64 protein-coding genes (1 of these 64 cut by a window edge) are annotated in these 55,177 nt (G+C 61.4%); 27 read left to right on the top strand and 37 right to left on the bottom strand.

From position 1 onward, the window contains the following. The 5 genes in view from TK49_RS22990 to TK49_RS22970 are tightly spaced (at most 39 nt apart) and all read right to left on the bottom strand, a layout consistent with a single transcriptional unit that may run on beyond the window. A protein-coding gene (locus tag TK49_RS22990) for an efflux RND transporter periplasmic adaptor subunit (RefSeq protein WP_024542617.1) crosses the window boundary here: on the bottom strand, positions 1-340 show its beginning. 830 nt of this gene lie to the left of the window's left edge; only the first 340 of its 1,170 coding nucleotides appear in the window; the start codon lies at positions 338-340; its stop codon lies off the left edge, out of view. Next, positions 340-1,638: a TolC family protein gene (locus TK49_RS22985; RefSeq protein ID WP_276203711.1), complete on the bottom strand. Its 1,299-nt coding sequence runs from the start codon at positions 1,636-1,638 to the stop codon at positions 340-342. The genes TK49_RS22990 and TK49_RS22985 overlap by 1 nt, the downstream gene beginning before the upstream one ends. Positions 1,639-1,677: 39 nt before the next feature. Further along, positions 1,678-2,250 carry an RNA polymerase sigma factor gene (locus TK49_RS22980; protein ID WP_024542619.1) on the bottom strand — a complete coding sequence of 191 codons (573 nt, stop codon included), beginning with the start codon at positions 2,248-2,250 and terminating at the stop codon, positions 1,678-1,680. Continuing rightward, positions 2,247-2,693, bottom strand: a complete 447-nt coding sequence (locus tag TK49_RS22975; protein WP_024542620.1) for a periplasmic heavy metal sensor — start codon at positions 2,691-2,693, stop codon at positions 2,247-2,249. The genes TK49_RS22980 and TK49_RS22975 overlap by 4 nt, the downstream gene beginning before the upstream one ends. After that, entirely contained in the window at positions 2,690-2,977 is a 288-nt protein-coding gene (locus TK49_RS22970; protein WP_024542621.1) for a CnrY/NccY family anti-sigma factor, read from the bottom strand. Before TK49_RS22970 ends, TK49_RS22975 begins: the two co-directional genes overlap by 4 nt. A 318-nt stretch (positions 2,978-3,295) precedes the next feature. On the opposite strand from TK49_RS22970, the gene TK49_RS22965 reads away from it, so the two are divergent. Continuing rightward, positions 3,296-4,288 (top strand): DNA-binding protein, encoded by a 993-nt coding sequence (locus TK49_RS22965; RefSeq protein WP_024542360.1) that lies wholly within the window; start codon positions 3,296-3,298, stop codon positions 4,286-4,288. A gap of 67 nt (positions 4,289-4,355) precedes the next feature. On the opposite strand, the gene TK49_RS24685 is transcribed toward TK49_RS22965, so the two are convergent. The 4 genes from TK49_RS24685 to TK49_RS25140 all read right to left on the bottom strand — a co-directional run bounded on the left by TK49_RS24685 (position 4,356) and on the right by TK49_RS25140 (position 6,723). Next, the gene (locus tag TK49_RS24685) at positions 4,356-4,763 is read right to left on the bottom strand and encodes a hypothetical protein (RefSeq protein WP_157774041.1); all 408 of its coding nucleotides are present in this window, start codon (positions 4,761-4,763) and stop codon (positions 4,356-4,358) included. A 45-nt stretch (positions 4,764-4,808) separates the two neighbouring features. Next, positions 4,809-5,108 (bottom strand): HU family DNA-binding protein, encoded by a 300-nt coding sequence (locus TK49_RS22960; protein WP_024542361.1) that lies wholly within the window; start codon positions 5,106-5,108, stop codon positions 4,809-4,811. Positions 5,109-5,125: 17 nt separating this feature from the next. Further along, positions 5,126-5,605, bottom strand: a complete 480-nt coding sequence (locus TK49_RS22955) for an endonuclease domain-containing protein (RefSeq protein ID WP_024542362.1) — start codon at positions 5,603-5,605, stop codon at positions 5,126-5,128. Positions 5,606-6,036: 431 nt separating this feature from the next. Beyond that, a complete protein-coding gene (locus TK49_RS25140; protein WP_024542363.1) occupies positions 6,037-6,723 on the bottom strand; it encodes a lytic transglycosylase domain-containing protein in 687 nt (228 codons plus the stop codon). A gap of 159 nt (positions 6,724-6,882) precedes the next feature. Here TK49_RS25140 and TK49_RS22945 point away from each other — a divergent pair, with 159 nt between their 5' ends. The 5 genes from TK49_RS22945 to TK49_RS24830 all read left to right on the top strand — a co-directional run bounded on the left by TK49_RS22945 (position 6,883) and on the right by TK49_RS24830 (position 9,347). Next, positions 6,883-7,446, top strand: a complete 564-nt coding sequence (locus TK49_RS22945; RefSeq protein WP_024542364.1) for a hypothetical protein — start codon at positions 6,883-6,885, stop codon at positions 7,444-7,446. 706 nt (positions 7,447-8,152) lie between these two features. Further along, the gene (locus TK49_RS22940) at positions 8,153-8,428 is read left to right on the top strand and encodes a hypothetical protein (protein WP_024542365.1); all 276 of its coding nucleotides are present in this window, start codon (positions 8,153-8,155) and stop codon (positions 8,426-8,428) included. A 49-nt stretch (positions 8,429-8,477) separates the two neighbouring features. Further along, positions 8,478-8,612: a hypothetical protein gene (locus TK49_RS25135; protein ID WP_259393754.1), complete on the top strand. Its 135-nt coding sequence runs from the start codon at positions 8,478-8,480 to the stop codon at positions 8,610-8,612. A 307-nt stretch (positions 8,613-8,919) separates the two neighbouring features. Next, on the top strand, positions 8,920-9,174 hold the full coding sequence (locus TK49_RS22935) for a hypothetical protein (RefSeq protein ID WP_024542366.1): 255 nt from the start codon (positions 8,920-8,922) through the stop codon (positions 9,172-9,174). Then, on the top strand, positions 9,171-9,347 hold the full coding sequence (locus tag TK49_RS24830; RefSeq protein WP_167669782.1) for a hypothetical protein: 177 nt from the start codon (positions 9,171-9,173) through the stop codon (positions 9,345-9,347). The genes TK49_RS22935 and TK49_RS24830 overlap by 4 nt, the downstream gene beginning before the upstream one ends. A 137-nt stretch (positions 9,348-9,484) precedes the next feature. Here TK49_RS24830 and TK49_RS22930 read toward each other — a convergent pair whose 3' ends face one another. Beyond that, positions 9,485-10,873 carry a replicative DNA helicase gene (locus tag TK49_RS22930; protein WP_024542367.1) on the bottom strand — a complete coding sequence of 463 codons (1,389 nt, stop codon included), beginning with the start codon at positions 10,871-10,873 and terminating at the stop codon, positions 9,485-9,487. A gap of 228 nt (positions 10,874-11,101) precedes the next feature. Between TK49_RS22930 and TK49_RS22925 the strand changes: the two genes are divergently transcribed. The 7 genes from TK49_RS22925 to TK49_RS22895 all read left to right on the top strand — a co-directional run bounded on the left by TK49_RS22925 (position 11,102) and on the right by TK49_RS22895 (position 15,059). Beyond that, positions 11,102-11,653 (top strand): DUF6878 family protein, encoded by a 552-nt coding sequence (locus TK49_RS22925; RefSeq protein ID WP_157774040.1) that lies wholly within the window; start codon positions 11,102-11,104, stop codon positions 11,651-11,653. Then, positions 11,650-12,438, top strand: coding sequence for a hypothetical protein (locus TK49_RS22920; protein WP_024542369.1), 789 nt, complete (start codon positions 11,650-11,652; stop codon positions 12,436-12,438). The genes TK49_RS22925 and TK49_RS22920 overlap by 4 nt, the downstream gene beginning before the upstream one ends. A 106-nt stretch (positions 12,439-12,544) precedes the next feature. Beyond that, on the top strand, positions 12,545-12,787 hold the full coding sequence (locus TK49_RS22915) for a hypothetical protein (RefSeq protein WP_024542370.1): 243 nt from the start codon (positions 12,545-12,547) through the stop codon (positions 12,785-12,787). Between the two features lies 1 nt (position 12,788). Then, positions 12,789-12,977: a hypothetical protein gene (locus TK49_RS22910; protein WP_024542371.1), complete on the top strand. Its 189-nt coding sequence runs from the start codon at positions 12,789-12,791 to the stop codon at positions 12,975-12,977. Between the two features lies 1 nt (position 12,978). After that, positions 12,979-13,353, top strand: coding sequence for a hypothetical protein (locus tag TK49_RS22905; protein ID WP_024542372.1), 375 nt, complete (start codon positions 12,979-12,981; stop codon positions 13,351-13,353). Positions 13,354-13,457: 104 nt separating this feature from the next. Further along, on the top strand, positions 13,458-14,444 hold the full coding sequence (locus tag TK49_RS22900; protein WP_045220628.1) for a hypothetical protein: 987 nt from the start codon (positions 13,458-13,460) through the stop codon (positions 14,442-14,444). 120 nt (positions 14,445-14,564) lie between these two features. Further along, positions 14,565-15,059, top strand: a complete 495-nt coding sequence (locus TK49_RS22895; protein ID WP_052698651.1) for an outer membrane lipoprotein — start codon at positions 14,565-14,567, stop codon at positions 15,057-15,059. 610 nt (positions 15,060-15,669) lie between these two features. On the opposite strand, the gene TK49_RS23835 is transcribed toward TK49_RS22895, so the two are convergent. The 17 genes from TK49_RS23835 to TK49_RS22810 all read right to left on the bottom strand — a co-directional run bounded on the left by TK49_RS23835 (position 15,670) and on the right by TK49_RS22810 (position 29,867). Next, a complete protein-coding gene (locus TK49_RS23835; protein WP_024542374.1) occupies positions 15,670-16,206 on the bottom strand; it encodes a hypothetical protein in 537 nt (178 codons plus the stop codon). Then, a complete protein-coding gene (locus TK49_RS22885; protein WP_024542375.1) occupies positions 16,203-16,505 on the bottom strand; it encodes a hypothetical protein in 303 nt (100 codons plus the stop codon). Before TK49_RS22885 ends, TK49_RS23835 begins: the two co-directional genes overlap by 4 nt. 25 nt (positions 16,506-16,530) lie before the next feature. Next, a complete protein-coding gene (locus TK49_RS23830; protein ID WP_024542376.1) occupies positions 16,531-17,100 on the bottom strand; it encodes a hypothetical protein in 570 nt (189 codons plus the stop codon). A gap of 17 nt (positions 17,101-17,117) precedes the next feature. After that, a complete protein-coding gene (locus TK49_RS23825; protein ID WP_024542377.1) occupies positions 17,118-17,513 on the bottom strand; it encodes a hypothetical protein in 396 nt (131 codons plus the stop codon). 17 nt (positions 17,514-17,530) lie between these two features. Continuing rightward, positions 17,531-17,785, bottom strand: coding sequence for a hypothetical protein (locus TK49_RS22870; RefSeq protein ID WP_024542378.1), 255 nt, complete (start codon positions 17,783-17,785; stop codon positions 17,531-17,533). Positions 17,786-17,806: 21 nt separating this feature from the next. Then, a complete protein-coding gene (locus TK49_RS22865) occupies positions 17,807-18,040 on the bottom strand; it encodes a hypothetical protein (protein ID WP_024542379.1) in 234 nt (77 codons plus the stop codon). 140 nt (positions 18,041-18,180) lie between these two features. Beyond that, positions 18,181-19,995: a DUF4942 domain-containing protein gene (locus TK49_RS22860; RefSeq protein WP_024542380.1), complete on the bottom strand. Its 1,815-nt coding sequence runs from the start codon at positions 19,993-19,995 to the stop codon at positions 18,181-18,183. 107 nt (positions 19,996-20,102) lie between these two features. After that, on the bottom strand, positions 20,103-20,828 hold the full coding sequence (locus tag TK49_RS22855; RefSeq protein ID WP_024542381.1) for a hypothetical protein: 726 nt from the start codon (positions 20,826-20,828) through the stop codon (positions 20,103-20,105). 150 nt (positions 20,829-20,978) lie between these two features. Beyond that, entirely contained in the window at positions 20,979-21,485 is a 507-nt protein-coding gene (locus TK49_RS22850; protein WP_157774039.1) for a hypothetical protein, read from the bottom strand. A gap of 117 nt (positions 21,486-21,602) precedes the next feature. Further along, positions 21,603-22,292, bottom strand: coding sequence for a hypothetical protein (locus TK49_RS22845; RefSeq protein ID WP_045220619.1), 690 nt, complete (start codon positions 22,290-22,292; stop codon positions 21,603-21,605). Between the two features lie 106 nt (positions 22,293-22,398). Further along, a complete protein-coding gene (locus tag TK49_RS22840) occupies positions 22,399-23,751 on the bottom strand; it encodes a hypothetical protein (RefSeq protein ID WP_045220617.1) in 1,353 nt (450 codons plus the stop codon). Between the two features lie 108 nt (positions 23,752-23,859). Beyond that, positions 23,860-25,074, bottom strand: a complete 1,215-nt coding sequence (locus TK49_RS23820; protein WP_052698649.1) for a hypothetical protein — start codon at positions 25,072-25,074, stop codon at positions 23,860-23,862. Positions 25,075-25,274: 200 nt separating this feature from the next. After that, entirely contained in the window at positions 25,275-26,087 is an 813-nt protein-coding gene (locus TK49_RS22830; protein WP_045220615.1) for a hypothetical protein, read from the bottom strand. Between the two features lie 207 nt (positions 26,088-26,294). Then, complete coding sequence (locus TK49_RS22825) at positions 26,295-27,116, bottom strand: ATP-binding protein (protein WP_045220613.1); 822 nt, start codon at positions 27,114-27,116, stop codon at positions 26,295-26,297. A 17-nt stretch (positions 27,117-27,133) separates the two neighbouring features. Continuing rightward, positions 27,134-28,879 carry a hypothetical protein gene (locus TK49_RS22820; protein WP_045220611.1) on the bottom strand — a complete coding sequence of 582 codons (1,746 nt, stop codon included), beginning with the start codon at positions 28,877-28,879 and terminating at the stop codon, positions 27,134-27,136. Further along, complete coding sequence (locus TK49_RS22815; RefSeq protein ID WP_045787942.1) at positions 28,876-29,388, bottom strand: helix-turn-helix domain-containing protein; 513 nt, start codon at positions 29,386-29,388, stop codon at positions 28,876-28,878. The genes TK49_RS22820 and TK49_RS22815 overlap by 4 nt, the downstream gene beginning before the upstream one ends. An 11-nt stretch (positions 29,389-29,399) precedes the next feature. Then, positions 29,400-29,867: a hypothetical protein gene (locus tag TK49_RS22810; protein WP_157774038.1), complete on the bottom strand. Its 468-nt coding sequence runs from the start codon at positions 29,865-29,867 to the stop codon at positions 29,400-29,402. 102 nt (positions 29,868-29,969) lie between these two features. On the opposite strand from TK49_RS22810, the gene TK49_RS22805 reads away from it, so the two are divergent. Continuing rightward, the gene (locus tag TK49_RS22805) at positions 29,970-30,200 is read left to right on the top strand and encodes a hypothetical protein (protein ID WP_024542385.1); all 231 of its coding nucleotides are present in this window, start codon (positions 29,970-29,972) and stop codon (positions 30,198-30,200) included. Positions 30,201-30,538: 338 nt separating this feature from the next. Here the strand turns inward: TK49_RS22805 and TK49_RS22800 are convergent, their stop codons facing one another. The 3 genes from TK49_RS22800 to TK49_RS22785 form a co-directional block, all read right to left on the bottom strand. Continuing rightward, the gene (locus TK49_RS22800; protein ID WP_024542386.1) at positions 30,539-30,874 is read right to left on the bottom strand and encodes a hypothetical protein; all 336 of its coding nucleotides are present in this window, start codon (positions 30,872-30,874) and stop codon (positions 30,539-30,541) included. A gap of 158 nt (positions 30,875-31,032) precedes the next feature. Then, positions 31,033-31,872 carry a methyltransferase gene (locus TK49_RS23815; protein ID WP_082076387.1) on the bottom strand — a complete coding sequence of 280 codons (840 nt, stop codon included), beginning with the start codon at positions 31,870-31,872 and terminating at the stop codon, positions 31,033-31,035. 612 nt (positions 31,873-32,484) lie between these two features. Further along, positions 32,485-33,012 carry a hypothetical protein gene (locus tag TK49_RS22785; protein WP_024542389.1) on the bottom strand — a complete coding sequence of 176 codons (528 nt, stop codon included), beginning with the start codon at positions 33,010-33,012 and terminating at the stop codon, positions 32,485-32,487. 1,755 nt (positions 33,013-34,767) lie between these two features. On the opposite strand from TK49_RS22785, the gene TK49_RS22775 reads away from it, so the two are divergent. Genes TK49_RS22775 through TK49_RS22760 form a run of 4 tightly spaced genes read left to right on the top strand, consistent with a single transcriptional unit; the run spans position 34,768 to position 38,351 of the window. After that, positions 34,768-35,745 (top strand): ParM/StbA family protein, encoded by a 978-nt coding sequence (locus tag TK49_RS22775; RefSeq protein ID WP_024542391.1) that lies wholly within the window; start codon positions 34,768-34,770, stop codon positions 35,743-35,745. A 1-nt stretch (position 35,746) separates the two neighbouring features. Beyond that, a complete protein-coding gene (locus TK49_RS22770) occupies positions 35,747-36,154 on the top strand; it encodes a hypothetical protein (protein ID WP_024542392.1) in 408 nt (135 codons plus the stop codon). Positions 36,155-36,159: 5 nt separating this feature from the next. After that, positions 36,160-36,462: a hypothetical protein gene (locus TK49_RS22765; RefSeq protein ID WP_024542393.1), complete on the top strand. Its 303-nt coding sequence runs from the start codon at positions 36,160-36,162 to the stop codon at positions 36,460-36,462. Next, a complete protein-coding gene (locus tag TK49_RS22760) occupies positions 36,459-38,351 on the top strand; it encodes a DNA topoisomerase (RefSeq protein WP_024542394.1) in 1,893 nt (630 codons plus the stop codon). The genes TK49_RS22765 and TK49_RS22760 overlap by 4 nt, the downstream gene beginning before the upstream one ends. On the opposite strand, the gene TK49_RS22755 is transcribed toward TK49_RS22760, so the two are convergent. After that, positions 38,275-38,835, bottom strand: coding sequence for a helix-turn-helix domain-containing protein (locus TK49_RS22755; protein WP_024542395.1), 561 nt, complete (start codon positions 38,833-38,835; stop codon positions 38,275-38,277). The two genes, TK49_RS22760 and TK49_RS22755, sit on opposite strands and share 77 nt — an antisense overlap. A 277-nt stretch (positions 38,836-39,112) precedes the next feature. Between TK49_RS22755 and TK49_RS22750 the strand changes: the two genes are divergently transcribed. From TK49_RS22750 to TK49_RS22720, 7 genes are all read left to right on the top strand, one after another. Beyond that, positions 39,113-40,276, top strand: a complete 1,164-nt coding sequence (locus tag TK49_RS22750; protein WP_045220602.1) for a hypothetical protein — start codon at positions 39,113-39,115, stop codon at positions 40,274-40,276. Between the two features lie 75 nt (positions 40,277-40,351). Then, positions 40,352-42,085, top strand: a complete 1,734-nt coding sequence (locus tag TK49_RS22745; RefSeq protein WP_045220600.1) for a type IV secretory system conjugative DNA transfer family protein — start codon at positions 40,352-40,354, stop codon at positions 42,083-42,085. Then, positions 42,073-42,852 carry a hypothetical protein gene (locus tag TK49_RS22740; RefSeq protein ID WP_045220599.1) on the top strand — a complete coding sequence of 260 codons (780 nt, stop codon included), beginning with the start codon at positions 42,073-42,075 and terminating at the stop codon, positions 42,850-42,852. The genes TK49_RS22745 and TK49_RS22740 overlap by 13 nt, the downstream gene beginning before the upstream one ends. 7 nt (positions 42,853-42,859) lie before the next feature. Then, entirely contained in the window at positions 42,860-44,977 is a 2,118-nt protein-coding gene (locus tag TK49_RS22735) for an HD domain-containing protein (RefSeq protein ID WP_045220598.1), read from the top strand. A 256-nt stretch (positions 44,978-45,233) separates the two neighbouring features. Next, positions 45,234-45,473, top strand: coding sequence for a hypothetical protein (locus tag TK49_RS22730; protein WP_157774037.1), 240 nt, complete (start codon positions 45,234-45,236; stop codon positions 45,471-45,473). 72 nt (positions 45,474-45,545) lie between these two features. Further along, positions 45,546-46,130 (top strand): hypothetical protein, encoded by a 585-nt coding sequence (locus TK49_RS22725; RefSeq protein ID WP_037042388.1) that lies wholly within the window; start codon positions 45,546-45,548, stop codon positions 46,128-46,130. 3 nt (positions 46,131-46,133) lie between these two features. Further along, positions 46,134-46,736, top strand: coding sequence for a helix-turn-helix domain-containing protein (locus tag TK49_RS22720; RefSeq protein ID WP_024542400.1), 603 nt, complete (start codon positions 46,134-46,136; stop codon positions 46,734-46,736). Between the two features lie 78 nt (positions 46,737-46,814). Here TK49_RS22720 and TK49_RS22715 read toward each other — a convergent pair whose 3' ends face one another. From TK49_RS22715 to TK49_RS24680, 6 genes are all read right to left on the bottom strand, one after another. Further along, positions 46,815-48,671, bottom strand: a complete 1,857-nt coding sequence (locus TK49_RS22715; protein ID WP_024542401.1) for a vWA domain-containing protein — start codon at positions 48,669-48,671, stop codon at positions 46,815-46,817. Positions 48,672-48,707: 36 nt separating this feature from the next. Further along, entirely contained in the window at positions 48,708-49,682 is a 975-nt protein-coding gene (locus tag TK49_RS22710) for a DUF3150 domain-containing protein (protein WP_024542402.1), read from the bottom strand. Between the two features lie 451 nt (positions 49,683-50,133). Next, a complete protein-coding gene (locus TK49_RS22700; protein WP_024542404.1) occupies positions 50,134-51,075 on the bottom strand; it encodes an ATP-binding protein in 942 nt (313 codons plus the stop codon). Between the two features lie 109 nt (positions 51,076-51,184). Then, positions 51,185-51,610: a phage protein NinX family protein gene (locus TK49_RS22695; RefSeq protein WP_024542405.1), complete on the bottom strand. Its 426-nt coding sequence runs from the start codon at positions 51,608-51,610 to the stop codon at positions 51,185-51,187. Next, the gene (locus TK49_RS23810; RefSeq protein ID WP_157774036.1) at positions 51,607-52,290 is read right to left on the bottom strand and encodes a hypothetical protein; all 684 of its coding nucleotides are present in this window, start codon (positions 52,288-52,290) and stop codon (positions 51,607-51,609) included. Before TK49_RS23810 ends, TK49_RS22695 begins: the two co-directional genes overlap by 4 nt. Before the next feature lie 190 nt (positions 52,291-52,480). Further along, the gene (locus TK49_RS24680; protein ID WP_024542407.1) at positions 52,481-52,687 is read right to left on the bottom strand and encodes a hypothetical protein; all 207 of its coding nucleotides are present in this window, start codon (positions 52,685-52,687) and stop codon (positions 52,481-52,483) included. Positions 52,688-52,816: 129 nt separating this feature from the next. On the opposite strand from TK49_RS24680, the gene istA reads away from it, so the two are divergent. Beyond that, positions 52,817-54,319 (top strand): IS21 family transposase, encoded by a 1,503-nt coding sequence (istA, locus tag TK49_RS22680; protein WP_024542408.1) that lies wholly within the window; start codon positions 52,817-52,819, stop codon positions 54,317-54,319. Continuing rightward, positions 54,309-55,106: an IS21-like element helper ATPase IstB gene (gene istB, locus TK49_RS22675; protein WP_024542409.1), complete on the top strand. Its 798-nt coding sequence runs from the start codon at positions 54,309-54,311 to the stop codon at positions 55,104-55,106. The genes istA and istB overlap by 11 nt, the downstream gene beginning before the upstream one ends. Positions 55,107-55,177: the final 71 nt, after the last annotated feature.

Raw genomic sequence — 55,177 nt, 5'->3', positions numbered from 1 at the left:
CACCAAGCCGGCGGTTGATCCGCTGGACAGCACCCGACGCGCGGGCAATGATCACGGCCTCGCTGCCCGGCGCGGCGACCACCGTGGCGGGCGCAAGGATCTCCGCGCCCACGCCAGCCGTGGCCACCGGCTCGACCGCGATGTTGGCGGTGGCCAGGTATTCGAGGGGAACCTTGACCTCAGTGGGGGCGGCTTTTTCGGGCGCGGCGGCTGTCTTGGCCGCTGGCGCCGCAGAATGACTGGGCACAAGCCCGCGCGCCACACCGAACCCCACCAGGGCGGCCACCCCGGCAATCCCGGCGATCAGCGGCCAGTTGGCCGAGCGGAGGTTGTCTTTCATCATCGAGCTTCCTCAAAAGCCAGGCGGCCGTCAGCCTGTGCCAGTGCGGCCAACGCGCGTACGCGCGCGAGGCGCGCGTCAATCGTGAGTTGCCTTGCTTCAAACAACGCGCGCCGGACGGCGAGCAGTTCAATCAACGGGGTCTTGCCGGCGTCGTAGCCGAGACGGCCCAGGCGATAGGCTTCGGCGGCTGCGCGTTCGCCTTCCGCCGCTGCGGCGAGGCGTTTTTCCGAAGCCGCAGCCTGAGCCTGGGCGGATCGTTTTGCCGCAGATGCTTCCAGGCGCACGGTGTCCAGCCTGGCTTCTGCGGCGGCGGCACGCTCGACCGCAGCGGTCACCGCGTGCGTGTTCTGGTCAAACAGTGGAATCGTGGCCGACAGGCCCACGACGTAGCCACTGGCATTCGTCCAGCCGTAGCGGCGCACGCCTGCGCTGACGCCAACCTCGGGAACCCACTTCTTGCGCTCGACCTCGACCTGGGCGCTTATCACGTCTCGCTCGGCTTGCGCCGTGACGACAGCGGGGGCTTCGTCCGCCGCGCCCGACGAGGCGGGAGGTGCCGCCGATGTGGACAGAAGCGAGCCAGCCAGACGGGTGTAGGGCTCGTCAGAGCCGGCCAAGGCAGCCAACTGCTCCAGCGCTTGCGTCGCGTCCGCGCCAGCCGCATGTTCAGCCGCAGTGGCGGCGGCGACGCTGGCTTGCGCCTGGGACACGCGCAACGCAGCTTCCTTGCCGGATTGGACTAGCGCGCGGGCCACGCGAAGCTCCTCGCGCGCGCGCCCGAGGTCTTCCGCAGCCAAGGACTTTCGCGCCAGCATGGCCTCTGCCGTCGCATAGGCGGTCGCCAATTCAGCCGCGTACGCGATCTGCGTTTGATGCTCGCGCGCTTGTGCGGCGGCGAAGCCGCGCTGCCCGGCTTCGATGCGTGCGCCACGCTTGCCGCCGATCTCAATCGGCTGTGTGATGGAAAAGGTGTTCTGGCGCTGGCTCACGCCATCGCTCTGCGGAGCCCCCAGATTCTCGAACACCGACTCCGCACGAGGGTTGGGCCACGCGCGCGCCTGGGCGGCATCGGCGCCAGCGGCCAAGACGTTGGCGGCCTGCACGCGCATCGCGGGCGCGTGGGCGAGCGACTGCTGCAGCAATTCTGTAAAGGGCGGTGCCTCGGCCGCCCAACCAGATGCGGCGGACAAGGCCAGCGATGCGGCAAGCACGCTGAGGGTATGGAAAGAGGACACGCGGGTCATCGCCGGATTTCTTGAGGGAAGCAGAAGCCGAAGACGGCACAGATTGGTCAATACGGCGCCCAGCGCGGCACCCCCTCGCGCCCGTCGAAATTATTCGGTGCTGCGGGCGTCGATCAAGGCAGCCAGCTTGGCACGGGCGCGGCCAATGCGCCCCTCAATGGCCTTCGGCGTCATGCCAAGTGCGGCAGCCGCCTCCGGCTGCGACATGCCGACGATGGCGGTCAAAACAATGGCTTCCCGCGAGTTCGCATCGAGCCCGTCCAGGACAGCCACGACGCGTGCCAATTCGCGCCGGGCAGAAGCACGGCGCTCCGGGCCCGGGTCTGGATCGGCCAAGGCAGGGCGTTCGGGGTCCGTCAGATCCTCCGCGCCGAACAGGAAGTGCCGCACGCGCCGGAAACGGCGCAGGTCACGCATCTTGTTGAGCCCGATGTGGAACAGCCAGGCACGGAACGGTCGAGCCTCGTCGTAGTCCCCCAGCGCGCGCCAAGCTGCAACAAAGGTGTCCTGCACGACATCGTCGATATCGGTTTCCGGAATGCCAAAGCTGCGGCCAGCCTGCGCCAGGGCGGGGCTATGCCGCCGCACCAGGATGCCAAACGCATGGTGATCTCCCCGAGCGGCGCGCCGGGCGAGCACGCCGTCCGCTTCCGTACTGGTCACTGCGAACCACGGCGAAGCGCATCAACCAGCACGCGGTCATAAGCAGGCCGGTGCTCGGGCTTCAGGCCCGCGCGCATCTCGAAAACGTGGACCAGCGTGGCCCGCTGCAAATCGGCAGCCGCGCGTTCCACTTCCTGGGTGGCCGCCTCGACCTCTGGCGACCACGTGGGATTCTTGGCAATCGCGTCAGCGAGTTGACCGTTGGCCGTGCGCAGCCGGGTTTCGATCTCCCGGCGGCGTTGGGCGAAGGCCTGTTCCTTCATGTCGAGAATTTCACGCTCGTTGGCGTCCAGCGGCACCGCCTCGTGGAGCATCTCGTGCAGGTCGGTCCGGTGCTCCTGCGATGGGTGCGACAGGAAGACGACGGCGCCGGCAATGGCCACCCCCACCAGAGCGCCGGCTAGCGTTGAGAGGGAAAGACGTCGGGTGCGTGGCGTCATCATTCACCGATCAGCAGGCCAAACGGAGAAGCGGCAGACGGTGTGGCAACCCAGGTTGGGCCCGGCTTGTTCAAGACGGCGGTCGCCACGCGGTCGATCACCGTGAAGGCCACCAGCGCAGCGATGGCGGCGCACAGCATGGCACGCCGCGCATCATAGCGGGCGACCAGCACGTCGGGCGCGGGCTCGGCTGCGAGCCGTTGCTGGATGCGCGCGGTACTTACCGCAGACGGTGCTTCATGGGTGATCCTGGCTGCGTCGGCGAGCCATTGGTCGAGGTCGGCCATTGCTGATCTCCTTGGTGGTTGCCCTGTATACGGCTCGCGCATGCAAATACCCCCGGGTGGCTTCAGAAGGCACCGGCAATCGCGGTAGGCCAACTGCCCCGTCCCGCAATTGGGCAGCACCGAGAATACGCGGCCTTCATCACTACATCCGGCGCGTTTCGTACCGGATTGGGGACCACCAGGGCGCCATGACACCTCTCACACGTGATAATCCGCCATTATCACGTATTAGATTCAAGAACCAGCGATCCACGTTGACGCCGCAATTTGGTACGTATATACATAGTACGTAATACGGTATCAAATTGTAGGAGCACCATGGCCCGGGCCGGACTGAGTCGCCTCGATGTTAAACGCGCCCGCGATTCACTTCTGGCGCAGGGACACCACCCGTCCATCGATGCAATACGTATCGCGCTGGGCAACACCGGCTCGAAAACGACGATCCATCGCTATCTCAAGGAGCTGGAAGAAGAGGAAGGCGCGGCGCTGAACCGCGCTGGCTCGACCTCCGACGCCATCCTGGATCTGGTGGGCAGATTGGCGGCGCGGTTGCATGAAGAAGCGCAGGCGGTGGTCGATCAGCAGGCGGCGGCCGCCACGGCCCAGCGCCAGCTCGTTCGTGCCGAAGTCGACAAGCTGGCCACGGATGTGGTCGCACTTCGCGCCGAACTGGAACAGGCGCAGAGCACACTCGCCAGCGTGCGGGCCGCGCACGCTGACACGCAGACAGCGCTGCAGCAGCGCGCGATTGAGGCTGAACGCTCGGCACAGCAGGTCCAGGACCTCGGCACCCGGTTGGCAGAACATGAAAGTTTTCGGCGCTCGCTGGAGGACAAGCTACAGCACGCTCATCAATCACTGGAGCACTTCCGCAATGCCAGCAGGGAACAGCGCGATCAGGATGCGCGCCGGCATGAGCAGCAGGTCCAGCAACTGCAGGCGGAAGCCCGACAGGCCAATCAGACGCTGATCATCAAGCAGGGGGAGATCACGCAACTGAACAAGGACAGCGCTCGGCTGGTCGCGGAACTTGCCGCCTCGGGCAAACGCATCCGAGAATTGGAAACGCAGGCAGAACAGGCTCGCGTCAACCTGAACCAAGCGCGCGTCGATCAAGCGCGCACCGAAGCGGAACGAGATGCGCTGCGATCTGCGGCGCAACAGCAGGCGGATGAACTAGCCACCGAACGCGCCGAACGCGAACGCCTGGCCGGCGAGTTGGCCAAGGGCAACGCCCGACTCGAAGCCCAGCAGGTGTTGTTGACTGAATATCGGGCGAGGCTCGGCCTGGCCGATGCGGCAAACTGATGATGTCCGCCTCCGCCCGGCGCTCCGAAGTGAGACGGTGGCCCAACTTTCGCTGAAACCGGCTTATTTACTGCGCAGTGAATATGGCACCTGCAGCGCCGAGCCGTGTCGCCACGACGCAGGGAAACCGCCAGATTTCGCACGAAAAGGACAGCGCCCAGGAAAATGCTGAATTCCCAAGCCGTTGATCTGAAAGGGAAATCCCACCTAAACCGCCAGATTTTGCACGGAAAGGACGACTACCCCTCGTAGGGCTTGCCAGTGCGCGAAGATCGGCCTCAATCTGCTCACGCATGGTCTTGAGCGTGGTTGTCGCCCATTTCGCCGTGCTCTCCCAATCATCAGCGGACTGAGCCGGGGAGCCTGCGAGTTCGGGCGCTCGCTCCGCGTCTGGCATGGGCGACGAGGAGGTTTGTGTGGAAGGCTCTTCCATGGCGGATTCCTTGCTGGATGACTGAGAGAGGTTGGCGATCATGTCGTGTCGACCGCCTGGCAACCCAGGCGGGCTCCCTTGAATGGTTTACTTGGACTTCGCCTTGGTGGGTGCCGGCATGGCATCACGCAGGGCCTTGGCTGCGCGGAAGCGCGGCGTCCAGCGCGGCGCGATTTCAACCTGCTCGCCGGTACGCGGATTTCGGCCAGTGCGTCCGTCACGCAGAGAGCGTGAGAACGCGCCCAAGCCAGGCAGCCCCGCCTCATCACCGCGCGCGACGGATTTGGTTACGGCATCAACGAAAGACGCGAGCACTCGCTCAACGGTCGCCTTGCTTTCGCCGCTGTGGGCTGCGATTTCGATAACGAGCTCAGCTTTGGTAGTCATGCAGATTTCCCGGAGAATCAGGCAGCGGATCCAGACGCGATTGCGGGCTCCGCTGCCGAGCGCCCACAAATCGACAGCACCTGTGCGACCACCCCTTCGAGGTCATTGCGCACCTGCGCATGGAAAAACCGCAGCACCCGCCAGCCGTTGGCCACAAACGCGTTCTGGCGCTCACGGTCTTTCTGGAAGGCCTGCTTGCTGCGGTGATATTGGAAGCCGTCGAATTCAATGACCAGATTGGCAGATGCGATAACGATGTCCGCCCGGTATCGCCGCCCTGCGATCAGTCCTGACACCTCGGTTTGCACGGCCTCGTTGCCAAGTCGCGCCCGTAGGGCATCGGCCAGACGTGACTGCGGATCGAATGGGTCCGAACCCGCACGGCGCGGCTGCTTGGGCACATCCAGACCAAGCCTGATCGCCGCCGACGCCGGCAAGCGCAGAGTCCGGCCGGACTGGCGCAAGAGATCCCGCACGGCAGAGACTGGAATGTTCATTTGGGGAAAAAGAGGCGCGCGCCCTGTCCAAAGCGCGCGCTTAACCGGAACAGGGCGCTGGGTGCGCCGGGGGGAGTTCCAGGGGGTCTCTCGTGTCGCTGACGCGAGCAATGCAAATCATGTGTTTGTGCCCCTCGGCTGCATTCCTGCTGCGCGTTTGACCGGCGGGCCGCCGGGGTCAATGCTCACCTTGAGTTTGGACGCGGTTTATTGACCGCTTCCCCCAATCACCCGGAATCGAACCGAGCTCCCTTCTCACCAGACCTCGACCAACGAGCCGGAATCGAACCGACCTTTTGCAAGGATCCTCTGGGGAAGGTCCTTGAAAAAGGCCCCGAAATTCGGGGTAACCCATCTGTTTGGGTCAATGAGGGTAAGTGCAGGTGTTACAGATATGTACTGTATCAGCACATATCAAGTTGCGCAACATATTAGTTTTTTGCGTAAGAAACAGACCTGTACCAGTGAAGCACCTGCGGCACATAGTCCTGTGTCTCGCGGTAGGGAGGAATGCCGCCATAGCGCGACACCGCGCCAGGACCGGCGTTGTAGGCGGCCAAAGCCAGACCGACATTGCCGTGATAGGCCCGCATGAGGTTGGCCAGATACCAGATTCCGCCCCACAGGTTCTGCGCAGGGTCTCGCGGGTTGACGCCCAGACTGCGCGCCGTTGCAGGCATGAGTTGCATCAGGCCGATGGCGTTAGCACCTGAAACAGCCGCAGGCTGGAACTTGCTCTCCTGGTAGATGACTGCGACGACCAGGCGGGGATCGATTTGCGCCTTCGCTGAAATCCAGTTGATCGCCGGCATCCACGGCTGAGCCAGTTGGAGGATTTTCTTGTCGGTCTCCGTCTTGCCAATGACCGTCTGCATTCGCTGGGTGTAAGCGAGGATCCATGTCCCTGCGACAACGCCTGAGCAGTCGTCTGTCCTGACTTTCTGCTCATCAAATCCATAGCGCGAAAGGTAGGGCAACCACCCCTGAGGGATGCCCATCGGGCCGATCGCGCCGGGCTGTTTGGTGCCCGAGTCAATAACATGCTCAATAGTTGCCACAGGGATGCCGTAATTACTGGAGGCGGCGAGTATGCAGGCGCTCAGGGCAATTGCTGGCATCGTAACAATGAATGGTTGTCGTTGCGCGTAATTGTACGACACAATGAAGCGTTGACAACTTTACGATAGCAGTCAGTGGATTCGTGCTCGGCGCTTTAGCCGCCAGGTTGTCGCCATTGGAGCGTTAGTCTCCATCAACGATCGAAACAGGAAAATTCAATGCTCAAAAAATTGGCACCGTTGGCTCTGGCGCTCCTCGCGCCCATCTCGGCACAGGCATGTCGGTATATGGTCCAAGTCTATGGCGAGGGCGATTCATCATGGTTTAGGGAAGTCGTGACGGAGGAGTTTTGCCACAGGTATCCGCACGGCAAATACGAGATTGTGGTCTTCAACAACCAGTTTTCATTCCCAGAACAGGCCGTCACGACAGCAATCGCATACGTGTCGCCAGTGATGAAGAACTCTGACGCGACTAGACCTGTCACCACGCGATACTCAGGTGTCTCCCTGGGCCCAAACCGTGATCGCGCGGTGTTGGTCAAACGCGCGTCGATCATTGCCGTGCAGAATTTGATGGACCATGAGGCTCCTGATCAAGCACCGGCCCCAGTAAATAGCGTTTCACAGGCGCCCAGTCCTGCTGCGCTCAACTATCCGGTCACGTCGCGCGTTGCACAGCCTGAGGCACCAGCTGCTCTGCCGCTTCCTGGCCAGCCGGGATACGTAACCACGTTCCCTGAGGCCGCCAAAATGACGGGCAGCGGCGGCGCACCCTACTGATAGCGAGCCGGCCTTTCTCCCGATGCGCAACGCCCCGCCGCTCTGCTCGGGAGAGAGGTGCCAGATTGCCTGCATGACGGCCTGAATAAAGCTGGCAGCCAACGCAAGGCTTCCTTGACCCGCGCATGGGTTTCCTATCTCGCTTCGAATGATTGCCGGTCTCCGGCGCCGCCACCACGCGGGCATACTTGCAGCCCACTTCTCAGCTGGCACATGAAGGCCCCCACTGGCGAAGCGCCATTCGGCCTCCCCGCCTGTCCTGAAACCCCCCACACACAGCGCACTGCGGCACCCTTAGCCCCCCCGACGCCCTTCGGGCGGGGGGCAGAAAAGGCGCATGCGCGCCAAGGGGAGGCGCTGGGCGCCATCGCTTCGGCTGTGCCGATTGTTCCGGCTGCGCCGATGGGGCGCTCGCTCCGCTCGCTTCAAAACGCCCTGCGGGCGAGACGCGCTGCGCGCGCACGCCCTTCGGGCGGCCTGCGATGTGGTTGGGGGACACCCTTCCCTCTCCCCTCTCTTGTGCGTGATCTGGCGCCCGAGCGCGCCGGTCGTCACCGATGGTGCCGACCTTACCCGCGCCTGCGCGGTGCCTGCCTTTGCTGGCCGGCTGGTTTTTTCCCTCTACTGTTCGACAACCACTCTCGAACCATTATCGGCGTCCCATGGGGGGATGCCAGACAAAACATAACTTTGAACGGGTGGAGAAATGAAGAAATTCAACCAACTTTGGAGGGTTGCCTTAGTATTTTTTGGCGACAGTGTCGGGGCCTTGGTGGTCTTCGCAATCATGCTGGGAGGCGTGCGCGGGCTGCACTTTCTGGGGCACGCAATTGCTAACGGCTTGCCGAGCGCTTACTTGCTGTTCGTGGATGCCCTGGAAGCGATTGCCTTCGGTGCGGACTTCTATGTCAGCATGAGCTGGGTCATTTTGAGTGGTGCCAAAGCTATCAAGGAAATCAAAAACATCCTCGACGAGGCGTGAACTCGCCTAATTTATCGGGGATGCCCCGCGTATCCCCTTGGAGTGATCCATGGACACAACGCTCGAACTGATCAAGATCGGATCAAAAGCCTTCTGGCAAGGCTTCACAGAGACCCCAGCCGGCATGATTGCCATGCTGAAGGGGGCATGGCAGGCCGGAATGGAATTTGGCCGCAAGCACTGATCGCAAATCTGTACACCACACCCGCCTCGCGTCATCAGACGCCGGCGGGTTTTCGTTTTACGGGACCGTGCGGGACGTCTTGGTCAACGTACCAAGAACTGCCTGACACTAAATTACCAAATCGCATAAGCGGCGCGGCTTTCATTACCCATAGCCCATCATCGGGGGGGTAGCCGGATCTTGGCATGGCCTCATCCCAGGCCGACATGCCGTTTTTCTCTTCCCCGTACGCAACAACCACTTGCGAACCCAAGAGGCCATCCCATCCCGGGGCGGCAATTGGGGCAAGAGGGAGGTGCTACGCACAATGACGAATCACAATGGATTGGTCAAAGAGCAGTTGCTGCACATGCTTTTCGGGACTACGATTTTCCTGGTGCTCGGCGGAATTGCGGTGGGTCTTGACCTTGCAGCGGCCTGGGTGGCTGCATTGCATGTCAGTGAATTTACCCACAAAGCCATCGAGTTGACGGCACATGCTATGCTTTTGCTTGACCTGACGCTGTTCGCTCTCTATTTGGGGCGAACGAGTGTTGGGCTGGTCAAGGAGATGTTCAAATGAAATCCCAGATCAATGTTCGTCGAGTGTTTCGCGACAGCTTGCGGATGTACTTCGCGCCGCTCACCGGGGCATTCAAGGGAATCCGCGCTGAGTTGCGCCGCACGGATAGGGAGATTGCGCTGCATCGCTCCCAGGAATCGCGGGAAGACCGCAAGTCGGCGCACATTGCCTGACCGCTGAATTTTGCACACCACATCACCCGCCGAGAGTCGCAAGACTCCGGCGGGTTTTCTCTTTCGGGTCTCCCGTCAATCGAAAATGCCCGCCGCGGCGCGCGCGAGCCGCGCTTGCGGCTCTGGGGTCCTGTGAATCAGGACTCCGCGTCCTCGAACGCGTTCCGACCTGCGAAGTTCTCGAACTTGGTATGTTCGCCCAGGAACGTGAGGCGTACGGTGCCGATGGGGCCGTTGCGCTGTTTGCCGATGATGATTTCGGCGGTGCCCTTGTCCTGGGAGTCCGGGTTGTACACCTGATCGCGGTAGATGAAGAGGATGACATCGGCGTCCTGCTCGATGGCCCCGGACTCACGTAGATCCGACATGACCGGCCGCTTATTCGGCCGCTGCTCAAGGCTGCGGTTCAGCTGCGACAAGGCGATCACTGGACAGTTGAGCTCCTTGGCCAGGCTCTTGAGGGAACGGGAGATTTCCGAGATCTCAGTTGCGCGGTTCTCGCCATTAGACGATCCCGACATCAGCTGCAGGTAGTCGATGATGATCAGGCCGAGTTGGCCGCTCTGGCGCGCCAGGCGCCGGGCCCGCGCGCGCAACTCCATTGGGTTGAGCGCGGGGGTCTCATCGATGAACAGCTGAGCGTCACTCATTTTGCTGATGGCGTGCGTCAGGCGGGGCCAGTCATCGTCACGCAGCCGGCCGGTACGCAGCCGGTGCTGATCCAACCGGCCGACAGATCCCAGCATACGCATGGCCAGCTGCGTGCCCGCCATCTCCATCGAGAACACGGCAACTGGCAGGCCTTGGTCGACCGCCACGTGCTCGCCGATATTGAGCGCCAGGGCGGTTTTTCCCATGGATGGGCGTCCGGCCACGATGATGAGGTCACCCGGCTGCATGCCGCTGGTCATCCGATCGAGATCGACAAAGCCAGTGGCGACACCCGTGATGTCGGTCTGACTGTCGCGATGGTAGAGATCGTCAATTCGCTCGACCACCTGCGTGAGCAATGGCTGGATCTCAAGGAAGCCCTTCTGCCCGCGCGAACCCTCTTCGGCGATTGAGAACACCTTGGTCTCGGCCTCGTCCAGCAGCTGGCGCACGTCGCGCCCCTGCAGGTTGAAGGCGCCGGCGGAGATCTCATCCGCCACGGTCACCAAGCGGCGCAAGACGCTGCGATCGCGCACGATCTCGGCGTAGCGGCGAATGTTGGCCGCACTGGGCGTGTTCTGAGCGAGCGCATTCAGATATGGCAGACCGCCCACATCCTCAGCCTTGCCTGCGGCCTGCAGCATCTCGAAGACGGTGACGACGTCCGCCGGCTTGGCCTGCCCGATCAGCCGTCCAATGTTGTGGAAGATCAGCCGGTGGTCGTGCCGGTAGAAGTCCTGCTCATTGATGAAGTCGGCAATGCGGTCCCAGGCAGCGTTGTCCAGTAGCAGGCCGCCAAGAACTGATTGTTCGGCTTCCACCGAATGCGGCGGAACCTTCAATGCATCGAGTTGGAAGTCGCGCGATGTGTTCATTCACGGAATTATAAACACGCGCAACAAAAGAACAATATTTATCCACAGTTTTGGCGAACAAGTGGCCCCCACGAGAAGCAAGACCCGCGCCGCAGGCGGGTTCGACTGGGCTGCTTGAATTTTGGGCATCCGCCCTGAGCAGCATCGACGCGTCCGCTTTTTACGCTCGGCCCAAAGCAACTACTTGGGAACCCCCGGATTTCCCGGGACTTGAGCAAGGAGTTTTTCGTGGGCAACACCGAACTGAAGCAAATCATCCTCTCGAACATCGCAGCGCTCTCGACAGCAGAAGCGGTGCGTCGGCTGACCGGCGCGGTCATCGGCGAAGATGGCCAACCGGCAGCTGCACAACTGAAGATCTTCTATTCGGGCGGCGGCGACAGCGGCGGCATCGAAGAGGTGACCGTCGTGGGTAATGAGGGTGCGCTCCACCCTCTGTCTGACGCGATCGTCCAGGCGCAGTGCGAGATGACGGTTTGCTCAACCTGCTACACCTTTGACGCTGCGGGCAATTACGGAGCGCAAACAACTGTCGCGCAGAAAACGATGTCAGTTGAAGACGCAGCAGAGCACATCCTCAATAACCTAATCGAGCTGACTGACCGCTCCGGCTGGGAAAACGGCGATGGCGGCAGCGGCGAGGCCTACTTTGACCTGCAGACCGGCAAGCTCCTGTCCTTCGTACATACCGTGTACTACACGGAATCGGATACGACGGAGTATGAGCCGGACGAGTTGTTCGGAGTCGAGGAGGCTGCCACCGCGGGGGCAGAACAATGAGCGCCGCCCTCTGCACAGTCACGCCCAACCTGGCGCTCGGGGCCTTTCCCGGGTTTTCGGTGGCGCAGGCGATGCAGGCGGCCCAGTCACTGGCTGATGCCGGAGTGATCCGGCTTGACCACGTTCAGATCTGTCCGCAGAACGCGGGCACGCTGGACGTGGAATCGGCCAGGGCGCTGGCAGCTGCCTACCCGAATACGCGGTTTCGGCTGCACGCCAACGCACGCGTGGCGGGGTGGACATCGTTGGCAGACCTGAGCACGCTCAACCGGCACATGGATTACTACGTCGAATTGGGCAAGGTCAGCCGGGCGATGGGGGCCTGCGCATACACGGTCCACGCCGGACTGCGCCGCAATGCAACGCTGTACGACCTGGCGCGCAACGTCGACGTCCTATCCGACATCATGGGCTGCGACGTTGGTATCGAGGGCATGTACCCGCGCGGGCCCCACCCGGTCGGCGACGAGCACTATCTCGTGGCCACCTGGGCGGAATACGCGGCGCTGGCCGAGAGCGGGATCCCTTACGCCCTGGATCTGTCGCACCTGCAAATACTGGCGCACAAGTCGGGCTGCTGGGACGAGGGCCTGGTGCGCGATCTGCTTGCCAACCCGCTTTGCATCGAGATCCACATCTCGGGCAACGATGGCCAGCACGATCAGCATCGTTCGCTGACTGGAGACGAAGGCTGGCTTGGCCTTCTGGAACATGCGAATGAGCGTGCAGTCATCTTCACTGAAGAGAACCGCCGGGCGCCCGCGAATTCCGCACAGAACGCTTGATTCACCACTCCCCCGAGCAGCATCACGCTGCCGGGGGATTTCTTTCAGCCATACGACGCAACTACTCCCGAACACCGGCATTCCGCCGGCCCTTCAGGAGAGATTGATGAGCAACAACAAGTCCGAAATTCAGATCCGCCTTAAGCAGCAGCAAGCGGTGAAGCTGATGTCGGCCATCGCCGATAACGCGCAGGGACTCCCCGTGCACCTGACCATCGAAAGCATCAATGGCGGCCACATCAGCCTTCCCATTCTGATCGATGGCAAGCCGAGCCTGCACGTCTTGCGCCTGGACGCCAACGGTGCCTGGTGGGTCGAGACGGTCCTGCCGGTCATGGAGGGATGCTGACATGGCGACCTACACCCACGCTTACGCCATTACGTTCGAAATCGATTCGCAGACCGAAGACGCGAGCGATGTGACACCGCAGCAGCTTGCGGCGGCGATCCGGGAGCGCGTCGGCAGCTGCGTGGATCACGGCAACTTGCTGGATGCCGTCGGCGCCCCGTATGACACCTTCGAGAAAAAGGAGGTATGACATGGCGACCACCAAGCAAATCCAGCGCATGATGCGGCATCCCGCCGAGTACATGCGCTTTCGGTCCACTGGCCAGTTGCCGAAGGGCATCGTGCCGAAATCGCCATTGCTGGACATCCTCACGCGCATCCCTTCGAAGGATCGTTGCAGGATGCTGGGCTTCGAGATCAACCAGGAGCTGGGTTACGCCGGCCGCCGGCGGTTTCAGACGGTTGAGCAGGCGATGCGCTGGCTCGCGCCGGACTCCGAGGTCTTTGGCTCCTTTCCGGCTGAAAGCTGGCGCATCAAGGGCTTCTGTGCACGACTGAGCTTCGACGATGTGGTGGGACACTGCGCCTGTGTGCCGGACGATGTCTTACTCAGGCACCGCTCTTGACCCGAACCGCCCTCCTGGATCTCCAGGTGGGCGGTTTTTCTTCGGCTGCGCCGCACAACTACCTCCTGAACCCCCGGGCATTCCGGGACCATCAGGAGATCACCATGGGCGCCACCATTTTCACCCGTCAACACATCGAAGTCCTGCCGCTGGCGGACCGCACCAATGCCTTTGTGCTCTGGGAAGAGCACTACGAAAGCAACGTCTATCCCCACAACCCACATTGGTCGTGCACTGGTTTCGGGCGCCGCCCCGAGGCACTGCGGACCATCTTTGCGCACGCGGCCGGCTGCGAAGGCGGATTGTTTCGTCCGCGCTCTGGGCCCTGCCGTCCCGAGAGCTACATCCGGCGCTGGCAACGCGCAGCGAAGCAGGCCAGCATTTGTCCGACGACGACAGTGCGCCTGGACCGCTCGATGAAACCGTTCTTCTGGAATGACGGGGAGGAGCGCGCGTTCGACAACACCATGTCGCAAGACGATCCGCTGGACGAAGCCAGGCGCGGCGCCTGGAACCAGGGGCAGACGATCGAGATCGAGTTGCCTGCGGAATTCGACGTGCTTGCCGCCATTGTCCGCTCCAAGCGGATCCCGGCGTGGCGCGTGTTCAAGTCTGCGCCGGACAGGCTTGGCTATCCCTACGACGCACAGGCCTCGCTGTTTCCGCACGGCGCGCGTAAGAAGGCAACCGAGACGTTCGCACCCCTGGTGCGCATCTCTCAGGCGTCGGACAACCTCTATGAGGAAGTCGAGCCGGGCAAGCTCGTGCATCGCGGCTACGCCTACTCGGCTGTAGCGCAGTTTGTGAAGGATGCAGCAGACGGGGAAATCCACCTCCCGGGCACCTTCCACAGCCGCATTGCTGCGTTCCGCAAGCACGCGCTCGAAGCAAGGGTGCTCGAGGCGACGACGCTGCTCATGCCGTTCGTACCGGAGGGCACGTTGCCCTACCCTGCGGCCGAAACGGCAAAGATGATCCAACGCTACCCGCAAGGCCTTCGCATGAGGGACATCGAAGTGGGTGCGAAAGATGACACGCACATGGCGATGTACGAAGCAGCGAATATCGCCGGTTACCAGATCGTCGCCTGATCTGGGATTTGCCCCAACCCGCTCACCACCCGAACAGGGTGGGAGCGGTTTTTTTCATGCGCGCGCACGACAACAACTCCGGAATCCCGGCAATTTCGCCGGCCCCTTCAAGGAGTCGTCATGCGTTACTTCACCATGCTTTTCACTCTGTCCCTGGCCTTCCTGACCGGTTGTGCGCAGATGCCACTGAATGTGGGCGCGCGGTATCCGTCCTCCGCCTCGATGTACACGCCGCAGCAGACGCAGCAGTTGCAGAACGTTCAGGTTGGCACCGTACTGTCCATCCGGCCGGTCACCATCACCGCCGACACGTCCGCCACTGTACCTACGGGTATCGCTGGCGCGGCCGCCGGCGGGTTGCTTGGCTCGCAGGTCGGCCGCGGTAACGGCAAACTCGCCATCGCGGCCGTCTCCGGTATCGCCGGATATGTTGCGGCGAGCCATGTCGCTCAGACAGCCTTCCAGCGCCATGGCAATCAGATCACCGTGAAGATGGACAACGGCCAGATGGTGGCTGTCACCCAGGCAGGTGACACGGACGTCGCCCTCGGACAACGCGTCCAGATCGTTGGCGGCAACTGGTTCGGCCAGGTGGCGAGAATCATGCCGCTTTGAGCCCCCAACCTGATCGCATCCCCGCACGGCCCTTTTCTGGGCCGGCGGGGATTGTTTTTGGGCCCTTCAAGCAAGGGCTGCGAAGTCGCCCGTTTTTTTCTCTTCTGACTGGACAACAACCAGTGAATCCAAGTTCTCCCTCTGAGGGTGCGGATCGCCTCGCGCCTGGCTGATCACCGGGACTACGCCACGAGGTTCCCAACTTGCACCCCCGAGCGTAGGGGGTATTGGAGGCATTCATGTCTGTTCAAACTGTTGCACGTCTGCTTGGCGAACCGGCTCGCTACACCGTCGCTATGCTCCCGGCTGCGCCGGACCTCATCTTGATGAGAGCACGTATCAGCCCTCGTTGGGCTCGCGGTTGCGCAGAAGAGCTCCGCAGGTCAATCCATTTCTATGGCGGCGCTGACCGTCATGTGGAAGATCTGTTGCGCTCTCTTGACAACCTGAGTACGGTGCCAGCCTTGCTGCGCACCCATCACTGACGACACAATCCCGCTCAGCTTCGGCTGGCGGGATTGTTTTTTTCTGCCGTTGCAGGATGACAGCGCCCAGCCCTACGCCGACCGCTTTGTCCGGGCGATGCTCGACAGGATTGGACGTGAGCGCTTCAGGCGGTAGCGCCGAGCTCAAACGCGGCTTCAAGGGCGGTGAGCAGCGCGACGCGGGAACGTTCGTGCTCGGTCTCCCGCCGGGCTATCGCCGCGGAACTCTCGGTGACGCGTGCCAGACGGATCTTTACCTTGTCGTTGGCGTACTTCTCCGCCAGCGCCATGATTTCCTCGATCGGGCCGGGAGCGCGTTGTCGAGCAGGTTCGTCTGCCGGTTTGCCGGTCTTACACGCATTCATGGCGCGAACGATTTTCGGATGTCTAGCCAGCATGTCTGCATCGGGGTCCAGCAGTTCGTTGCGCGGATCGAGCAGGACAGCCATGCCGAATACCACGCGGAACATGGATCCCTTGCGCGCAGCGTCCAGTAGCCTGCCAAGTGCGATTTGGCATTGGTCAGGGTCGTCCTGGTCAAACCATACGATCCCTTCATCCGAACCACTGGACGGCATGTAGCGTTTGAGCAGGTCATCGAGGATGCGCGTCACTTCAAGCGCAGCGTCCACGTCAGCCTCAGAAGCGCGGGCCATCTTCATGAAGCGCGGTCCTCCACGACTCCGTCGAAATCAGTCGGTTCCTGCAGATCGATGGGCATGACGCTGAAATCGTTGCACGTCGCGCTGTCTTCGCCGGCAGGATGGCGCCTTTGCCACCGATGCTGGCGCTTCATGTACTTTTTCCACTCGGCATCGTTTTCGGGCGTGTCAGCAATGATCTCAGGGCACTCCGGTCGGGCCATGGCGTACGCTCGACACCTGAGCGCGAAAGCCTCTGCCTGGGGCTTCGTTGCAAACGCCTTCACCGGATCGCTGCCCTCGTACAACGAATCGGCCATGACAAGGTGGATGGTCCGCCGCACGTCAACACCCGATCGCTTTCATGAGATGGTAGGTCTTCACGGCGATGCCACCGCCTTTGCGCCATTCTGGCGTCTCAGTGTCCATCAACGTGCAAAGCTCATCCCACCGCTGGACTAATACGGCCCACGTCGGAGAGAGATCGGCCATCATCGGGAATTTCGCCCGGAACTCGGGCACTTGTTCGAGCAGAAGGCGGCAGCGCCTCAAATCAGCGGTGTCGGACGGAGTGGCCGTGGTCCGCGGGACGCTGCCAGAGAGACGGGCGAACATTGCATCGCTGCTGATGCCACGCTCACCGGTCGCGAGCCATGCTCGTGCCGCATCTGACAGGTGATGGTGGGTGGCTGAGACCCGATCCCGCGCTCCAGCCACTACCGACGGATCTTCCTTAAGGCGGTCAATATCAGCTGGCTCGCCGACGACGAAGGTGGCGCCAAGCATCCTCGCAAGATTGGCGTCCATTACTGCCTTCCTGCTCATTCCGTGCGTCAGCACGCCGATGGCTGACAGCGGCAACTCGCCGGTGACGATGCGACAGCCGCAGCGTTCAGTGACCGTGTACGTTGACATGATTTTCCGAGCCCTCTCTATGCGGCAACCTCGTCGCTGGCGGTTGCGCTTTGTGCGCCGGGGGCGCGCTCAACGATTTCGTCAATGACGGCGATGAGGCGCTTCGCATCGCCCTCGGTCTTGACGAACGCGATCGATTTCAGGAGGTCTCGGGCGACTCCCAGCGCCATAGCCGCCTCGTTCGCACCGCTCGTATCTGCAGCGTGGTACTGGCGGGCCATGGGGTCATAACCGATCGCATCGATACGCTCATCCGGCCGCCACATATCAGCCAAGGCTGGGAGGTCGCGACGCGCCTGCGCGTAGTCATACAGGCGCAGGCCATCAAACGCATTACGCAAGCCTGCGCTCAAGTCTTGATCGTTCCAGCCCAGCCACTCAGCAGCGGCCACCAGGCGCTCTCGTGCGTTCAAGTGTTCTCCCCTGTGTCCTACGTTTGCGATGCCAGGCGCTTCTGTTCCGAAGCTTTGCCAAGCTGGATGCCGTCACTCAGTCCATGCTTATAAACGGACACCACGCAACCAACTTGCTCATGCGACCAGTTCAAGCTGGGCAGTCGGAACATGCCCTCGCCGAGCTCGTCGTACACGCGAATAAAGGGGTCCGCGTCTGTGCCCTCCGAATAGGCTTCCCAACCTGTCCCGGAGAACAAGGGGGTGTTCTGCCCCTGGTTGTTTTGTCCCATCTTGAATTTCCCTCGTTGTATTCAGTTAACTCGGTTCGAAGCGCTTTGCCCGGTCTCCTCCAGGATCTGCGCCTCGATCTCGTCGACAGTGATGTCGTAGAACGCAATGTCCGGTCGGCGATTGGCTTTCTCCTGCGCGACCCAATCCAGCCAAGTGCCAACTGGTCCATCCGGCGGGAGATTCAGTGCCGGCACAATCTCTTCGTTCAGATCGCGCTCAAGCGCGGAGAGACTGAAAATTCCGTTGATGTACATCTCGCTATCTCCAAATCATGCAAACGTTGCATGTGTTTGTATTTTGATTGGTGTTGTTTATTGCGTCAAGGTAGGCAAAAAAAACACCGCCGGCCCTGGGTAGGGCGCGGCGGTGGTTGGTCTGAAGGACGTTCTACTGGTCAAGCTGCGACCGCCAGCAGTGGAAGTTGCTCCGGCTCCTTGTGGGATGAAGCGATCGCTGGAAGCGGATCCAGCCCATGCTTGCGAGCGATTGCGTTGAACGCGCTGGCCACTGCATGCTGGGCCCGGGTGGTCCTGCTCTCGTCGCCCCATTCAGGGCCGGTGACAGCACCTATCGACACGCCCGGGGACATACGCGCAGCCTCCGCGCGCACCTCCTCGTCGAACTTCTCGGCCCGCTCGTAGGCGAGCCAGAAGTCCTTCGCGACCATCTCATCGCGCGGCGGCAGCCAGTCCCGCGTGCGGCCGACCAGGCGGTTGAGCCGATCCATCATCTGCTGGTTGCGCGGGAAGATGTGCACTGTCCCCTTTCCGGGATACCAGCGGACGTCGAAGTACGCGCTCGACCTGCGCTCGCCATGAGCCAAGCTCTCGCACTCGCGCTCGAACATGGCGGAGAGACCATAGATGCTGGAGACTTCCTTCCCGTCCAGGGCGGCGAAGACTTTGTCGAAGTCGGCCAGTCTTTGCACCATGCTGTACGACGGACGCTTGCTCCAAGAATAATCAGCCTTGAAGTGCGGCAGGATGAATCGCGTGTGCTTGATGCGCCAGCCGGCCGTGCGGTGCCGATCGTTGCTCTTCCAACCTTCGTAATACACCCTGTTCTCCGAGTGATACCTCGTGATCTCGTCGAACACCTCGCAGGCCATTTGCACCAGCATGTCTCCCCGCGCATCGATCAGACCGATCAGGAACGAGTAGACGTTGGAGGCACTGAAGTCCAGCCGCTTGATGCGCTGGAAGTCTGCCTCGAGACGCTGCTGCGCCTTGCTGGAGAGCTTCGCTGACACCTCGGTGGAACGCAGCACCTCAGACCATGCCCGATCCTTGAGCTCGTCATAGCCCTTGGCGATGCCTTCACGGATAGTCTGGATGAGGTCGCCTTGCGGATCGCCCTTATCCTCGCCATTGCGCTGCGCCAGCGTCTGGCCGACCAGGCGTGCTGCGTAGCTCGCGCGCGCCTGAGCTATGACGCATTCGCGCATGGAGGTGACAGCTGCCTTGAACGCGCGCTCCGTGCGCACGATCACGTCTCCAGGGATCGCCAACTGTCGATCGTCGCCGATGGCATGCGCATCGCCGGCGCCCCCCGTTTCGGCCAGGGAGTCTTCAGCCAGGCTATCCAGCACCGAGCCGATGATGTCGCGCTGCAAGTCTGCCTTCTTCGCAAGACGGACAATGGCCACTTCGACATCGGCCTCCCGCTCGACGCCCTCGCCCTTGAACGCATCCTGGATGAACTCCACGTCGCCATGAGCCTCGATCAGGCGCACGAGGCGCTGGCGCTCCTTCGAGAACGGGTTCTTGATGGTTTCGGCGTTGAGCAGACACACGATCTCGCCATCGAACAGGCCATCCCAGGCCTTCAGCAGGTGGTGCACGCCTGCTGCGAACGGCGGGTTGGCCAGAACGTGCGTGTAGGCTGCCAGGCTTCCCGAGAATTGAAGGAAGTCCAGGCCGATCACCTCGCCGCGCACGTCATCGATCGATTTGAGGGCGTCGTGCTTGCCCATGTCGAGCTCAATGAAATCGACGTGCAGGTCGTCCATGCGGAAGTAGGTGTGATGCTTGACCATCCACGCATTGCGCTCTGCTTTTGCTGCGTCGACCAGGGCCCGCACCAGCGCGCCGTCACCGGCCGAGGGCTCGAGCACGCGAGCGTCGCGGCCCCAGGGGTGGGTGCTGAACTTGGCGATCATGCGGGCAGCCAGGCCTGCGGGGGTGGGGAAAAACTGAAACTCGTCAACCATTTTGATCTCCTCGTGACCGGCGGAATGCCGGGGTTCGGAGGTGGTTGTCGAGCCTGGGGAATACAAAAACCCCCGGCAGCAAAGCTGCGCGGGGGCTGGGGGTGGACCTAGAGGCCAAGCAATGCGTTGCCAAGCTCTTTGCGCTGTTCCTTGTTCAGCAGGCCATCGGGTACAAACGCCCAGGCGGCGGGCCGGTCGTTGATGATCACTTCCTCGTCGGGAACGGCAAATTGCACGTTGGGAAACTTCTCGGCCAGCGGATGCATGCCTTCCAGCAATGCCTTGACGACTTCGGTGTGCGGCTTGAGCGTGGCATACCAGTCGGGCGAATTCTCCTTCTCCGGTTCCTCGCTCTCCAGCGAGCAAAACTCGACCTCGAACAGGATGCCGAACTTGCCATCCTTGCGAACCACGAAGGTCGATTCGCCCCACATCTGGTTGACCAGACGCTCGAGCAGGCCGTCATCATCAGCCAGCAGGTCCAGCGGCTTGTTGTCCGCGTCGTAGTGGTTGAGATCGCCCCACCGATCGGTCAGATTCTGGGAGATATGCCACTCCTCCCATTCTTCCGGTTTGCCGAGAGGGTGAACCTTGACGATGGGATCGGGTACGTCTTTCGGTGCGCGCACCTGGACAGAGGTGCCAAGTTGGTAGCCCACGTGATCGATGCCCTCATAGCCGATGACGACGCATCCAGGCACTGCCCTTTCAATGTAGGTCACGACGGCATACTCGCTCTCGGCAATGGGGTGATTATTGAGAAACGGGCACGACTTGAGGTCGACGCGATTGCCGAGAACCAGGTCTTCTACCTTCTTGGAAATGGTGTTCATTGTTGCTCCTTCATTCGCATGTTGAGCACACCAATCCCAGGGAGGGAAAGATGTGCTTTCCCGCAAGAGTTGTTGAGATGTCCTCGTGCCTTGGTGGCGCGCGGACGGTCGGTTTCATTCAGAAGTCGTGCAGCTTGTCAGTGCAGTTCTTCAGGAATTTGTCTGCAGGATGGAAAGCTCACCAACCGCCGTCGCCCAATCGATCATCCCGGACTGGTGCCGCTGCATGATTGCTGAGCGCTTGACACCGAGCGCCCACCGCTCGGTGGCCGCCACGCGGTCAAGAGCGCCGGTGTCGATCTGGCGGTAGCCGCTCGTCACCATGTCTTCGACGGCCTCCTCGAGCGTCTTGTGGACGTAATGCCCAGAGAACCCGTCCAGGTCGAAATACTGGATGCGGAATCGACCGGGACAGCTGACATCCGCCAGGACGAAAGCCCACGCCTCGCGTTTGACGGCGCGGCACTCGACGCCCACCGGATTGCCTTCGTGCCGGCCCATGATCTTCTGGTAGGCAATTTGCGCCGGCCGCGCCGATTCGCGCAGGACTTGCGCAAATTTCGGATCGAGCTCGGCTGCCTTGTCGCAGATGCGGGCCCAGCCGCGCGTCCGGTAGCGAGCCAGAACACTGGCCGATTGCTGCACAGGTTGTTGCATGATCGCTCTCCCAACTCAGTGCCGGCGGAATTGCCGGGTTCAGGGTTGGTTGTCGAGCGCGGACGAAAGAAAAAGCCCCCCGGCGCGATGCGCGGGGGGCTAGATTAGTCGTACGCTTCAGGTGTCAGCCGCGGCGCGGATCTCAGTGAGAATTCGAGCGCCTTCCTGCTTGCGGCGCTCCATCTCTTCGTCTGAAAGCGGCGTGTTGCCCAGATAGCACCCTTCAGCGCCTGATCGAAGACAGCTTCCCGTCCTGGCATCCCATACGCAGAAGAGGCCGGAACGTTTGGTCACGATCTCGCGTGTACTGCGGGTCACGAAATGGTGCTCGTAGCCGTCGCTGTCGTAAAGCGGCAGCGTCACATCGATCTCAGGGCCGGTCAGCGAAAGGTCTTTGTGGCCGTAGCGGTTGATCTCGTTCGCATCGCCTCCGAGCCGTTCAAGATCAAGCCATTCCTTGACGCCGTTGATCCGGTCGTCACGCCATACGCGGCCGCCGGCCTTGAGGTGCTCCCAGAATTTTCGGTGGGGGCTATCAATGGACGGAACCCTGAACCTCGATTCTTTCCGGGATAGGATATTCAGCGTAGCCTCTGCAGCGGGCCGAGCCAAATATTCGGTGGCAATCTTCCGGATCAAGGCTGAGAAGTTCGGACCGAACATGCCTGCGCCAATATCGCAGCCTCCCGCCTCTGGCTGCTCATCCTTGAAAACTGCCTCCGCGATCTCTGCCGCGAGTGCTTGCGCACCGAGCCTCAGGCCCACGGGCGAGCGCTCAATTGTTGCTTCGGTATTCGGGTTGTCCATTCAATTTTCCTTGGTCGGTTGCCAGCGAAATGCCAGCGTTCAGCATTGGTTGCCCGACACCCGACAAAAAAAACCGCTGGCGTCTGAGACGCGCAGCGGGTTCGGTTCAATGCTGGTTGAGCTTGATGGCAAAGTCGATAGCCTCCCGGGCGGTCTGGAATTCCGCGCCCTTGGGCCACGATTTGAACAATGGTCGTGCCGTCCAGGAATCCGGGTTGACGCGCCGGCTGAGCTCGATTCCAGCTTCGATTGCATCAAGCCGCTCCGTGTCCTTCCCCGGGGCCGCATGACCGGCCTTCAACGCCGCCTGAAGAGTGCGCTCTGCCAACGACTGATGCGGCTCGTCGCCCACGCCAAGCGCCTTGCGGACCATGTCCAGTTCGGCGCGCGCATCTTCGAGCATGTCGCGCACCGCCTGCAGTTCGTCTCCCGACGGCCGTGCAGACGTGGCCAAGGTGCGGGCCTCGTCCAACCGGCGTAGCAGGAATTGCAGGTGCTCGTGGTAGTAGTCCGTCATGAACCCAAGATTGTTGCGCAGCCAGAGTTCCTTGCTGTCGTCGCGCTGCGCTGGCGTCATATCGCCGATGCGCATGTCTTCGATGCCGGTGAAGTCTGGGCGCAGTGCGTTGGGCCCGGCCTGCTGCTGGGTGGAAGGTTGCAGAGCGGCTGTCCGCAGTCCTTTCAGCGTTACGCAGTTGTCTGCATAACCAGCACGGCGGATGATGTCGCAGGCTGAAGTCAGCAAGCCGCGCGGCACGAAGACCAACTCTTCCGACGCCACGGCAGGCACGGCAGCTAGCGCGACCAGTTGCTGGGTCGGCTCGGACCGGGCATCTGACCGCTCCTGCGCATCCTGCGGCTCGGCAGGCGCACCCGCAAGGATGGACTGCAACTCTTGCTCGTAGTCGGACTGTTTGCGCAGCCCTTGGCCTTCTAGCAACCACAGACGATGGGCCGCTGCTTTGATGCGCTCATCCGTCCACACCAGCGGGAGACCGGTGCTTTCGGAATCCAGTGCCGAGGGGTTGGCGCGCAGGTGCTCGTCTAGCAGGTCGAAGAGGCTCGTTTCTGCGCCCACGGTCGTCCACTCGCCACCGAGGATTTCCGAACGCTTCAGGCCGGCAAGCTTGAGGAGCCACTGGCGGTCCGACGTTTCAGGCTGGGCCGTGACAGCAACTGCAGAAACGTTGGCCGAACAGGCATGGCATTCACGATCCTCCATATTGCCTGTCGTCCAGTTGTGGGCCTTATGCACGCCTGTCCCGTGACACGTGTTGCACACGCGCGGCGCTATCGGCGACAAGGCTGCCGCCTCGAGCGCTGCACGCGCGTCCCGTGTCAGATCGCCCTGATGTGCCTCGTAGAACTGCTCCGGCGACAGCTGCGCCGCGTTCGCACGACGAGCGGCGATCGCTCGTGCTGCGACTTCGATTTGCTTGTCGGTAATCGTGTTTTGCATGTCCATCTCCAGGGATCAAGATCCGGCGAAATGCCGGGATTCCCAGATGGTTGTAGGTTTCGGCTGAAAAAAATCCCGCCGACGTCATAGACGCGCGGCGGGATTGGATCACTGTTGCTTTTGCTTCAGGCCTGCACCGGAATGCTGCTGCGTGGGGGCGGCGAACGGTTCAAGAGCGGCGCGCCAGCCTTCCGGTGTGTCTGGCACCAGCATCCCCCGTCGCATCAGATCGCGCACCATCAGCACGTCATCAATGGCCACGCCCGCCCGCTGGCCGGACTGGGCGGCAGTGATAGCGGCCCGAGCAAGGCCTCGGTCCACTTTTTTGATCTCGTCGTGGAGATCGTCGAACTCCATATCAAATGAGCGATCGCCTACACCGTTCGCAAGATCACGACGCAATGCGTGCATGGCAATTGCAGCGCGTTCAATCGCTTCATCCCCCACCGCCACGCCCTGCCAAGCAGTCAAGGAGTCCTTTACAACTGGAGCGGGGTGCTGCTGGGCGGCCATATAGGCTTGCGCGTGCAGCGCATCCACGTGTCCGATCAATGCTCGCAAGTCTGCGGCGTTCACTTCCAGCTTTTCTGCGTTTCGGCAGGCTTTGTAGCGAAGGCGGGCAAGCGCCGATTCTGCGTCGCTCGGCTCGGCCTGCTGCTGGGCGGATTTTCGGTAGCGTTTGCGCGGCTCCGGCTGTTTCTGGCGCGCGAACATCGCATACGGGCCGTCCTCGGTTTCATAGACTGTCAGCAGCGTCCAGCCCTCACCCTCCGGTGGCGTTGGCGTCCACTCAGCGCACCCATTACCAGCATCAACAATGCGCTCATAAGCATCGCAGTCGATGTCGCCATCCATGGCGCGAAAATAGGTTTCCAGGCCGAACGCGCCGAGCAGTTCATCGAAACGCACATTTTCATCGCACACCGGCAATGCGGGATGGTCCAGCCAGCCTTGCGCATCGCGCACGATCTCACGAGGTGCCAACAGGGCTTTTGCCAATCCTTCTAAATTGGCGCCGCTCGGCTCGGCCACTGTCGCGGCAGGAGCGCGGGACAGCATGTGCATGGCGCGTTCAATGAGCGGCAACGTACCGTGTGCCGGATCAGGACAGTCCGTGTCGGGCATGCGGATATAACCCAATTCGACACCATTTCGGATAAAGACGCGCGCAGATTCCAGCGCTGCTGCCACAGCAAGGACTCTTTCATCGCTCAACCCCAGCGCTGCCCGGGAGGAAGCGTGGGTGAAGATCGGCGTCACCGTTCCGTCGCCATGCTCCTGCGCCAGATTCTCAGCCTGTTTGATCTGCTCTTCTGCTGTCATACAAAATTCTCCAATTGGTATCCTCGACCATCCTGTCCGCGTCATATACGGAACTGTCGTCGAGAGTGAAACTGGCCGGCGGAATGCCGGGGTTCCCGATTTGTTGTCAGCGGCAGACCATAAAAATCCGCTGCGAGAAGGTCTTTGGGGAAGACACATCCCTTTCGGCGGTTGATTGCCCGACCGGGATGCGCCCGGGTTCAGCACTGGCTCACACGCACCAGCGCCCGCGAGATCCCCTGCGACAGCACACCGCCGCCGGCGGCGCGCAAAACCTCCTCCGACTTCGGATCCAGCCTGGCTGAGAAGCGGTTACGCCGGACTGTGGTGCTCTTGGAAGCCGCGGGATCGGTGGCACCGCCATCTCCCGCCATCTCAAGCAGATCGGGCAGCTCGGCGAACCGCTTGGCCAGCTCGCGCATGCCCGCGCAGACGTTGCCGTTGCCCAGTCGCAGCAAGATGGCCACGTCCGCCTGCCGCAGCGTGACCATGATTCGCCGCGGGTAGGCCACGCCGTCAACGCTTTTTCTTCCCTGGCAACGGCCCAGGCCGCCGCGATGACCTCGACGACGTTCAGAGAGCGCTTGCTCGATGGCCAGCGACTCGTCCGCCGTGAACTCCGTGAGCCGGACCGCAGGAACTCGTCCGCCCTCGCCCCCCTGTTCGGCGACCGTGTCGGAAATCAGGCGATACCGAGGAGCGTTAGCCGCCCGTCCTGTGCGCAGCAGGTAGCCGATGCCTTCGACCGCCGGTGCCGCGCTGGCGTCTTCGCAAGTCAGGTTCCCGTGATTCACTTGACCTCCCGACGTCACCAGGCGCATGCGGACACGGGCTACCAGGCGCGCGTGCTTGTCCTTGGCTGACCCCGTAGGGATGCTTGGCAGAGACTGGAGCCATTCCCTGGATTGGGCCCGGGTCGGGAACATGACGTCGATAAGGTCCACACGCGTCGCGGTCGATGTAAGAGCGCCGGCGTGGCCACGCGGCTCGGCGCGATCAGTTTGCATCTGCATGCCTCACCTCCCACGAGTGCTCTGCGTCCACGCAAAGACCACTCGCAAACGGCGCCGCCATGCCAACTTGCCCGCCAAGCCGGTTTACAGCCCTGCCAAGCGATTTCCCTCCTTTCCGGCTCCCATCGGATACGCAATGACTTCGAGTGGCTGTGTTGCCCCGCCTCATCGCTCCAAGGTGGTGTTTTTCTGTCATGTCTCTCTCGCTCAGCTAGCAGATGACGCCAGGCGCATACGGCGGTGGCTCGGCCAGTCCAGGTGCAGCACACCCGCGCCGGCCTCCGTCAATCGGTCAAAGCCAGCCGGTGTGAGAAGGTCGCGCAAGACCTCAGGCGGCTCATTCGTCGTCACGATCGTCGGCTTGCGAGCGCCCCACCGCATGTCGATGACATTGAAGAAGCTGGAGCGCTCGAAGTCATTGCCCAGCGATTTGCCGACGTCGTCGACCACCAGCACGTCAACGGCGGCCAGCCGATCGACCAGCTGCGCTTCCTCGGGCCTGGCATTGAAGCTGCGCGCTGCGCGCAGGCGATCCATCAGCGAGATTGCGCGCACGTAGTGCCCGGAGAGCCCGGCCAGCTGACATTTGCGCAACAGTGCGATCGCCAAGTGCGTCTTACCCGTGCCGCTCTCGCCCCACAACACAAGGCTGCCTGCGCTTTCCGCATCGGCCAGCCTCTGCGCGTGGCGCTTGATCTCCATCACGACGACCTCCTGCCGCCGCGACGAGCACGCGTATGTCTCGAACGTTGCATCGGCGAATATCGCCGGTGTCTGGCTTTCGGTGTCCATCACGCGCAGACCAGATTCGCGGGAGCAAGACGGGCAGCCGGGCAGCGCCCGCAGAACCCCCTGCGCATCCAGCTTGTACGGCCGCCACGCGCCGTGGCGCTCGCAACGCTCCACCCTTTCGTGGGGTGCCTCAGCGGGCATCGCCTGTTCAACCACACCGGGCTGACGATCGGCCAGGGTCTGCTGCAGACGGGCCAGTGCCGCATGCAGGCCCGCGCTGCGTGTGTTCGGGGTCATGGTCGCCTCCCTCGAGATCAGAACGCCGTCACGCTGCGGTCATTGGCCGCCCGCGCGGCCGCGACGACCGGGGGGAAATCCGGCAGTTCCTCTGGGCGCAGTGGGATCGGCGGGCTCTGCAGCCAGCCGCGCTGCCTGTCCGTGCGCATCTTGGCCACGCGCTCGGGCAATCGATCGATCCCCACCTGCACGACTTGGCCATAGGGCTCAAGCTCGGCCAGCGTGCGCTGGACCAGATCCGCGTCGATTGCGTCAAGGAGCACGCAGTCCTCGCCAAGCAAGTACAGCCCGCCGTCAAAGCGCAGCACGCGGCGATCCTCCGGGCCTCCTCCCGGAGCAGCGGGGAAGTGATCGAATCGGTTGTAGCTATCGCCCGGCTGCACGCCGAGCCGCGACACCTTACCGGCGCCGCTGGCTTTGTCCGAGCCAGCCGTGTATCGGCCCTCGAGGACCTTGTTGAAGTTGGTCGGCCGCAGCAACCAGCGCAAGTCCGCCGTCCAGTTCTTGTCGTTTTCGCCATGCAGGAAGCGGCTTGCGGCAACCAGACCGAAGAAATGCTCGAGCGCCTCCAGCCCCTGCTCACGCGTCGCAAAGCCGAACTCCTCAATGCCAACGCCCCGCTTGCCGGCTTCCAACCCTTCGCGCCAACGGGCGGTCAGATGCGTCTCCGAATCAGACCCCCTCCACCGTGAGGGCAGCACCCTTGGCAAACGCGGCAACATGCGGTGGTACAGGTCGATGATCTGCGTGTGGGGACAGGGGATCGGTCCGAGCGTCTCAAGCGTTGGGGCGGATCCATCCAACGACTGCGCCGCTGGCAGCTTGAAGGGAGGATCCTGCGTAAGCAGGTCCGTCATATCCCCTTTAGGGGATGGTTTACCTAAATGCTCCTGCTTATGCTTATGAGGGGGGGTATGTCCGTCACCCTGCCTATCACCCTGGCCGACACCCTGCGGGTAACCGTTTCCAGTATCAACCCCGAAGCGTTGATTTTTCGAGGTCTCAGCATCGTCGCCATCCACAGGATCGCGCGTCACGCCTTCACCGTGGGAGGCATCTGCGCCGCCCGCTGTCTGGGCTGAAGATTGCCCCTGATTGGCACCTTGAAGCCCCCCCTGCAAACCACCCTGTGAGTCACCCTGGCCGACACCCTGCTGGTAACCGTTTCTCGCAGATTCAACGGCCGGCTTTTTGGGCCCCTTGGCCGACCCAGACATCGAGGGGGCCCGCCCTGCCTTCGGAGGGTTCGTCATCGACTGATCGCGGTCCATGAACAAGCGGTTCGGCTCATCGTCGAATGCAGTCTTGAAGGCTTCGGCAAAGCCCTTGCCAAGTTGGCAGATGAAGTGCGCCAGATGAGTCCGTGCAACATTGCGAAGATCGCATTCCGGGATGTCGCGGAATGCTCGCCCCCATGAGATCACCACGCTAGGACTCTCGGGCGGGTTGTAGACGACCGCGCGGGGGATGAAGACCATGCGCGCCGCCCAGTCCGCCCGTGCCATGCCCGCCGACTCGATTTCAGACCACGTCTGCACAAACTCGTCGAGCTCCATGCGCATCTCTTCGGCCGCAGTGGACTTGCCGAGCCGAAACAGGCCCGGGATCTTGCTCGTGTGCGGACCCGTGAGCATGAATACCCACAGCAGCTGCGCGTCGCGCGACAGCCCCGTGAACCGCTGGTCGCTCCACATCCGGCAATAGATGCGACGATAAAGCCCTTCAGGCCGCAACGAGCCGCCGGACTCTGCTGCTTTTCTCATGCATAGTCTCCGACGAGCTCATCCGCCACCGACTGCGGCAACAACGCGGGGTCAATGGCTTTGCCCGCCGCGCGCGCGAAAGCGGCTCCGCGTCGTTGCGCGTGCTCCAGCATTTCCTGCACCCACCGGTCCCGAAGAGCGCATTCCGGGATCTGGTCCGCGCTGCGAAGCCGATGGATGAGAACGTTTGGATTGGCAGGCGGCTCGGCAGCTTCCATCCAGCCTGGCAGCCAAATCACATGGGTTGCCTGATCTCGCACGATGACGCCCAGATCCTCCAGTTCGCCAAGTGCCTCGACGACTTGCTCACGATCTGCGGACACCGCCTCGGCGATCGTCGCAATGCCAGCGCACGCAATGCCCGGCGGAGTCTTGCGAGACATCGTGCCTGTGACCAAGAACAAGTAGACGAGCTTGCCCATCGCGCTCATCTCACACACCTGCGGCCACTCCCACAGACTGGAGGGCAGACAACGCGAACTCTCGGTGGATTTGCTTTTCTTTCCCATGTCGCCAGTCCTCACGCCCCCAGTTCAGCGCTGTATGTCACAACCTTGCGTAGCGCAGGATTACCGCCTCGGCGCCCTGCAGCCGCCCGCTTCACCGAGAGATCTCGAGCTCGGATGAGCGCCGGCACCTCGATCTCGTAGCCGCCACCAGCCCGCGCAACCCGAATCAGCATGGCCTCTTGCAACTCGCTCAGGAGCCGCTGCGCATCCTGCTCCGAGACACCAACATGGCGGGAAATCCAGCCAGGCTCCAGCTGCATCCGGCCAAACGACTCGCTGCCCATGTCATTGCCGGAAATCAGGTACACAAGCTCCGCGTACATGCCTCGCGCAGTGAGACTCACCTGGCGCAGCTGCCTTTCGCCGAGAATCCCAAGGTCTTTGACTTTGCGTTGTCCCATGGCATGAATATCGCCAATTTCTGGCGTTGCTCGCGTTAGTAATTCTTGGATTCTGGTTTTTTGCGTTGCGTCTGTCAAGTTGGTTAGGCAAAGTAAAAATATGTCTCCTGCTTTTCATCGCAAGACGACAAGCGGCTGCATATTGCAGCCTGTCTGCAAACCAATGAGGAGTGGGACAGCATGGACAGCCAGTTGGTCGATGGCATCACGGCCGAGGGATTGGCGTGGAACGCCACGATGTACTTTGCGCCTGGCGCACCGGAGGGTGCACAGCCTGAGCGCATCATCGGCATGTACGCCAGTCGCGACGGCGGCGGCTCATTCGACGTGGATACCGTTCTCAACTTGCCGTGGGTGGTGTTCGAAGGAACCGTCACGCGCCGCCACCCGATGCTCTTGAACGTTTGCTGACCAAGCCGTCGGCACCTCCCGGTGCCGACCGGAAGAGGCGTGCGGCCCAAGTCCGTTCTAGCGGGAAACGGTTACCAGCAGGGTGTCCGTCAAGGTGTCGACACTCGCCGGGCCCACAGTCAACACACTGAAAAGCGGCTTGCAGAGGGGTGGACCATTCAGGGGCGCCGCAGTGTTCCGCCTTGGTGGCGGGACCCGCTGCTCGGGGTCGCGAGCCGCGCTGAGCCGCGCGACGACCGCCCGGACAAGTGCCAGCGCGGGCGACTCAGGCGTTCTTCACTGGCGCACCCACTCCCGACGCTCGTTGCAACAGGAAAAGCGTAGCGGCCGGGTTGTCTTCAGGCTTCGGTGGCAGTGAACCATGCGCGACGGCCCACCGTGTGCCCATCGTCATATGCGCGATCGCGGGCGATCTTGTTCGCCTCGCTCTTGCTGCGCGCGGAGACGTTTCGGTATTCGAGGCCGTTCACTTCATCCCAGGCCGGGTGTTTGAACCTAAGCACGACGTTGAACAGCTTGTATGCACCCCGCGTCTTGGCAAGGTTGGCGGCCACTGGGCGCAGACCCAAGGCGGTCTCCACCTCTTCGAGGGCGCCCATCACCGGTTCAGTGTGGTAGCCGTTGGCGAAAGCGTAGAACTTGCCGCCGTTCAGGATACCGATCCGTGCGTCCATCCTTCCCTCCACCGCCTTATCCATCAACAAACGATCGCGGTTGGACCTGACTTCCTTGGGCGCGGACCCAGTCTGGACAATGCGGGAAACGGTTACCGTCAGGGTGTGCTTCAGGGTGTCCGTCAGGCTGCCACCCAGGGTGTGCTTCAGGGTGTCCGTCAGGACATCGATGCTCGTGCGGCGACCAGTACCCGTGCGTAGCGCGTGTGCGCGTCGAAGTCCGCGGCAATCACGCGCGGCGCCTGCCACCCACATCGTTCAGGGATGCCAAGGTCGCCCGCCATCGACGAGCAATTGGCAATCGCGAACAGCACCATCCCGCCTGGCTTCAGATGCTTGCGGGCCTGATCGAGGAACATCTGGTGCAGATCGGCAACATCCGCCGACAACGGCACCACCCCATCCGAACCGTCGTACAGCGGCTCATTGAAGACGATCACGTCGAAGAGCTCATCGCCAGCCGGCGTCAGCAGGCTCCCGCCCATCGCACGGAATCGGGCTTCAAGGCCATTGGCCTGCGCATTTCGCCGTGCCGCGCGGACCGCGCTCGGATCAATGTCCGTACCGAGTACCTGCCATCCTCGACGTGCCGCGCTGAGCCCGATCGCGCCAGTCCCGCACCCCACGTCGCACAACGATTGTCCGGACCGTGGCTGATCCAGGCCTGCCGCCGCGAAGTGGTCGACGAAGAACCGGGTCGAACTACGCGGGCCCGGCTTGTACACCCCCTGCGGCGCGTACAGGTACAGGTCGTCGAACTGGATGTGCCGTTCGGCGTCTATCGCACGCACATGCGCCTGGTGCTCCACATCGAACAGCCCTTTGTTGAGCGGAATCGATAGCAATGACCGCGCGACCTGCGCGGCATCGACACCTGGTTCTGGGTTGGCCTGTGCGCCAAAGACCGGATTCGTGATCAAGGCAGCAGCTGGAGCGATCGAGGCAAGGGATCGGGCAACTCTGGTCATCTGCGAAAGACGGGGGGCGGTGTAGATCATGCCAAGATCATACTCAACCTAATGCCTGTTGTGCGGCTTAGTACGAACTTTTTTTGCTTCATGTGCTATCGTTGCGCTTACTTGTAGCGCATGCCGAGGTGCCTCCCGTGCCCACCATCTTCCTCCCGCAAGACCCAGTCGTAATCGCCGTCTTCCCACACCGCAGCCTCCTCGACGGGCCGCGGCTCGCCTTCGCCTTCAACCGCCCGGTGCTTTTCGGCGTCGACCCCGACTACTCTCTCTGCGAACCCTGGCGCTCCCTCCTACTCACCATCGGCGCCATCACAGGTTGCTCCATGGTCCCCATGCAGCCAGGCAGCAGCCAAGGTCTTCGTACGATGCTGCGCTCCTTGCGATCGGGACCGGCCGGCAGGAGTGTCTGCCTCTTCCCCCAGGGCGGCATCGACACCCTTACTGACCATGATGGCGCCAGGTGGCTCGCCAGGACCGCCGGCGTCCCACTCATGCGCGTCGATCTCGATCACGGACCAGGTGCGCGCAAGGTCCGATGGCCGAGCGTGCGTCGCTATGCATGGACAAGCACCAGCGATTGATCGGGGCAATGGGGACGGCAGGTCGGGGAGATCTCCTCTCTTTCCGGCCTCGGGCAATTCAAATGCGGTACTTCTTGTCCACGCGATGGCCGGCGTCCAGCAGCTTGCGAACGACCGTCTCTTGCAAGACGTCGAGCTTGACGTTCGATGCATCCAGATCTGTCGCCAATATTTGAGAGATTTGCTGCTGGGCACCGAGCATCAATTCGAAGCGCGCGAGGTATTTGCGGTACTGCGCATTCAGTTGCTGGAACGACAGGACTAGCTTGTGCGTCTCCTCAGCACACAGCCCAAACGATCCATCCGTTCTCAACGAGACCAGGCCCCGATAGCGCAGCACCGGCTTCACCACGAACCTTTTCGACTGCGGCGCCTGATGCCACCGCACGAGAACCGGCACGCGCTTGCCATTAGCGCCGCGCCGCCACCAACGAATGTCGTATTTTGTGTAGCCAGGCGGTTGGCTGATTCGCAGCAACTCACCGACACGTGAGATCCGCCGCTCCAACTGCACCAACTGCTTGGTGTGCTGCGCGATCAGACTTGAAAACTCCGCGCCGACAACCTTGATATGCGCCTCATTCAAGTTGTCTCGCCCTGCCTTTTGGTCCCGCAACTCTGGGTCATAGCGAGGATCTTGTCGGGCCTTTGTCAATTTATCCACCCCAATGCGCTGCAAACAAACATGTCAGATTCCAATTAATGCGCCGCATTCAATCTGCGTCGCCGAGTTGTCGGGCCGCCTTCAAGCCCTTTGCATGCGCCTCAATCAATAGACGTTCCGCCGATCGATGCGTGTGTTTGTCTCAGGTCTATGGATATGCGCCGCAATCAATGCTCATCGGCCAGCGATCCCGGCCTGGCGCAGTAGATCCCTCACCGGACCGCAGACCACGAGAACCCCGTCCACCATGCCGCTGCTCCGCTGTCGCGCCAACGGGAACCAGACCACCGGCTGAGCTCGGGCCCATCGCCCAGACCTGAGCGCTTGTGCCAGTGCCTTGTGTGCCCGCGGACTGCGCGAGACCAACCGCCCCCAGCGCACGGCCACCGCCCTCTGGGCTTTGATCTCGATCGCCCATGTCATGCCGTATGAACGTAGCAAGGCGTCTACATCGCCATATGGGCACGGAACCGACGCATGGACGACAACCTTCGAGCAGACCGCCCGGCGTAGTTCTCCGACAGCCTGCGCTTCCACCGCCTTGCCTCTCTCCCGAAACACCCCCCGGGCTACGTTCGCTCGCCCCATCAAAATCAGCAAGACACCAGTGGCCACCACGAACCATGCCGATGCGCGCCATGCTGCCCACACCAGCAGCAGCCCGACCAGCAATCTGGCCGCACCGGTAGCGTAATCCCTGCGCCAGGGAGCGTATCGATTCATAACAGATTCCTCCTCTAACTATCCTACCATTGCGCGCAACAGCAGAAAACCAGACCTACCGCCACCATTTGGGCCATGAGTCCGGAAACAAGCGAGCGAAGGCGAGCGAACATGCCCTTCCACATGTACGGTCGATCTGAGCGAGCGAAGGCGAGCGCAAAGGGGGCCCCAGGCGGTACTGCAGATGGAGCGAGTGAGCGCAGCGAGGGAGTGGAAGGGGTGTCGAAACCGCGCTTCGGACGAAGCGAGTGAGCGCAGCGAGGGAGCGCCAAGACTGACGAGAAAAATGCCTCCAGGAAAAGTTAAGGCCACCCCGGTATTGCATATAAAAGGCTATGTAGGGCACCCCGGGGTATTGCACGGCCAAACACACCAGGCACGTCTCTGGGTTCGGCACCTGAATGCCCCCAAAAGGATCTGCGTGGCTGGTTCCGCTAGCCCCTCTTGTATGGCACGCGAGCGCCCTACGTTCAGACCCTCGTGGGTAGCGCTCTGCCCAGCTGCGATGCATGGACTAACAGCCTATGACGGACGGATCCGATCTCGCGCACTCTCAACGCGCACACGCCAACCGTGGCGTCAGTAAATGGGGCAAAGAGTTAAGACGCGCAGCTATCTGACAGCGACCAGCAGCTAATGAGCAGCGTCGGGCAGCTACTCGGCAACGATTAGCAGCTATCGGGCAGCGGAGAACAGCTACGCAGCAGCCTGCATCAGCTATCCGGCAGCAGTGAGCAGCTAAACAGCAGCCAACATCAGCTATCCGGCAGCAGTGAGCAGCTAAACAGCAGCCCATATCAGCTATCCGGCAGCGATCAGCGGATGAGCAGCGGCAGCGCGCAGCTACAGAGCATCATCGAGCAGCCAATCAGCAGCGACCAGCGGCCGACTACTTGACTTCGATATGTTGCGCGGAATAGTATGTTTTACAGAATCTTTCTATGTGAGGAAAACGTGAAGGCAATCGGTCTGGATGTTGGCCACTCTGCTGTGAAACTGGCGTACTCGCGCGGCGCTCTCCCCGAAACGGCGCTGATTCCCACGGCCGTCGTACCGGCCTTCACCATCTACGACGATGGCGCAGCCAAGCGCGCAGCGCGCGAAACCGTCCAGGTCGGCGGTCGCTCCTACTTCGTAGGCGAAACTGCCATTGCCCAGGGTGGCATGCGCACCACACCCGGTCTTTTCGAGGACTGGGTGCAGACATCTCAGCACGACGCACTGCTTCTGGCCGGCCAGCGCCTGGCCATTGAATCTGGCGCGGACGAGGAAGCGTTGATCGTTCTGGGCCTGCCGGCTGGCCTTTACGCTCGCCAGCGCGACGCACTGCGCGAACGCGCGAGCCGCCTTCTGGGCACTGAAGTGATGGTGATGTCCCAGCCGTTCGGCCCGTTCAGCTTGCACATGATCGACGAGCGCGGCGTTCTCCGCTCGGCTCACGCCCTGGAGAGCGAGTCCTGGGCAGTCATCGAGGTCGGCTACTACACCACCGATTTCACTTTGCTCCGCAATGGCTTGTGGATCGAAGACAAGACCGCGTCGTGCAGCGGAGTGAGCCGAGCCACCGATCGACTGCGCAAGGCGCTCAGCGTTTCGGGCGTCTCCTCCACGCTCATGGAGTGCGAGGAAATTCTGCGCACACGCAAGATGCGCAACTTCGGCGAAATGGTCGGCGTCGATCGCGAAGTCGACGATGCGCTTGGCCCGATGATCTCGGAAATCCTGGACACAGCCGACACCCTGTTTGCTGCCGACGCGCGTGGCCTCGACGGAATCATCGTCACAGGTGGGGGCAGCGACTATGTCGTCGAGGCGATCCAGTCGCGCTGGCAACGTGTCGTCAAGCCGGCGAATCCGCGCTTCTCTGTTGCCGAAGGCATGCGCAGGCAGGGTGAGTACAAGCTGCGCATGCGGGAACCGCAGGTGGCGTGATATGGGAAAGGTCCAGCGCATCACGTTGAATATTCACTCGGACAAGCACCCCGAGTTGACCCAGTTCATCAAGAGCCTGCCGGCCGGCACGGTTGCCGTATTGCTGCGTGACAAGCTGACCCAGATCGTCAAAGAGATCGGGCCAGGCCAAGGAGATCCATTGGCTCGCCTCGAATTCCACCTGGATAGCGCACGCCAATTGCTTGAGCTCACGCGTTCGGGAGGCGTGACAGGTTGCACACAGGTTGGGCCCAAGGTAGAGCCTGCGGCGCCGGTGGCCAACCCGTCCACACCGAAAAGCGATCACACATCAACCCTTGGCATCGAGACGCCTGCGCCTGCGCCCGACAGAGCGCAGCCGACGCCAGCCCTCAGCGAAGCGGCCCGCCGGTTGGCCAACCAATTCTGAAGAACATGCCAAAGCATCCCATCTTCGTATTCGATCCTATCTCTGCCGCATGTGACCTGCTTTCTTTTGGTCATGACGAGGACTTCGTGGCGGCTTACGACTGGATCTTCAGTGGCGATCAGGAACAGGGTTCCTTCCAGCAAGTTTGTGTCGATTCCGGCTACAACCCACTGGCGCTTCAGGAGAGCATTCGCTGCGACTTTCGGATGCTGGATCGCCGCTACCGTGAGATTGTGACGGCGGGCGACGGTATCGATGCGCAGGAATTCCAGATGTGTGATGAAGACACCGGAGAGTGGCCGCTGTGAAGCTGATAATCGCAGAGAAGCCTTCGGTGGCCCGGGCCATTCAGGATTGCCTGCCGGCGACTGGATACGCTGTTACGAACTGCTTCGGCCACCTGCTTGAACTCGCGCAGCCGCATGCCTACGACCCGAAGTGGGAAAAATGGGATCCGGCCACCCTTCCAATCAAGGTCGTCAATTGGAAACTCGTCCCTAAGGACGGCGCCAAGGAGCAGATCAAGAAGATCGCGGCCCTTCTAAAGTCAGCAACCGTCGTGATCAACGCCGGCGATCCTGACCGCGAGGGCCAGCTGCTCGTCGACGAAGTCCTCGAGCACCTCGGTTGGCGCGGGCCAACACAACGCTTGATGCTGAATGCCACCGATCCAGCCTCCGTCAAGAAGGCGCTGGCAAAGATCGAGGACAACGCCAAGTATCACCCCGTACGCGACGCCGCCGCCTGCCGGCAGGGGGCCGATTGGCTGATCGGCATGAATATGTCGCGAGCCGTCACCAAGCTGCTCTCCGACGGCGCACTTGTGAGCATCGGTCGTGTCCAGACGCCCACGCTGGCCATGATTGTCCGGCGCCAGCGAGAAATCGATGCCTTTCGCTCGGAGACCTTCTACAAGCTGCGCGCGACTTTCAGAACGGATGCCGGTGCGACGATTGATCTGATGGCCGAGCCGCAGCCGCGGGTGCTGGACGAGAAGATCGCGCAGGCGCTTGCCACAGCGGTGAAGTCCAAGCGCACGAGCCTGGCGGTGGAGACCGCGGCGGCTGTGCGTCGGGCTCCGCTGCCCTATGACCTCTCCTCGTTCCAAAAGGACGCGGAGGCCGCGTTCGGTTGGACGGCCGCGCAAAGCCTGGCCAACCTTCAGGCCTCGTACGAGGCAAAGCTGACCTCGTACCCCAGAACGGACTGCCGCTACCTACCCAGCGAGCAGGCCGGCGACGCGCTGCGCATCGCAAAGGTGGTGGCCTCCGCCATCAACCCGGCGCCCGCGCCTGCACTGATTGACCTGATGCGCCCATCGTCGCGCATCTACGACAGCAAGAAGGTCGAGGAACACCATGGCGTCATTCCAACCGGGATGGTGCCCGGCTCGACGACGTCCGATGTGGTCCGCAAGGCGTGGCAGTTGGTATGTCTGCAATTCCTCCGCAGTCTTTTACCCGACTCGAAGGTTGAGGAGTCGCGCGTCTCTGCGGTGGTCGATGTCGGTGGGCGCACCATCAAATCGGTGGAATTCTCAGCGAACTATGAGCGCCTCCTGAATGCGGGTGCGTCATGGGAGGCGCTGTCCCGCTCAGGCACGCGCGAGGACGGGGATGCTGAAAAGCAAGTGCGAACACTGCCACCGGGAATTGACGACGGCGACGCTGCGATGGCGATCGCATGCGAGCAAGTTCAGGCAAAAACCACTCCGCCCAAGCCATACACGGAGGCTAGCCTGATTTCGGACATGCGTAGCGTGGCCAAATACGTACAGGATCCCAAGCTGAAGGCAGTCTTGAAGGAAACCTCCGGGATTGGCACTGCCGCGACTCAGGCCGAAACGATCGAAACACTCAAGCGCCGCAGCTTCATCCGAGTGGACAAGAAGGCGATTCGGCCCACCGAACTGGGTTGCCAGGTCATCGACTCGATTCCCCAGGAAATGACTGACCCTGGGGTGACTGCGGCGTGGGAGGATGCGCTAGGAATGATCGCCAAAGGCAAGTACGCCCCGGCGCTTTTCATGAAAGGCATCGATGCCGTGGTCGAGCGCTGGCTAGGAATGATCCGTTCCAGCGCTCGCGATGGCCGGCGCATTACTGCAGAGGCACAAAAACCTACTTCCCGATCTTCGGCATCCGCAAAGCCGGCAAGAAGTGCGTCTTCGAAGCCCGCTCGTAGAGGCGCACGATGAACTGGCGGTCTTTGATGGACAACTTGTTCCACTCTGCGTAGCTGGGGCACAGCAAGTTCGCTTTGTCTTCCTGCATCGCGTGGAACGCACGATCCATAGCGGCCTTGAGCTCGTCGGGTTCGAAGAAATCCTGTGCGGTCAGAATGCCGGCCCAAATGTAAACCTGCGCAACCGAGACGTTCAGGTAGTTCGCAATACGAACAACGAACTCACGCGAAATCGAGCGTGCCCGCTCCGCATTGGAGAGCACCGAGACAAGATACGAGTAGCTCACACCCAGTTCGATCGTCAAATCGGCCAGGCTTTGGCCGCTCTCAAGACGCCGAACGTTGATGCGCTGAGCCAGCAGGTTCGCCGGCTCCTCACTGAACTCCTCGCCCTGACTGGCACGAGCGCCCCGCCCTTTCGTCACCGTATGCGCACTCGAAACAGCCGGGATCTGCGATTTCTTCGCCTGCCGCAACGACACCGAGCCAGTCGTCAATTTCTTTCCCCTAACAGGTTGCATGGCTTATTCCCCATTGAGTAGCCGCCCTGGACAAGCGGTCGTGTTGTTAACAACTATCAATTGTATATGGTTGCTGCGATGTTGGTATTTGTAAACCCTACCCCTTAACAATTATTTACGAGTTGCCCTCCCGCAGCGGAGGCTTATAATTACGCGCAACTTCACGCAAAATGCGTAATGATGACGCCAACCGAGTTGTGGAATGCGCTCGGTTACATCGCCGATTGATGAGCAAGGACACAGGAGAGGAACATTGGACGCTACCAACGATCAGGCAACACCCGTGCAGCCACATGATGTCGAGACAACTGGCGGGGAAGCCGTAGCGGGGCCGACGCGCCTCGGGGCCGCGCCGGAACGTCAGAGGGAACCGGTCGAGCGCCCCAAACAGCTTCTGCGCGGCGGCCTCAAGTACGTCAACGACATGCTGAATATTGGCTGGGTCGCCGGCTTTGCTCACCCTCTGAATGAACGAACCTTCATCGTTCAGCAAAACAATAACCTCGAGCACGCACTACGCGTGGTGGTCGATCCAGCGCGTTACGACACAGCGCGACTGGCCCGCCGTCCATTGACCGTGCAAGTGCATATCCGCGGCGAGCGCGACGAGCACGGCCCGCAGGCTGTGGCGCACTGCATCGGCATCGAACACCCGAACGTGATGGACTTGCCAGCGCAGCGCGTTTGGCTTTCTGGCTTTGGCACCTCGCCCGACAAGCTCAAGCTCCTGCGCGGCATGGCGAAGAAGGACTTCAACCCGTTCGACGAGAGCGGCAACATCAAGCCGGAATACGCACCGTACATGCGGCGTGACGCCAAGCCCGGCGCAGACGAAAGCCCGCTCAACGAAACTACCCGCTCCTACGTTGATGCCTACCGCTATTTCGATGACGTGATCGAAGCCTCCGGTGGCGTTGTCGACTCGCGCCTTGGCGCTGGGCAGAACTACATGGCGGTGGCCGGCTTCGTCGATGCATGCGCCTATGTTCCACCTACCGAACACCGACAGGGCTATGGCCTGGTCCTACTTCGCCAGCAAGCCAACTCGGAAGTGAACATCCCGATTCGGATCGTGGGTCGTAAGGCCCAAGCCGTGCTCAACCGGATCAAGGAGGGAACGCCGATCATGGTTGAGGGCATTCTGCGGCGCAAGGTGTACCCGCGCGATGACGATCCGACGATGATCGCGTCATCCCATACATACATCGAGACCGTGACTGGCGTGGCAATCGCGAAGTACGGTCAGGACATGCTGTCCATCCCCTCGTGGGTGGCGCAGATCCGCCAGCGCTTGTTGGAGCGCGCTGAACAAGCGAAAGCCAGGCGTGCGGCGTTGCACCAAGCGCAGCAAGAGGAGCGTGGCAAACAAAAGCCCTCCACGACGGAAAGCGAGTGGGTGGAGCTCGACAGCCTGTAGGCCGCGGTCGCCCGCGCCGTCGAATCACCGTCGGCGCGGAATCGATTCACCGTTCAATTTACTGGGTGCTGGCGAATGTCCCGACTCGGGTTTCGAAACTTCCTGGACTTGCGGCTTGGCGGATTCCAGGACACAACGGCGCTGCTCGCCGCTATCGGCAGCGGGCTTCTAGCGACGCCGTCCCTTAACGATCTGCCTGGCGCCCTGTTTGCCAGCACGGCCATGTCTGCCGCCGGGATCATGTCGTTGAGCGGGCGCTTCGACTCGCTGTTTGACCGCCGGGCGCACCGATCTTCGGTCTTCATCAATTCGGATACGGAACACGCCGTCGAGCGCCTGTCCCGCGACATCCTGACTGGCGCCTGGGATGGCGTATTGCTCGGTTACACAGTGGATGGCAACGAGCCGATCATCGTGTCCTGGGATGACTGGATGCGCCACGTGTTCATCGTTGGCCAGTCGGGCATGGGCAAGACCGTGCTCGGTGAATGGGTCATGTTCCAGCAGATCATGCGCGGCGGCGGCCTCCTCTGGATTGACGGCAAGGTGGATGCGTCCAACGTCCGCAAGCTCGACGCGATGTGCGCATATGCTGGTCGGCGCGATGATCTGCGCATCATCAATCCCGGCGACCCAAGTTTCTCCAACACCTACAACTCGATCCTCAAAGGCGATCCAGACGAGGTTGCTTCGCGTGTGCTTTCGCTCATCCCCTCGACCGAGAGCAATGCAGGTGCAGACTATTACAAGCAAAAATCCAACCAGGGTATGACCACGCTGGTCGGCGCAATTCAGTCTGCGAAGATGGCCTATTCGTTCAGCGACATCGCCATCCTTCTGCAAAACGAGCGTGCGCTCCAATACCTGTCCACGCTGTTGCCAATTTCGACTGATGCAGGCCGTGAGCTCGCGCTATTCATCGACAGCTTGAAGACTGTCGATCGGCAGGGGCAGCGGGTGATCGACATCAAGAAGATCAACGACCTCTTTGGCGGCCTGGGCGGACGGATGCACATGTTCGGGTCAGGCAACTTCGGCCAAATCACCAACACATACGACCCTGAGGTTGACCTGTACGAAGCCGTACGGAGAAATCAGATCGTCTATCTGCCGCTACCCACGATGGGCAAGAACGAGGCGGCGACAAACTTCGGCAAACTGGCCATCGGCGACTTTCGCTCGGCCATCGCCAAGGTGCAGAGCTTGCCTCCAGAGCAACGGCCGGATCCGCCTTACCTGGGGTTCTTCGATGAAGCAGGCTCATACGTGACGCCAGCATGGAGCCGCATGTTTGAGCAATCCCGATCCGCGCGGCTTGTCATGATGCCGGCAATCCAGACCATCGCCAACTTGGACGCGGTGAGTTCGGAATTGCGCGAAATGGTGCTCGGAAACACCGTGGTCAAGGTGTCCTTCCGCATCGGCACCGAAGACACTGCAGAACATGTGACCAACTTTTTCGGGACCGAGCAGGTGGCGTCTGTCTCGGTATCGATGGGACGCGGTGGCGGCATCAGCGCGAGCGCAGGTACGGGGCAAAAGCAAAACGTCTCGTTAGCCACCAACGCCGGTTACTCGGAGAAGTACCAGGAAGTGCAGCGTATTCCGATCAACGACCTTAAGCGGCTGGAAAAAGGCGAGTGCATCGTCTCTATCGGAGGAAAGAGCGTCTACCACGTGAAGGTGCCCATGGTGCAGTTTTCCAAGTCATTTATGGACTCCATCGGTGAGCCGCAGATCAACCACTCCCGCCGCAAGTTCGTTCGCGGCCTGAACCTTTATGCAGAGGCACCACGTTGGCTGAGTTGAGCAAAGCCGATGGCAAATCGGAATACTACGAATTGCTTGCCCTCCTGGCCAGCGACGGTGACGACCAAGGCGCGCAGCCATCATCGGCCGAGGATACCGAGGGCGACGATGGATTCGAGAATGCCTTCTTTTCCGGCATCGATCTCGAGGAGGAAGCGGCAGATCACCGGCCGCTTGAGGCACCAGTTAATGCAAGCGACTTTGGTGACCCGCGCCTTCAGTTTGTGTTCGAGCGCACCAAGGAGAACATTCGGACCGCCTGCAAAGTTAACACCAAGCCTGGCCCTCGGAAGAACGCTCTACGCTGGATCTTCGTGCCCGGCTCGCCGGACAAATACAGTCTGGAATTCGAGTTGTGCTGTACGGCAATGGGTGCCCGCCCGCTTGTGCTGCGCGCACGCACGCAATATCAGCTGTGGAAGGCCGGCATCGTATTGCCCGAACCACTGGACCTTCTGTCCGTTTCCCTGCCACACGCGTTCACATCCGAGATCATGACCATCATCGGGTTGGAGGCATGCGTAGGCCTAGCAGACATGATCTGGAGTTGGCCTGGTATCTCTGGAGTGTTCCTGCGCAAGCGCAGCCAGGACATTCTCGGCCTAGACGAGCAGGGCTATCGCATGGCCTTGCGCGAGCTCATGGCCAATGGCTTTGTCGCTTCCGGCCACGCCTGCTTGTACTTCATCGCGCGCAATCCCGACCTGATGACCGCCGCCCAGCTGCGGCGCTTCAGCTTTTCACGTTCTATCCACGGCGATACCTGAGAACGCCATGCGTAACGAACTGCTCAAAAGCGTCCTCATCGTTTTCCTATTCTGGTTCATCGTGCTCACGGTAGCGGCGCTTCCGGACTTGCAGATGCTGCGCGCTACCGCAATCAGGTTGGGTGTGATCTGGTCCGGCGGCGTGCTGCTCGGAACTGGATTCTGGCTGCTGCGCCGCGCTGTTAGGGGCGCACCAGGCTCTGAGAGTGCGGAGCAATCGATCGTTACAGCCACCATCATGAGCGATCCGCAGACCAAAAGTACACAGTCAGTGCCACTACCGGCTGCGCTGCTTCCTGCGATGGCCCACAACATCGGCGCGGCATTGTCCGATACCCGCACCGGGCAAATCGCACAGAATCTGATGCAGCGCTATCCCTGGTGGAATGCTTATGCCGCGAAGAATCCGCTCCATGCTGCCGCCCTGCTAGATGTGTGGCGCATCTTGCTTAGCAAGCAAGATCTTCCTGCTGCGCCGGTGCCACAAGATCACGGTGGCGCAACGCTGGTGGAGCACACGCTGAACGTGCTGGATGGCATGCTTGAGCTTGCCCCGGCTTGGCGCTACGAAGGCGTGCGCGACACCAAGGGCAAGGTTGTCGTACCTGTTGCCGACGTCAACCGAGGATTCCACGTGTTCGACAAGGGCGATCCCGTGCTCAACCCCATGCTTGTCCTGGCGGCTGTCGCGCACGATATAGGAAAAGTCGAGTGCTATCGGCAAGTCGACCCCAAGCGGCCTGAACGTGTGGAGGAGGTAGCGCCAAATCATGGCGAGATGGGCGCGAAGATGCTGCGCGGCGTGCCGTCGCTCATGAATCTGTCGATCGGTGACCGTCAGGCTCTGATACTGGCGGTCTCCTACTACCACCACATGTCGGACATGCCGATCGCTGGGTGGATGGGCGACCTCCCGCGCAGTCTCATGATGTTGCTGTATGAAGCTGACTGCCTTGCTTCGTGGCGCGAGGGGGGACGCGACGAGGAGAAGATGAGAGCGGGATCAGTGACCCAGCGCGCCGCGAAGGGCGATGCGGCGCAGCGGTCGCAGGCTTCCGTGCAAGACATGATGCCGCAGGAGGATGATGACGCGCCGGCCTTCGAGCACGATGATCTGCAAGAGGATCCAAACGCAACCGCCACAGAAGAAGCACGGCACCTTATCGATCGGGCACGTGCGGCAGCGCCAGCCCGGGAACACAAGCGCAAGGATGCCACCGAAGTCAACGCCGACGTTGCCCGACCCTACTGGAAACATCCAACTGGGCGTACGCCGCTGGACTTCTTGACTGAGGCACTTACGCGGGATAGCGCGATCAACGGGCGTAGTACGCAAAAGAGGCTGGCAATCTGGTCTGCTCCTTGGTTGTACGTTCTGGACCAAAAGATGCGCACCGTCATGGAGCCGGACATCGGCGACACGTCCGCGCCACGCGGCCAGATGTCCAGCTTCACCAAGGAGCTTCTCGCTCAGCTGGAAGCTAAGGGTTGGCTGTACAACAACCACGAGGGCGTTCGCCTATCCCACAAACGCGCCCTGTGGCTGTGCGACATGGGGGGCGATAACCAGGTGGCCATGCTGGTTGTTTCCGACGAGTGCATACCCAAGATCATTTTGACCAATGCAGGCGGCATCAAGGAAGCGCCGCAAATCGTACGCCCTCTCTGGGGGGCGACGAGCGCCATCAACAAAAGAGGCGGCTCGGTTGATGACGGCGACATATCGGAGACACCCGAGCCACCCGCGACCGCGGGTGAGGCGCGGATGCACTTGAAGGAAGTTGAATCCGAGCGTGAGGCCCCTGAGGATAGCGTGCCGGCGCCGCAAGAGTCTGACGTTTTCTCGGTGCTACCGCCAGGCTTTGGCGCGGCAATCGTCGAGTCAGACGAGCCGGACGACCCCGAGCTTGCCTTACCACCCAGGCCGATCCTAGACCTCTACCGGCTCAGGCAGGACGTGATGGAGGGCAAATTCATGCCCGAGAAGCACGATGATGGAACGGTGCTCGTAGCAGCCGACCTTGTTTGGACCGAATATGAGCAACCGCGCACAATTCCAGAGGGCATGAAGCTGGTGCTCAATTCGAGGACTGGTACAAAATTTCTGCGATTCAAGCTTGCTTAGTGCCTCTACATTCAGAGTTAGAGGTTGCTTAATTCATATGATTCATATGGCGTAGCGGGGAATTTTTCTTCGATCGCAAAGCTTAGTTATTCAAGCTGATCCTGAGACGGGGTACTAAGTTCAATTGCGTACCCCGCTTAGGGGGGATTGTGGATAGTTCGCATTCAGCAAGAGCATACGGGTTCAATATGAATACCCGCAAGATCAAGAGCCGGCGCGCCTTTGACGAGACGGGTGAAATTTTAAGCACATGGGGGTGCGGGTGTTGTTCGATAAAATTGATCCGATGTCACTTGCGCAATTTAACGGGCAAGCGGTTGAAGAGCCCAGAATTGTTTCTATTGGGCGCGACGAGATTGTTTTTCACGGCGGCGTACAAAAAGCCTTGCTTTCCGGCCCGGCTCTTCACGTCGCATTAGCCCATATCTGGACTACTACGCCCATGGCGCACGATGCGATCGTCGAAATCGTGCAGCTGCTCGACCACCTCTTCTAGCGAACAATGGCAGCAACCCGCTGGGATGCATCCCGCCTTCAAGGAATACGGGATGGCACAGATACCGAATACTTGGCCATCCTCAATCGAAGCGTACGTGGATGCGCGGTCGTTGGCGCGCGCGCCCTGGGCAAGAGCGTCGGACATTCCATCTTCGAGGAAGTGTGCCAGGAGCTCTGGATCTTTCTGCTCTCCAAGCTGGATACGCTACGACCGGATGCTCCACTCGAGCCCTACCTGATCGCGGCAGCCAAGCTCATTGCCATGTCCACGGCAAGGAAGCTTTTCCCCCTCGCGGAGAAGAGCATAGACGAGGACTCCGACGGCGAATCTGGTGAAAGCTGGGTGCGTTCGAAGATGGAATTCGAGGCCGGCAACAACCCTGGGGAAGCCGACGGCGGCGTCGGTCTGGCCACGGAAACGGAAGGACATGCTGAGTGGGGCCTTGATGCAGCGCTTGGCTTTCCAGGCGAAGCTGCGACGCAAGGCGGCGACGACACTGCTGAAAACCTAAATGGCGCAACAGATCATCTTCGCGCGACGCCCACGTCTGTTGCGGATGTTGAGGCTCGCATCGACAGAGAAAAAGCGCTACAATTGCTAACCAATAAGAGCCCACAGCTACGTCAGCTGCAGCTCTACAACCGGTTGGCCTAAGCGATGTCGATCTCCAAGCAAATTCACGATCAGGTTGAAGACGATTCCGCACCTTTTCGGATGATTCCCGATGACACCGAAGAGGTGTCGAAAAAGGTTCTGCAAGAAGCCCCGCGCCAGGATCAATCGGCCAAACGCAGGCACGGTCACGTCCCCAAGAGCGAGGCGGGGAAGATTCTGCGCGACATCCGCAAGACGCTTGGCGTCAGCATGATGGAAATGGCCTCCAACCTGAACTTGCAATACGTAACCTACTGCTCGTACGAGTACGGCAAGGTATTGCATGTCAATGAGGAAATCCTGAATCGCGCGCAAGAGCTACTGGTAGCGGACCGTGATCGCCTGAAGGCGCTCGAACCGTTCGCTGGTCGCACGATGCAGCAGATCGTGAAGAACTGGTGCCTGCGAATGGACATCCCGTTTGGCAACATCACCGAGTTTGCTAACCAAATTGGTGTGAACAAGTCGACCGTCAGCCGCTGGCTGTCTGGCGAAATCAAGCCGCAGCCGCAGCAGATCCTGCGCTACGAAGCGATCGTCACGAACGTGGAGCGGCTCTTGAATAACGCTCGCGCACGCGTACTGGAAAAGCAAGCGGCTAATTGACGGCGCATCCGCGCCAGATCTGCTGGTATCAAAAAAAAGACCCCGGAAGCCGCTTACGCGACTGTCCGGGGTTTTCCTTTACTGCGGGCGCATTGCGCGCTGAATGGCTCTGAACGTCGCATTGACGAACGCGTCTGGGTGCCAGTTCACCACGTTCTCTACGACCATCCCTGGAACCTTCTGGTCGCTACCGATCACGACGTTGGCCAGTTCGATGTTGGCCATCTTGGCGGTCTCGATGACGTCTTGCGCAGCCCCGAAATCACCGTCGGTGATGGTCAGCACGATCTTGCGATTACGCCGAGAGCTTGCCACGCTGGCTAGGGCTGTCATGGCAGAGCTTGCCCACATCGTCCCGCCAGTGGGCCGGTAACACGCGGCGATCTGACTGCGGTGCGCCTTCCAGGTTTCGTCATGCTTGAGCAAGACTGTCCGTCCGTCGTTGAAGAATGACATCGAGACATCCACCAGGCCGTTGAACTCCGCGCAGGCATCGCCTACAGCCATGAGGCAGTCCGTGACGACAGTGGTAATACCGCTCATGGAACCAGACGCATCGACCATGATCTCGATCGCCGTGTCCAGGCCCGGTGCGGTATCACCCTCCTCGTAGAACACGTCGCGCTTTCCCAAGCGCGCGGGCAGCATCGAAACGGATAGCAGCCGGCCAGTTTCGCCAGCAGCATCGTCCTCGTCTTCGGCTTGCGCCTGCAACAGGTCACGCATGCGCGTGCGCAGCTTATGAGCCATGCTGCTGATCGGTCGTGAGCTCTTTGGCTGACTGTTCCGCGTCTTGCGCAAATCACCAGCTGGCTTGACGTAGGTGGAGTCGTCGTTTGTGGCGACCCATTCCTTGATCACGTCTTCCGGCGAGACGTTGAACGTGGCATTGGGATTGAACTTGAACTCGTTGCCACCACGTCCCTGGCCATTGCCTGTGGCTCCCTGTGCATTGGTTTTCCCAATGTCAGGTTGCCCACCGCCGCTCGATGCGAGGTCACCACCAGCACCCTGACCGGCATCCTGATGACTCCCGTTCGCCCCTTGCGCGCCCTGTCCGTCTTTCCCAGGCGCCACAGACTGGCCCGACTGGTCCGCCTGGGTACTGCCAGAATGGCCTGGCTGCGATGGTTGGCTTTGCCCGTTTCCGGCGCCGCCCTGCTGCCCCGCCGTACTTTGCTGACTTTGAGCCTGGGGTTGCTGGCTCTGGGGTTGCTGCTGGGGCTGTTGAAGCAACCTGCAGATCTCCTCCGCAGCCTCCACAGCCTCTCTCGTCGATGAGCCTGTCGCACCGCGACGTGCAACCACCATGACCTCGTCGGTCAGTGCATCGCCGAGCGCGCCTCGCATGCCCTTCTCGCACGTGGCATTCTTGGCCAGATCGAGGGGCTGCCTGAGGATTTCCGTGCGCAGGGTACGCAGGATGCCCAGACCGATGCAACTATGTACGTCAGCGGTCGGATCCCAGAATCCACGAGCATCCACTTCGCCCGCCATCTCCGCAAGGATCTTGCGGGCACCCGGGAGCTCCCTCGGCGCTAGCGCTTCGATACGCACGTCCTCTAGCACGTTGGCCAAGGACTGTGCAAACGCAGTGCTACCCCACACCGAAAAATCGGTGTGTCGGCCATGTCCAAGGGCTTCGTGGGCCATCGCGCCTCGGAGCATGGCGCTCATCGGCACAACTTCAGCAGGATCCACAGCCGCCAGCGACGGCGGAATAATCACTGTCATCGTGCCACTGGGTTCCTTCCTGATTGCGAAGGTCGGGGCGTTGCTGTCCCAGACGACCTGCATCCCAGCCTGACGTGCAAGCATGTTTGCGAGAATCGAAAGATTGACCATCTTGAGCTCCTGTTTGGTTCTGGCGAAATGCCAGCGTTCACGATTGGTTGTCCGCTCGAGGAAAAGAAAAAACCCGCCGGCGACATACATCGCGCGGCGGGTTCGTGTTGTGGACTGATCTGTCCCTCACCAGGACCAGGCTTCCACAGGTTCCTCAACTTGAACCGTGGCGACTGCGGTGGACTCTGGTTGGTTCGCCTGAATCGGCGCTTCTTCAGGCAAGGCAGCTTGCCAGTTCAGGTCCAGCGTAGCGACTTGAGCCTGAGCTTGACGTACCCCGAGCAGCAGGGCCGGGTCAATCTGGTCGGGTAGGTTGCTGGAGATGCTGACCAGGAAGTCAGGCCGCTCCAGGGCACCCATCAGCGCAGCGAGGATCGCGTAGTCCGTGCCTTCGATCTTGCCACTATCAGGCAACCGTTGAAGAGTCGCCTCGATGAGCCTGGCCGCTTGCCCCAGATTTCCGCCCAGGAATTCCAGCGTGCGCAGTTTCTCCCGGATTCGGTGAACGATCCCCAGCGTCTTTTTGCCGGCCACGCCCCGGGACGGATCCCACGAAGTGCGGACGTCCTGGGCGATTTCTTCCAGGGCGCGCCGCGGCAGTACGCCGAGCTCGACCAACACGCCGTCTTCTGCCGGATTCGCGTTGGCTACCACGCTGTTGTCGATCTTGTAGATTGCCACCGACACGCCCATACGAGCGCGCGCGTCGTCGATTGTCGGGAACCGGCCTTGGTAGGGCCCGATCTCCGGGTGATCGTCGAGCCATTGCTCCTTGCTTTCCTCGAACTTGTCGAGGAACGCAGAGATGGCTTGGCGAGCATCTTCAACCGTCGGTGCCAGCAGCGCCTGAAGTGTGCCTGCGGCATCCTCCGGCACCGCCCAGCCCGACAAGAAACGCACGCCCATGCTGCGGCAGATGCGCGCCATACGGGAGCGGATGGTGCCCAGGCCGGTCAGCGTCTCGGGATCGATGTAACGAACGGAGCCACCCGTGAACGCCGGACCATTCTCAGCGCCCGTGTCCTTGGAGACCGTACCGCTGATCGCGCGCAGATCCGGGGCGAAAACCACAACGTTCTTGAGAATGCTTTCTTGCGTCATGACACTACTCCTTGTAGTTCCGGCAATGCGCCGGGGTTCAGGGAGTAATTGTCAGATATGGACGAAGAAAAACCGGGGCCTCACGGAGGCGCCCGGTTGTGTTTTGGCATGCTAGCGTCCTTGCGCGACGTGTGCCACGAGGGCTTCGATCGCGCGCGCCTTACTGGAGAAGCGGCCGAGCGCGCTACCGGCGGCCGTCTCAGCGCTCCAGTTCGCCCCGCCACCGAGGACGGTCCCAGCGCGGCGCTCTCCGCACATGACTAGAAAGCGGCCTGAGCCTTCGCGAGTGATTCGAATTTGAAAGTGCATGACAAGATCTCCGGTTGCCCACAGGGATTGGAATGATTGCGGCCTTCGGCCGCTCCATGAATCGAGAGTGGTTGTTGCTATCCGGCAATAGAAAAAGCCCACCCTGCGAACAGCAGAGTGGGCCTTTTGAAGCAGTGCAGGCTTACGCCCCTTCCTTGACCCAGCGATCCCAGATTTCGAGGACCGCGCTGGCTTCATCTTCCGGCGCACCGTTCAGGCTGGTATCCAGAAGCGCTTCACGTGCCGAATCGACGATCCCGCTGATCTTGCTGTAGCCGACCGTCTCCATGGCCCAGACGCAAAGCGAACGGGTGGACATGATCACGCGCAGCGTGCCGCCGCGACCTACGAAGTTCTTGCGAACCTCGCCGGCCAGTTTGACCATGCCTTCCACAATCGCAACCGGAAGACTGGGCGCAAGCTTCTGCAGCAGGGCCTGCTCATCTGTGGCATCCATGTGTCCGACCTTGAACACCTGAAAGCGGTCCAGAAACGCGACCGAACTGATGCGCTCGCCCTGGTACACGCCCGAATCGTCGCCATAGCCGCCGGAGTTACCGGTGGCAATGAAGCGGAAATTCGGATCGGCCATCACCACCTCTCCCGTGTCCGGAATGGTGATCGAAGCGCGACTGTCCAGAACTTCGGCCAGGTTCATCTGCTCACCAGAGTCCAGGCGAGTGATTTCGTTGGCCAGAAAGATACCGCCATGGCGCATGGCCATGACAAGCGGGCCATCGCGCCACTGTGTGTTGCCACCCACGATCTCGTAACCCCCGACCATGTGAGAGAACCGCGTCTTGCCCGAACAGGCCAGACTGAACACGGGGATGTTCAGGCGCGAGGCAATTTCATTGACGATCGAAGTCTTGCCGACCCCCGGTTCGCCGATGAGCATCGCGTTGCGCCGAGCCGGGTTGCCCAGCAGAAAGCGCAGCAGCTTCTTGAGAAGAAGCAGCTGGAACACATACCCAGCGGATACTGCCGGATAGGCCTGCGCCGGGATGCCGTCAATGCGCTCACGCACCTGGATGGGGGCGCTCGCGCCGGGAATGCCGAAGAGATTTTCGATGGTGTTGCTCATAGATCTGGCTCCTGAGTGTCCGGCGGAATGCCGGCGTTCAGGTATGGTTGTCAGCTGCCACCAAAGAAAAACCCATCTCCTCGTGAGGAGATGGGTGTAGTGCTGCAGATCAAATCAGGACGGCCGGGACTTCAACCGTCGGCCCCAGCTTGGTGCCTACCCAACAACGCATCGCCGCGATGAGAGCGGTATGACCGTCAAATCGCTGCTGGCGCTTATGGACCTGATAGGAGTGGCCACCGTAGCGCTTGCCACCGCTAACTGTGTGCTCAGCCCAGTCGACCGTTTGACCATTGCCCATATCGGCACTGCGCATGGCGAACCAGAGGTGCGACCCGGCATGCCTGCGAATGCCGATGGCTTCGCGCGCAATGATTGGCCCGGCGTCTGCCCAGCTAACCGACGGGTCGAATGGGCGCTTTGAGCCGATCCAGATACGCCGACCCTCTGTGATGGTGGGCTCCAGACCTTCGCACATTGCCACTGCCCAATCAAGCGCAGCGCCAACGAGGTCTCTCGTATTCACCGATTTCATGACACGTCCAGCGTCTCGGCTGCCTCGAAAGCATCACACTTGCGCACATAGCCCGAACTGTCGACCAGCCCCGGCCATCCCTTGCCGCACGACGAGCTCTCGCCTGGACTGTAGGTGCAGTGCTTGCAATCCGAGCACAGGTCATCATCGCTGATGGACTTGTCGGTAAAGGGAGTCGGAATCGGGCTCAGGCTCTCGTCCGCGTCATCCTCCTGGGAGATGCCCGCATCCTCTTTGCTCACCCATACCCATGCGAGCACGTACGCACCGTCGTCCGATGGCGACAGCACCGGCCGGTCGTCGAGATCGATGTCGCCGTCAGACCCGGACTGGTAGTTTTCACGAGCGGCCTGCGCGAATGGATCGTCCGGCTCGCTTGCAAACGCGGCCAGACAGTCGCCAAAACGCAGGCCATCCCCGACGAGCGCAGCCAGCAGCGTGCTCGCACTGTCCGAACTGAGCCCCGGTTGCTGGATCTCGATGCCCGGGAACACGTCCACGAGGCCTTGCCGGTCGTTGGCGTCCAGGGCGCCAAGTGCGGACAGCTGGTTGGCAATCGCGCCGACCAGGCATTGCAGCCCGTTGCCTTCGGGCGATGCGATCTCTCGCGGCGGGTAGCCGGCCTCGAGGTCGCGCAAGGCAGTCATAGCGTAGTGCAGCAGTTGAATTGCTTTGATCATGATGGTCTCCATAGGTCCGACGAAATGCCGGTTTCCTGCATGGTTGCCGGATGGAGGCCAATAAAAAACCGGGCACACGGGCTCAACGACCTACATGCCCGTGCCCCAAATGAAAAACCCGCCAGCCTCCCGAAGGAGACGTGGCGGGCGTATAGCAGGTTGCGTGGTTAGATGGGCTTGCGGAGTTGCGTCATGCGCTGATGTGCAGGATGACCTGCTGAACTTCCTCGCCGGGCCTGCCGACAGGCAACTGACCCAGGAACGCACCAACATCTCCTACCTTATAGACCTGGTAGTGGCCGTTGGTCAGTCGGCCAATCGGCACATCGTCCGGCACGCCTTCGATGTAGGCCCGCAGTTCGCCGACCGTTTCAACAATCTTGCTCTCTTTACGCATGATGAGTCCTTTCTGTGTTAACGCGCGAGCAGAATTGACCCACCTGGCGGGGTGATTTGCATCGAAATTTGACCCACGTGATTGAATGTTCTGCTCATTTTTTGAGCAGGGGATACGGAGGTGATCACGGTGGGCATGTTGGCCAAGATCAGGCGGATGTATTTCCGCGAGAAGGTGCCGTTGCGGGAAATTGCACGGCGAACGGGGTTGTCCCGGAACACGGTGCGGTCGTGGCTGCGAGAGCCAGAAGCGACGGAGCCGAAGTACCCGAAGCGGGTCAGTCCGAGCGTGGTGGACGAATGGGCGGGGCAGCTTGAGGAATGGCTGCGCACCGACAGCCATCGTCCGAAGCGTGAGCGCCGCACGGCGCGCTTCATGTTTGAAGCGATCCGGGCACAGGGCTACAGCGGAAGCTACACGCGGGTGAGCGAGTTCGCTCGGCGCTGGCGAGAGCAACAAGCCCAGGCTCCCCGACGCAAAGCGTTCGTGCCGCTGGCCTTCGAGCCAGGTGAAGCGTTCCAGTTCGACTGGAGCTGCGAGTATGTCTTCGTCGGCGGGCTGCGCCGACGTCTTGAAGTCGCCCATGTGAAGCTGAACGCCAGCCGCGCGTTCTGGCTGGTCGCCTATCCCACGCAAAGCCACGAGATGTTGTTCGACGCGCACGCCAAGGCGTTTGCCGCGTTTGGCGGTGTGCCACGCCGAGGCATCTACGACAACATGAAGACGGCGGTGGACAAGGTTGGCCGTGGCAAGGAGCGCACGGTCAACGCCCGCTTCGAGGCGATGTGCGGCCACTACCTGTTCGAGCCGGAGTTCTGCAACCGGGCCTCGGGCTGGGAGAAAGGCATCGTCGAGAAGAACGTGCAGGACCGGCGCAGGCAGATCTGGCACGAAGCGGCCCAACGGCGCTGGGCTTCCCTGGCGGCGTTGAACGACTGGGTGGCCGACCAGTGTCGGCAGGCATGGCGGGCACCACATCCGCAGTGGCCCGAGTTGATGGTCGAGGATGTGCTGCAGGACGAACGCCCCCGGCTGATGCCGAACCCGCGCCCGTTCGACGGCTACGTCGAGCAGTTCCTGCGGGTGTCCTCGACGGGACTGATCCACTTCCAGCGCAACCGCTACAGCGTGCCGACCGAGTTCGTGAACCAGCTCGTGAGCGTGCGGTGCTATCCGGCGCTGCTGAGCGTCGTTGCCGACGGTCGCGAGATAGCTCGTCACGAACGCAGCTTCGAGCGGTACCTGACGTTCTACGACTGGCAGCACTACATCACGCTGGTCGAGCGCAAGCCAGGCGCGCTTCGCAACGGTGCGCCGTTTGCCACGATGCCGCAGCCTCTCCAGGAGCTTCAGGGGCATCTACTCAAGCACGCCGGTGGCGACCGTGTGATGACGCAGGTGCTGTCCGCCGTTCGCGAACACGGCCTGGATGCCGTGCTGGTGGCGGTGCAAGCCGCGCTCGACTCAGGGCGGCCCAGCAGTGATCACGTGCTCAACGTGCTGAGCCGGCTGAAAGCGCCGGCGCAGCACCGGATCGTGGCCGCCACCACGCTCAGCCTGACCGAAGAACCTGTCGCGGATGTGAACCGCTATGAACGTCTGCGCGCACCGGAGAACCAGCATGTCCAATGAGATCGTTGCCCGCCTCAAGGCACTCAAGCTGCACGGCATGGCCAGCGGCTGGACTGAACTGTACGCGCAGTCCCGACATACCGAGTTCGATCCCGAGCGCTTCATGGAGCAATTGCTGATGGCCGAAGGTGCTGAACGCGAGGTTCGCTCGATTGCCTACCAGATGGCCGTCGCCCGGTTCCCGGCGCACCGCGACCTGAAGGGCTTCGACTTCGCGCAGGCCCGTGTCGACGAAGGGCTGATCCGGGATCTGTACCAGATGAAGTTCCTCGACAGCGCACACAACGTCGTGCTCATCGGCGGGCCGGGCACCGGCAAGACGCATCTGGCAACCGCCATCGGCATCGAGGCCATCCAGCGTCACGGCAGGCGCGTGCGCTACTTCTCGACGGTCGAACTGGCCAACACACTGGAGTTGGAAAAAGCTGCCGGCAAGCACGGACAGCTCGCGCACCGGCTTATGCATGTCGATCTGGTGATCCTCGACGAACTGGGCTACCTTCCGTTCAGCCAGACCGCCGGCGCGCTACTGTTCCACCTGCTCTCGAAGCTGTACGAACGCACCAGCGTGGTGATCACGACCAACCTGAGCTTCGGGGAGTGGGCCAGCGTGTTCGGCGATGCCAAGATGACCACGGCGCTGCTCGACCGCCTCACGCATCACTGCCACATCGTTGAAACCGGCAACGAGTCGTGGCGCTTCAAGACCAGCTCGGCGAAGGCTAGGCCAGCCCGTCGAAAGGGCTCAAGGGAGGCAGAAAACGAAGAGTTATCCACACCGCAGTAACGCTTTACGCCGTCTCGGGGTGGGTCAAATTTAGATGAAAACCGTGGGTCAAATTTAGCTGCGCGCCAACA

Origin of the sequence: Ralstonia mannitolilytica, assembly GCF_000954135.1 — a bacterium.
GTDB lineage: Bacteria > Pseudomonadota > Gammaproteobacteria > Burkholderiales > Burkholderiaceae > Ralstonia > Ralstonia mannitolilytica.
Note: the sequence above shows the minus strand (reverse complement) of the source record. Positions and strands in the feature narration are given on the sequence as shown.

What these genes read in the sequence shown, in the direction of transcription:
- TK49_RS22975 (WP_024542620.1), bottom strand. Translation starts at nt 2,693, where the DNA reads ATGATGACGCCACGCACCCGACGTCTTTCCCTCTCAACGCTAGCCGGC.
- TK49_RS22970 (WP_024542621.1), bottom strand. Translation starts at nt 2,977, where the DNA reads ATGGCCGACCTCGACCAATGGCTCGCCGACGCAGCCAGGATCACCCAT.
- TK49_RS22965 (WP_024542360.1), top strand. Translation starts at nt 3,296, where the DNA reads ATGGCCCGGGCCGGACTGAGTCGCCTCGATGTTAAACGCGCCCGCGAT.
- TK49_RS24685 (WP_157774041.1), bottom strand. Translation starts at nt 4,763, where the DNA reads ATGATCGCCAACCTCTCTCAGTCATCCAGCAAGGAATCCGCCATGGAA.
- TK49_RS22960 (WP_024542361.1), bottom strand. Translation starts at nt 5,108, where the DNA reads ATGACTACCAAAGCTGAGCTCGTTATCGAAATCGCAGCCCACAGCGGC.
- TK49_RS22955 (WP_024542362.1), bottom strand. Translation starts at nt 5,605, where the DNA reads ATGAACATTCCAGTCTCTGCCGTGCGGGATCTCTTGCGCCAGTCCGGC.
- TK49_RS25140 (WP_024542363.1), bottom strand. Translation starts at nt 6,723, where the DNA reads ATGCCAGCAATTGCCCTGAGCGCCTGCATACTCGCCGCCTCCAGTAAT.
- TK49_RS22945 (WP_024542364.1), top strand. Translation starts at nt 6,883, where the DNA reads ATGCTCAAAAAATTGGCACCGTTGGCTCTGGCGCTCCTCGCGCCCATC.
- TK49_RS22940 (WP_024542365.1), top strand. Translation starts at nt 8,153, where the DNA reads ATGAAGAAATTCAACCAACTTTGGAGGGTTGCCTTAGTATTTTTTGGC.
- TK49_RS25135 (WP_259393754.1), top strand. Translation starts at nt 8,478, where the DNA reads ATGGACACAACGCTCGAACTGATCAAGATCGGATCAAAAGCCTTCTGG.
- TK49_RS22935 (WP_024542366.1), top strand. Translation starts at nt 8,920, where the DNA reads ATGACGAATCACAATGGATTGGTCAAAGAGCAGTTGCTGCACATGCTT.
- TK49_RS24830 (WP_167669782.1), top strand. Translation starts at nt 9,171, where the DNA reads ATGAAATCCCAGATCAATGTTCGTCGAGTGTTTCGCGACAGCTTGCGG.
- TK49_RS22930 (WP_024542367.1), bottom strand. Translation starts at nt 10,873, where the DNA reads ATGAACACATCGCGCGACTTCCAACTCGATGCATTGAAGGTTCCGCCG.
- TK49_RS22920 (WP_024542369.1), top strand. Translation starts at nt 11,650, where the DNA reads ATGAGCGCCGCCCTCTGCACAGTCACGCCCAACCTGGCGCTCGGGGCC.
- TK49_RS22915 (WP_024542370.1), top strand. Translation starts at nt 12,545, where the DNA reads ATGAGCAACAACAAGTCCGAAATTCAGATCCGCCTTAAGCAGCAGCAA.
- TK49_RS22910 (WP_024542371.1), top strand. Translation starts at nt 12,789, where the DNA reads ATGGCGACCTACACCCACGCTTACGCCATTACGTTCGAAATCGATTCG.
- TK49_RS22905 (WP_024542372.1), top strand. Translation starts at nt 12,979, where the DNA reads ATGGCGACCACCAAGCAAATCCAGCGCATGATGCGGCATCCCGCCGAG.
- TK49_RS22900 (WP_045220628.1), top strand. Translation starts at nt 13,458, where the DNA reads ATGGGCGCCACCATTTTCACCCGTCAACACATCGAAGTCCTGCCGCTG.
- TK49_RS22895 (WP_052698651.1), top strand. Translation starts at nt 14,565, where the DNA reads ATGCGTTACTTCACCATGCTTTTCACTCTGTCCCTGGCCTTCCTGACC.
- TK49_RS23835 (WP_024542374.1), bottom strand. Translation starts at nt 16,206, where the DNA reads ATGAAGATGGCCCGCGCTTCTGAGGCTGACGTGGACGCTGCGCTTGAA.
- TK49_RS22885 (WP_024542375.1), bottom strand. Translation starts at nt 16,505, where the DNA reads ATGGCCGATTCGTTGTACGAGGGCAGCGATCCGGTGAAGGCGTTTGCA.
- TK49_RS23830 (WP_024542376.1), bottom strand. Translation starts at nt 17,100, where the DNA reads ATGTCAACGTACACGGTCACTGAACGCTGCGGCTGTCGCATCGTCACC.
- TK49_RS22870 (WP_024542378.1), bottom strand. Translation starts at nt 17,785, where the DNA reads ATGGGACAAAACAACCAGGGGCAGAACACCCCCTTGTTCTCCGGGACA.
- TK49_RS22865 (WP_024542379.1), bottom strand. Translation starts at nt 18,040, where the DNA reads ATGTACATCAACGGAATTTTCAGTCTCTCCGCGCTTGAGCGCGATCTG.
- TK49_RS22860 (WP_024542380.1), bottom strand. Translation starts at nt 19,995, where the DNA reads ATGGTTGACGAGTTTCAGTTTTTCCCCACCCCCGCAGGCCTGGCTGCC.
- TK49_RS22855 (WP_024542381.1), bottom strand. Translation starts at nt 20,828, where the DNA reads ATGAACACCATTTCCAAGAAGGTAGAAGACCTGGTTCTCGGCAATCGC.
- TK49_RS22850 (WP_157774039.1), bottom strand. Translation starts at nt 21,485, where the DNA reads ATGCAACAACCTGTGCAGCAATCGGCCAGTGTTCTGGCTCGCTACCGG.
- TK49_RS22845 (WP_045220619.1), bottom strand. Translation starts at nt 22,292, where the DNA reads ATGGACAACCCGAATACCGAAGCAACAATTGAGCGCTCGCCCGTGGGC.
- TK49_RS22840 (WP_045220617.1), bottom strand. Translation starts at nt 23,751, where the DNA reads ATGCAAAACACGATTACCGACAAGCAAATCGAAGTCGCAGCACGAGCG.
- TK49_RS23820 (WP_052698649.1), bottom strand. Translation starts at nt 25,074, where the DNA reads ATGACAGCAGAAGAGCAGATCAAACAGGCTGAGAATCTGGCGCAGGAG.
- TK49_RS22830 (WP_045220615.1), bottom strand. Translation starts at nt 26,087, where the DNA reads ATGCAGATGCAAACTGATCGCGCCGAGCCGCGTGGCCACGCCGGCGCT.
- TK49_RS22825 (WP_045220613.1), bottom strand. Translation starts at nt 27,116, where the DNA reads ATGACCCCGAACACACGCAGCGCGGGCCTGCATGCGGCACTGGCCCGT.
- TK49_RS22820 (WP_045220611.1), bottom strand. Translation starts at nt 28,879, where the DNA reads ATGAGAAAAGCAGCAGAGTCCGGCGGCTCGTTGCGGCCTGAAGGGCTT.
- TK49_RS22815 (WP_045787942.1), bottom strand. Translation starts at nt 29,388, where the DNA reads ATGGGAAAGAAAAGCAAATCCACCGAGAGTTCGCGTTGTCTGCCCTCC.
- TK49_RS22805 (WP_024542385.1), top strand. Translation starts at nt 29,970, where the DNA reads ATGGACAGCCAGTTGGTCGATGGCATCACGGCCGAGGGATTGGCGTGG.
- TK49_RS22800 (WP_024542386.1), bottom strand. Translation starts at nt 30,874, where the DNA reads ATGGACGCACGGATCGGTATCCTGAACGGCGGCAAGTTCTACGCTTTC.
- TK49_RS23815 (WP_082076387.1), bottom strand. Translation starts at nt 31,872, where the DNA reads ATGATCTACACCGCCCCCCGTCTTTCGCAGATGACCAGAGTTGCCCGA.
- TK49_RS22770 (WP_024542392.1), top strand. Translation starts at nt 35,747, where the DNA reads ATGGGAAAGGTCCAGCGCATCACGTTGAATATTCACTCGGACAAGCAC.
- TK49_RS22765 (WP_024542393.1), top strand. Translation starts at nt 36,160, where the DNA reads ATGCCAAAGCATCCCATCTTCGTATTCGATCCTATCTCTGCCGCATGT.
- TK49_RS22745 (WP_045220600.1), top strand. Translation starts at nt 40,352, where the DNA reads ATGTCCCGACTCGGGTTTCGAAACTTCCTGGACTTGCGGCTTGGCGGA.
- TK49_RS22735 (WP_045220598.1), top strand. Translation starts at nt 42,860, where the DNA reads ATGCGTAACGAACTGCTCAAAAGCGTCCTCATCGTTTTCCTATTCTGG.
- TK49_RS22720 (WP_024542400.1), top strand. Translation starts at nt 46,134, where the DNA reads ATGTCGATCTCCAAGCAAATTCACGATCAGGTTGAAGACGATTCCGCA.
- TK49_RS22715 (WP_024542401.1), bottom strand. Translation starts at nt 48,671, where the DNA reads ATGTATGTCGCCGGCGGGTTTTTTCTTTTCCTCGAGCGGACAACCAAT.
- TK49_RS22710 (WP_024542402.1), bottom strand. Translation starts at nt 49,682, where the DNA reads ATGACGCAAGAAAGCATTCTCAAGAACGTTGTGGTTTTCGCCCCGGAT.
- TK49_RS22700 (WP_024542404.1), bottom strand. Translation starts at nt 51,075, where the DNA reads ATGAGCAACACCATCGAAAATCTCTTCGGCATTCCCGGCGCGAGCGCC.
- TK49_RS22695 (WP_024542405.1), bottom strand. Translation starts at nt 51,610, where the DNA reads ATGAAATCGGTGAATACGAGAGACCTCGTTGGCGCTGCGCTTGATTGG.
- TK49_RS23810 (WP_157774036.1), bottom strand. Translation starts at nt 52,290, where the DNA reads ATGATCAAAGCAATTCAACTGCTGCACTACGCTATGACTGCCTTGCGC.
- TK49_RS24680 (WP_024542407.1), bottom strand. Translation starts at nt 52,687, where the DNA reads ATGCGTAAAGAGAGCAAGATTGTTGAAACGGTCGGCGAACTGCGGGCC.
- istB (WP_024542409.1), top strand. Translation starts at nt 54,309, where the DNA reads ATGTCCAATGAGATCGTTGCCCGCCTCAAGGCACTCAAGCTGCACGGC.